We start from the raw sequence: 56,824 nt of genomic DNA on the forward strand, positions 1-56,824 counted from the left end.
CATTTAAAACTGTAAAGTTGGATATCTGCAGGCTTGCGCTAAAAAATCTTTCCTTCTCGAATATGCCGGTAGACGCAAGTTCGGACAGAAAATCAAAGGTTATTCCTTCAAAACTAGATAACATGTACTGAGGATTAGTGGTGTCTAGTTGCGCAAGCAATGCTCTACGGTCATTTCACCATCGCCCACGAGCGACTTTATTATAATAACAACAAAATCGTTATCAGTCAATAATTTTTTTAAAGTCGTTATTGTCGCATTGAAATGACATTTATTACAATAATACTATTTGAAAACAAAGTCAAATAATATAAAAAAACAATGCTTAGCAGTTATCTTTTCTATTTGACTATATGAGAAAAACCTGCCAGCGGCAGGTTTTTCATCACGAATAACATAACTCCTAATTATTTTGAATTTTGTTTAACCCAAAATAAGCATCTAGTATGCGTTGCCCAATATATTTGTTGATGGGATTCTTGTCACTATCTAAATATGGAACGACAATTGAAAAGGCTACTTGCGGATCATTATATGGAGCATAACCAACGAGGGTTAGATTATAGGTCTCAAAAGACCTTTTCTTTTCAGGGTGATAGTAAAACGATTGGGCAGTACCTGTTTTCCCGGCAGGCTTATACGGTTTGCCGCCAAAGTATTTCGTTGCCGTCCCCCCTGGTTCTTGCATAACCCTTCGGAATCCTTCCTGAACTCTTTTTATCTCTGATTCCCCCATGGAAATTCGATTCAACACTTCCGGCTCGAATCGTTTTAAAACAGAACCAACTTCATTCGGATCACGAAAAGGGTTTCTAATTTCATTCACGAGTCGCACTTTCATTCGATACCCGTTATTAGCGATCGTTGACACATATTGAGCTAACTGCATAGGGGTGTATGTATCATACTGCCCAATAGCAAGGTCCAATAAGAAACCTGGTCTAATATCTTTCCCTTGAAACCCGATTGCTTCCATTGGTAAATCGATCCCTGTTTCTACACCAAGTCCGAATTGGCTAAAATAATATCGAAACGTTTGAAACGCTTCTGGACTGTAGGGCAGCTTCATATTTGGATAGTAATCTCTCCCCATGATTTTCATTGCCGTTTTAAACATGTATACGTTGGAAGACTTTTTTAAGGCATCCAAATCATTGATCGTTCCGAGCGACGAGTACGAACCTTTGATTGGAGTACCTTTTATTTGAAGAGGTTCATCTCGGATGTATGTACCCGGTTTAATAACTCCTTTTTCAAATCCTGTTAGAACGGTAGCCCCCTTAACCGTCGATCCCATAGCATAGGAGGTCGTAACGGTTCCTAAAGCAAAATCACTAAAGGCTAATTCCCCTTTCTCCCTGTCCATCTGTTTCCCTGCCATGGCAAGAACTTCACCTGTTTTGGGATTCAACATAACGACAAAGGCTCTGTCAAGGTATGTCGTTCCTCCCATACTCTTAGCCTTTCTCAACTCTTCTTCAAGAATCTTTTCCACCTGCTCTTGTAAGTTGATATCAATGGATAAAATAAGGTCTTTTCCCCGTTGACCATCCATGATGTTTTCTGTTCCTAATACCTTTCCCGATCGGTCCACTATATTTTTGATTTGCGCCTTGTCGCCGCGGAGAACGTTTTCATATTTAACCTCCAACTGACTTTTGCCCACGCGATCGTTTCGGCTGTAACCCCTTGCTAAAAAGTAATCCAGCTGTTCTTTTGGAAGTCCTTCCTTAGCCGTTGTCACGTTACCTAAAACGGAACGAAACGTATTCGGAAATAAATATTGACGTTCCCATCCTGTCGTAACGTCTACGCCCGGCAGCTCGCTTAATCGTGCGCTGACACTTGCGAACTCGTCATCTGTCACGTTTTCATTCTTTACGATTTGCGGAGTTAAGGCATACCCGCTGTCCAACTCCCTCTTAATGGCGACTATTTCCATTTCTTCAGGCTTTATTTCTTTCAAATCCTCTTTTGTGATTCTGTCGAGAGTTAATTGATAAATTTTTTTATCAGATAATTTTTTCACTTCGCTCTTTGACACTTTCTTTTCAGCTTCTTTAGAGCGGGTTAAAATCCAATAATCCTTTAAGTCACGTTCCGTCACAGAATCAGGTTCTTTTTGAATAAGAACCGCAAGCTTTTTAGCAATGCGCAATTTTTCTTCCTGGCTCGTATTTTGTGCCTTTGTATAAGTAATTGTATTTAAAGGGGCGTTTCCAACAATCATCGTTCCATTCCTATCGTATATGTTGCCTCTTGGTACGGGGGTATTGACGATTACATTTTCAGTTTTTGATGCTTCCCTTTTATATTCCTCACCCTGGACTATCTGGACTAGTCCCAACCGAATGATTAAAGTGGAGAAGAGCAGGAAGACCAATAAGAAAAAAAGATTCAGCCGAAATACCAATTGTTTCTTTCGCTTCTTTTGCCTGTTTTTTCTCTTACTCATTAACACATCAATCCTTAAACTGCAATGAATGCATATTATTCGCTATTTTATTCTGATTATTCCGAATAATCCATTCGGAAAATTTGACAAAACCTTATAGTTAATGGAATGAGGACACATAATGTTATGGATAAAGGTGAAAATGGACGCATGGAGTAAAATTGAAACGGCTTCCAACACCAATTTATTCCATTATCTCAACAATTACCCGTATTTTCAATATATTTCTAGCGTTTTCACCTTCACTCATTCCTCTATTTTGAATACGACCCATTTACAAAATATGGATTTTGTGACAAACTGAACAGGGATCCTGTGATGGTTTCCTAACAAAGAACAAGATATCGTATGATGAATTTTAAAAATCCGCTGGCCGGAAATGTCATCACCGAGAAAAGAAAAAAGATGGCGGGAGGAGAATAAGAAAATGAAATCATTACCCATTTCAACAAAAGAAAGAATTGTGACCATCGATATTATTCGAGGATTTGCCCTTTTGGGGATTTTTTTGGTCAACATGCCTGCATACCATTCACCGGATTTTCTGATGCAGCTGTACGGTATACATAAAGAGCAGAAGGGAATCGATTACTGGGTTGATCTATTCCTTCAGCTATTTATTCAAATGAAGTTTTACACCATCTTTTCTTTTTTATTTGGCCTGGGATTTTATATTTTTATGAGTCGCGCTGAACAAAAAGGATTAGCAACGGGGCGACTGTTTACAAGACGCATTTTTGCCCTTTTCCTTTTTGGAGCAGCCCATCTTATTTTATTGTGGTTTGGGGATATTCTCCATGTCTATGCGATCACCGGCCTTTTATTGCTTTTCTTTTATAAACGTGAAAACAAGACACTGCTTGCTTGGGCCTTTAGTTTGTTATTTGTGATTCACGCCCTTATGAGCATCCAGTTTTTCATTCCAGCGTCCACATTAGAGGAAATGAAAGAAGCGAGCCAACAAGATCATTCAGGTAAGCTGACAGAATATATGCAAGTATACGGGAATGCGAACTACGCAGAATGGGTATCCTATCGATTTGATACAGAGATCATTCCTATTTTAATGAACTTGCCTGTAACGATGACAATGGTACTGGCCATGTTTTTATTCGGTCTATATGCAGGACGGATGGGCTTTTTCCAGCCAGATACTCCTCATTTGCATTTTATTAAGAAAACACAAATGATCACGTTCCTTCTTAGTGTTCCGCTTGTCATCTTTTTGGCTTTGCTCAAACTTCATATCGTTGATCCGGGAATCTATAGGCAAGCGGCTGTTCAACTCTTTACAAGTTTAAGCGGAATGACATTGTGCTTTTTCTATATTTCCTCTTTGACCCTGTTAGTAAGGAATGAACGATGGCATAAGATGCTTCGCCCATTAGGATATGCTGGTCAAATGGCTCTGACTAATTATCTGTCACAAACAATCATTTGTATCATTCTTTTTGTCGGTTTCGGTTTTTACGGAAAAATCAGCCTGGCAGCAGGAACCCTTATTTGCCTTCTCATTTATGTTCTGCAAATCACCTTTAGTTATATATGGCTGAAGCGATACAAATTCGGGCCAACGGAATGGCTATGGCGTTCATTTACGTATGGATATTTCCAACCGATGAAGAAAGAACAAAACTTAAAAGGCGATGTAAAAGGAACGACAATGTGACTGTGATACACCAAGATAATGGTTTTAATACTTTAAGAAAAATAGGGGATTCAAGTGGTGAATGCGTAAAATAGTAAACATAAAAAAATTAAAGAGGGTGATCGAAAGCACGGAAAGAGATGCGTTCGATCACCCCCTTTTCTACCCTTTAACCATAAAAAAGCTGTCCGGTCTTCGTTTTCTTTCGGCATCCCGGACATTCAGCATACACCTGCCCATCTTGGGAGGCCGCTTCTAACACTTTTCCACATGTCCTGCACTCTAAGTCTACATTCTGAATGTACCTTTCCAATATAAAGCGGGTTACGCCGCCTGTATTTCCGCAGTAGTGACAAAGAAGGCGCACCTTGTCTTTTGGCGTCACTTCGGCTTCTCTACGGCTATTGCAATTCGGACACCGCTCCCAAACATCCAAATACTCGGACAATGGATAATTTGGTTTATTTGTTTTAAAAAATTCCTCTTTTTTCTCCTCTTCTATCCCAGCAGGACTTAAGTCAAAATAGGCGGTTAAAAGTCCAGATGTAGCTTTTAACTGAGCGTGTCATGCCGTCATTCCCCTTTGTGTATCCGTTCGGTTAATAGGCTATTTATTGTAACATACATTACATGGATCCATCCTAATTATGAAAAAAATAAGAAAGATTATTCTTCCTGGAAAACTAACTCTTCACTTGCATAAGCGGGTTTAAAAATTTCGAAATATTTATGAATTCTTCACAAAAAGTAAACGGATATTTAACAACGACTGCAAAAAAGATTATAATGATAATACTGGTACATACTTCTTTAGGAGTTGATTAATAGATTGAAGATACCATTTCTCATAAAAGCGTTCATCATATGTTTAGTCGTTATCTCCATGTTTGCCGCATGTGTATATAAGGATGAAGAGAAAGAAGTGAATCAGCCCGAACCTCCGGCAGAACAAAAAGAGCGGGCTGACGTTGCGGTGATTTCCCCGTATCAGTTAAAGGACCGTGAACTTCATTTGCTGCGGGGGGCAGGAGTAGATACAAATGACTTCCTCGCATTTGTAGTCGATTGGAACGGACAAGAGCCAAAACCTTTAAAAGCAAGGATTGATGTATACGAAAACGGCCAGTTCAAACAAGCCATTTTTGAAGATGCTGTTCTCACAACGGATGATCCGGACCAGGAGCATTTGTTGACATTTGCCAAGCATGACAATTCCAATTCAGCTCGGGAAACGGAATGGATTGTTTCATATCAACCTGGAAGCTCCTTTACTTCTAACTATAATACAAGCCGTGAAATGACAGGCTGGTCCCTTCAAAAAGTGGAACGGGATTATGAAATCCAGAGCGGGAAAAAATATGTATTGGGCGCTCTGCTCGGCGGCCGGAGCGGCAATGTTCAAAGCGATTTTTCCTTAACGGAAGAAGGGGAACTTTCACCAGAAACACTGAAAAATGATTTTGTCTATGTATTCAGTGTGGAAGTAACAGAATAAAAGCAATAAAAACAGGCGCCGACTCAAAAGCCTCCAGAGGATGACCATAATCTGTTTTTCTGCGATGAACCGCCACTAAAATCCTTGATCTTCCTGGATTTTCAATGACGGTTCATCGCTTTTTATTACTTAATCATCTGCAGTTCTTTCGGATATTTCGTCAATGTTTCATATCCATCTTTCGTAATGACGACATCGTCTTCAATACGCACGCCGCCGACTTCCGGTACGTAAATGCCTGGTTCGATCGTGTATACCATGCCTTCTTTTAATACACCATCGTTTGCTTTGCTCATGGACGGGAATTCATGGACGCTGATGCCGAGCCCATGTCCGATGCGGTGCGGGAAGTAATCACCATAGCCGGCTTTTGTAATGATGTCTCGTGCCGCAATGTCGATATCCCCTATGCGGGTACCCGGCTTACTCGCTTCAAGAGAAGCAAGCTGTGCTTTTAGTACCGTATCATAAATTTCACGCTGCTTCTCATTTATATCCCCAAATGCGACTGTACGTGTAATGTCTGAGCAATACCCATCGAGTATAACCCCCAGATCAAATAACACGAAGTCTCCCTCTTTCAGCTGACGCAAGCCTGGATTTCCATGGGGATCAGCTGATTTTTCACCGAACAAGACCATTGTAGAGAAAGACATTTCACGAATGCCTTTTCGTTTCAATTCGTATTCGACCGCAGCAAGGACATCCATTTCTGTCACACCGGCTTTTAATGCTTCTACTCCGACTTGAACACCAAAATCGGCAAGTTCTGCTGCTTGTTTTAAAATCTCAACTTCAAGCGGCTCTTTCACAGCACGCAATTCGTTCATCTTGTCTTCCGCTGCATAAAGGGATGCCTCCGGAAACAATTGAAGAATCGCTTCCGCACGCGCATATGCCAGCGTCTCTTTTTCAACGGCAATGGCTGATGCTTTTGTAATATCACGCTTATGTAAAGTTTGCTGAATCATGTCCCACGGATTTTCATGGTCATGATAACCAAGAATGTCATACTCCCAGCCTGCCGCTTTCGCTTGGCCCACTTCCATGAATGGACAGACGAAAAATGGCTCAGCTTCCGGGAAGGCAAATACACCCATTAAACGTTCATGCGGGTCTGTATAAAAGTTGGTGACATAAAACACATTTTCCGTTGAGTGAAGAAATGCCATATCGTAATTTTGTTCTTTTAACCAACTCATTAATTGTTCCAGACGTTTTGATGTCATATGTACAACCCCTCTCACTAACGTGAACAAACATAGTATGTTTCTCTATCCTCTCCCATCATACGCTATATTTACCAATAACAAAAGTCAATCACTTCCAAGTCATATGATTATGCCTGAAATACCATATAAAAAGACTTCCCTGATTATTCAGGAAAGCCTTTTTGTATCAGCTTCCATTCGTTTCGTGCAAGGGGCAATGGTTTCAAATCTTGATTACTGGGCCGTGTAACCAGCGTCAAGGACAGCAGCCTGCCCCGTGATGCCTTTGGCTTTTTCACTTGCTAAGAATACCGCATAGTCCGCGATTTCTTTTACATTGATTAAACGTTTTTGCGGTACTAATGGGAAAATGACCTCTTCAAATACTTTTTCTATCGGGATTTTGCGAGTTTCTGCGATTTCGGCTAATTGGTTTTGTACAAGAGGAGTATCTACATACCCCGGGCAAAGCGCGTTCACCGTGATACCGTGTGCAGCACCTTCTAAAGCTGCTACTTTTGTTAAACCAATCACACCATGCTTAGCGCTGTTGTAGGCTGCTTTACCCGCGAAACCAATCAAGCCATTGATAGACGCCATATTAATAATACGGCCATATCCTTGTTCTTTCATGATTGGAAACGCTTTCTTAATAGCGATGAACGGAGCCGTTAGCATGACTTTGACCATAAATTCAAATTTTTCTGTTGGAAAGTCTTCTATATTAGATACATATTGTAAACCGGCATTATTCACTAAAATATGCAATCCGCCGAATGTGTCCATTGCATGCTTGATGGATGCTTCCATTTGTCCTTCATTTGTTACGTCACAAGCCACTGCAGTAGCTTCATAGCCCTCATTAACAAGCCGCTCTGCTTCTACTTTTGCTGCCTGTTCATTTAAATCGGAAATCACTACTTTTGCGCCTTCTCTCGCCATTTCACGTGCCACTTCTAACCCGATACCGCTCGCGGCGCCTGTTACAAGCGCTACTTTTCCTGTTAATAAACCACTCATTCTTTCTTCCCCCTTTTTCAATATATGAAACAATCCCATTTTATTCTTCGAGAAAATAAGTCTATAACCTGCAAGGTGTTTCATAAATACTTTATAATAATTTCCTCTATAGATAAAATAGAACATATTCATGAAGTCTATAACTATAGGTTATAACATATTATAGGTCTATTCTCCACTTGTTATTTCACCGCCTCTTTCATACAATATGCTTTGTCATGAGATTTAGAGTTTCATTTTTTAGTAGAACTGAAGATACGAATGTGCTATTTTATTAACATCGACTGTTTAGGGAGGGTTTTTGTAACGTTATGGAGATGATCCTTTCATTGGGAGAATGGAAGAATCTTGGGATTGCAGTTGGGATTTTTCTGATTTTCTTAGTATTGCGCAAACTATTTACGACCTATGTATTTAAGCTTGTTCTCGGATTCATGCAAAACAAAAAAATTGACTTTGTCGCTAAAATTTTAGAGTCATTTGAAAAGCCGCTTCGTTGGTTGTTCGTCATTATCGGGATTCAGCTTGCTTTGCCATATTTGCCGTTTGAGCTGATCGCCCACGACACAGAGAGAAAAATTTTCCGCTCTCTTTTCATTTGGCTTGCGGCATGGGGAATTTATGACTTGACATCCTCTACTTCTTTGATTTTCGCCCATTTCGTGAAGCGATTCGATTTTCAAATTGACCGTATTGTCATCCCATTTATAGAAAAGATGCTGCGCACCATTGTCGTTGTGCTGGCCGCTTCCATCATCGCGGAAGAATGGGGCTTTAATGTTAACGGTTTTATTGCGGGTCTGGGCCTCGGGGGACTCGCCTTTGCGTTGGCGGCGAAAGATACAATCGGAAACTTATTTGGCGGAATTGTTATTGTGACAGAAAAGCCTTTTACAATTGGAGATTGGATTAAAACTCCGAGTGTAGAAGGTATTGTCGAAGACATTACGTTCCGCAGTACAAAAGTGCGTACATTTGCACAGGCGCTTGTAACCGTTCCAAATGCCACCCTCTCCAATGAACCGATCATTAACTGGTCAAAAATGGGGAAACGGCAGGTAGCGTTCCACCTGGGAGTTACCTACAATACTTCCCGTGAAAAGTTGGAAACGGTTGTGAATCGCATAAGACAAATGTTGATGGATGACGAAGAGATTCATAACGAAACCATTTTAGTGAGCTTTGATCGTTTTAATGAGTCCAGCCTGGATATTTATTTATACTTCTTTACCAATACAATTGCTTTCAACGATTACTTGAAAGTAAAAGAAACTGTCAATTTTAAAATTATGGAGATTTTCGAAGAAGAAGGCGTTGAGTTTGCCTTCCCTACCCGCACACTTGTGATTGATAAACAAGGTGAGGCAGTAAAAGAAGAAGAGTTATTTGAGAAAGCACGAGGCTAATGAAAAAGGGCGTATTGACGTCCTTTTTCATCAGCCTTATAAATCTATAAATCACCGTCCATGTTAGTGCCAAACAATGGATGTGAGCGGTCATTTATTTGATGAACGGAATGTTTGAACTATCTCGCTTTATATCTCTCCCCCGCACGAAGGACAATAAAAAGATAAGAGCACCTCCTGAGTAAGCAGTATGCTTTTGTGAGAGCAGTTTGCACAATCAATAACAAGTTGATGGATGTCCGCTTGTGGTTGAACTTGTCTTGCTATGTCCTTGAGCGTTGGAGCGGCCTGAAATTGGGCAGTAATTCGCTCTAAGTATACCGCTTGGTCTGAAGCTAACTCAGGGCTTGGATGATAGTAATCCAATGGACCTTCCCCACGAACACCGTATGTTCTTACTTGATTTGTCTCAAAGAAATCAAGCCATTTTTCTTTTAATTCCTTGAAACGTGTCGGTTGATTAACACCCCATCCAATGACGACCCACGGGTGATTCTTTTTTTGAAAATGGTCGATGCTGTCATACAAAAACTGAATATATTCTTTTGTAATCTCTTCCTGCAGTACTTCATTGGATTTTGTATTTTTAATCGGAAGTAAGTTATACATATAAACACGCCCTTCGATCGGTCCAGGCTCATGCTTTTTCACGATTTTGACGATTTGGTTCATTGTTCGATCTAAACGGATCTCCCCCATAACAGCACCAGCTAATACTTGTGGCTTTACAAGTTCCGCACTCTCCGGACTCAGCATTAAAAAAGAACCGATGGATGCTGATGATTTTCCAAATTGAAGATATGCGTTTGTACGGAACGTTTTCTCTCCATATGGATGAAACATGGCATACGCCTTTGAACTCATTTTTCCATCCCCCTTTTGATATTTCTTCCTACATTATATGCTGAATGGTAATATTTTCTTATTTATATTTTCTTCACATGAAAAAAGAGCTTCCATAAAGGAAGCTCTTTTGCTATGCAGATACTTCTGATTGCTTCAGTTTCACTTTTACAACTGATTCATGGCCTTCTACTGTCTCTCTTTTTTTTGTGACCTCAACGTACTGAATATGATGGCCTTCCATTTCTGTTACTTTAAATTGATACGAATCGAAGGTAAGTGTTTGGCCTTGCTTAATATCGTAGTTTTCCGTTAAAACCCAGCCGCCGATCGTATCAACGTCCGTATCATCAATTTCCGTGCCTAATAAATCGTTCACTTCACTGACCAACACTTTTGCATCAATCACATAGTGATCATCTTTGATTTTCTGAACAAGCGGACGTTCATCTGCATCAAATTCGTCACGTATCTCCCCAACGATTTCTTCCAAAATATCTTCAACGGTCACTAACCCTGCTGTACCGCCATATTCATCGACTAAAATCGCCATATGGATTCGTTCTTTTTGCATTTTTAACAACAAATCATGGATGGGAATGGATTCAATGACTTGAATAACAGGACGGATGTATGTTTCAAGTCTCAACTCCTCCTGCTGCCCATCAAATACATAGTCCGTAAATATTTCCTTCATATTGACCATACCAATAATATGGTCTTTGTCACCATCTACAATCGGGTAACGTGTATATTTTTCCTCTCTCACAATGTCCAACACCTCTTGAAGCGTATCTTCCCTGGAGAAAGTGACCACTTCCGTACGCGGAACCATGATTTCTTTTGCAAGGCGATCGTCAAATTCAAAGATCTTGTTTACATATTTAAACTCGGACTGATTGATTTCCCCGCTTTTATAGCTTTCTGATAAAATGATACGCAATTCTTCTTCCGAATGGGCCAAATCATGCTCTGAAGCCGGCTTAAGCCCAAACATTCCCGTCACCAATCGAGCGGATCCGTTAAGCGCCCAAATGAATGGATACATGATTTTATAAAAGATAATGAGCGGCGGCGCAAACAACAAGCTCACTCGCTCCGCTTTTTGAATCGCCAATGTTTTCGGTGCCAATTCCCCGATAACTACATGGACGAACGTGATGGAGGCAAAAGCGATCCCAAATGAAAGAAGAGATGCGACCGAGTCAGAAAGGGAGAGTTTCTCGAAAAGCGGATGAAGCAATCGTTCCACTGTCGGCTCCCCTAACCAACCTAATCCTAATGCAGTGATTGTAATTCCAAGCTGACATGCTGATAAATACTCATCCAAGTTGGTGATGACCATTCTAGCAGCACGTGCATTTTTGCTTCCTTCTGCAATCAACTGATCAATGCGTGAACTGCGAACCCTTATAATCGCAAATTCTGACGCCACGAAAAAGGCGGTTAAGGCGATTAAAATCGCCACTAAAACCAAGTTAAATATGTCCAAAAAAGTTCCTTAGCTCGCACAAAACGAGTAAGGAGTCACCTCCTAAAAAATTAGTTAATAGTTTTAATGTATGATTAACAGCTTCATTTTTCCACGGCCATGTGACAAAGGCTTACCCATTATTTTTCATTTTGTCAAATTAAGAGTACAAGCAATGATTGAATGAGCGACATGCTTTGATTCGATAACTGTGTAGACAACAAGCGCTTTTGGTCATCATCAAGCTTTTCAACAATCGGCATGAATCCGGAAAGTTCTTGATTCAAATGCTCTAAATGCTTAGCAATGACTTTGGCTTGGTCCAACACTTCTTCTTCCTCAATATGCTGACTCTTCATCAATTCCAGCTTTTTTCGAATCTCATCTAACGGCATGTGCAGTTTCTTGCAAGTTTCAATGAATTTTAAGTCCTCCAGTGCCTCTTCGGAGTAATACCGATAATTGGACGGGGAACGTTTTGCTTGCAGCAAGCCTAACTGTGTATAGTAATCGATGGTGCGCTTTGAAACATTGGCCAATGAAGCTAATTCACCAATTTTGTACTCTGCCCCATTGTATCACCTCATGTTCAGTTCTTATCTCTATTTTAAAATGGTTCAAAGCATACAGTCAATCGTTTTGGTTGTACCTATTTTAAAAAACGATCTCTCCGTCTTGAAAACACCGGAAAATAAAAACTCAAGATAATAAAGGCAAATCCAATCGCAAATAAAATAAACGGCATTCTAACGGTAAATACTTCTGCATAATGCTCCATCTTTCTCGTTTGGATAGGCAATAAGTTCAATTCAAACATGAAATCCAATGCTGCCACAGACTGGAATAATATCCCAACGACAAACAAACTGAGACGAATCATAAAAGACCGCATCGAGGCATTCCTTTCTTACATCATAATTGTCCTTTCTTTTCATGTTTTTAAGGGGTCCCATTTCATTTAGCCAATTCATTAAAAGGAAAATGCTATTCCTGTTGATAAAAAATATGCACAGAACTGTGACGTTATACGTTTAGCTTTGTAAGCTGTTCATTACTGCCCAATAATCGAAAAGAAAAAACCCGCTTTCTCTCCTCATTGAGAAAAAAAGCAGGTTTTCGAATGATCGTTTATATTTTAAAGTTAAGCTTCAAAATGTTCGCACGAATAATTGTCTCGATCACAATAACAAGCGCCGGTCCAACAAGCAAGCCGATGAATCCCAGCATTTTAAAGCCTAAATAAATACTGATGAGGGAAGCAAGCGGTGAAATGCCAAGACTTTGGGAAAACACTTTTGGCTCAATCACCCGTCTGACAACAGTAATAACCACAAACAAAATAATGAGACCGATTCCTGTTTTGCTGTCTCCGCTCATAATCAGGAAAATTGCCCACGGCACCAAAGCTGAGCCTGTCCCCAAGATTGGAAGCAAATCAACCAGGACGATAATGAGTGAAATAATGGCAACGTACTTCACACCCAGGATCGATAAGCCGACAAATGAAATGATGAATGTGATAAAGCTCAATAAAAACTGAGCCTTTAGAAAACCGACGCCGGCACGGCTTAGCTGGCGCATGATCAATTCTACTTTTGACTTTGTTTTATCGGTAAGAAAACTTGTCACCTTGCGTTTTAATGACGGGAGTTCAAGACTGAATAAAAACAAAGCAATAAAGTAAATAATTAACTCAATCATGAAGGTAGGAACCGTCGCCAACAAGTTTATCGTTGATTCTGCAACATTTGACGCAAATTGAATGAGTGCTTGTTTGGATGAATCGATGGATGATTCAATCGATGTCACAATCTCCGGCGGCAAATTATCTGATACTTTTTGCCATTGGAAAATATACTCTTTGATCGGTTCGACATTGAAGTTTCTCACCCATTCTGGAACACGCTTTGAGAAAATAACGATTTGATCAATCAGCATGACAATGACAAAATAGAAAAGCAACCCAATCCCAGCCAGGAACAAGCAAAACGTAATGGTGACCGCATATATCCTTTTCAAGCTAAAGCGGCCTTCGAAAAACCTTACTGCCCCATCCAGCAGCAGTGCCGTAAACAATCCTAATACCAACGGCATGCTGTACGGTAAAAACCAGGCAAGCAATGCTAAAACTACAACAAGAAAAATCCACTTTTTATATTTTTGAAACCACACAAGCACTTCCCCTTCTTACCGAAAAATTCAAAGATGTTTGATCCCGCTCTAACGGGCATTTAGTTCAACTAATCATCATATGGAGAAAAACGCATGATCCTATACGTCGAAAAACCACTGATGGAAGTATTACTTTATAAGAATCTATTATATCTTATTTTCTAAGAAATTACTTGAAAAATAAAGCTTTTTCAGACATAAGAAAAGCTTTATTCCCAGAAGACTTCTCATGAAATTTTCAACTGTGAAACAACGCTTCCAATCGAGTCATGAATGACTAAATCGAAAAGATGGTCAAACCTTGTGGCATCACGATTGATGATTACCGTCCGAATGTTTCCCTTATCATTTACATACAGCGGAATTTGATTAATCGGTGTAACGTCAAGGGAGGAACCCATAACAATAAATAAATCACTCATCAAAGCAGCAGCGATCGCCTCTTCAAAATGGTGAATGCTGTCACCGAACAGCACCACATCCGGTTTTAAGATCATATTACAATCCTTCCCGCTTCTGGTAATACCTTGACAGCGCGGCAAATCATGTTCATTTAAATAAAAAAGGTCGTATGCAGCATAACATTTCGGACAATGAGCGGATTTGATGGTTCCATGAATTTCATATACATTTGAACTTCCCGCATCTTGGTGGAGTCCATCGATGTTTTGTGTGATCACATTTATTTGTTTTCCTGTCTCTTCTAAACGTGCAATAAACTCATGTCCGCGATTCGGTTTGTATTCATGCAGCATTTTGATGCGAAAAATGTCTTTAAACAACGGCCAAAATTCTTTGGGACGCCGTTCAAAGAAAGGACGGGATACGACGTCAGCAAAATTCATGTTTTGTTTATATAAACCATTTTGCGAACGAAAATCCGGAATTCCCGACTCAGTGCTAATACCAGCTCCCGTAAAAAACGTGATGCGGTTTGATTGATCGATTAATTGTTGAAGTTGAGCAACAGCTGGCTCCACGACTTTCACATCCTTCCATTTCTGCCTTTTATTTTACCATATGTACCCGTTAATAAAGATGAGAAGAAATTGAAAATAAAAAGTTTCTGCTCTTTTTTTCAAAATAAAAAACAACTCCCAAAAAGCGGAAGTTGTTTATTTATAGTAACGGATTATTTTATTGATATATACCCATTTGTTCATTTCTTAAACATCACGACGGAAAAGAGGCAATATGTTAAAAGGCTGATTCGAGAGCATAAATAACACGCTCTCGAATCAGCCTTCTTCTCATTATTTACATGTACCGTAATACTCATTGATCATGTCTAAAATACTTGGATATTCGTCCAGCCATTCAAACTGTTGCTGTACCTGTTCTTGTTTCTGTTCTTGTTTCTGTTCTTGTTTCTCTTCCTGCTGCTGCATCACATATCCTCTCCTTTTCGTTAACCATTGTCTGTTATATAACATATGATGGATAATTCATTTTGTTTCATAACAATTTTGAATTTTACAAAAATAAAAAAGGGTGAATAAAAAGCATTAAAAAAATGCTTTTTATTCACCCGCCCGGAAATGAACCATCATGGAAAACGCAATAAAATGAAAAGTTTCCTGAACGGTTCATTTCGGTTTAAAAACATGATTTTTAGGGTTTATTGATCAGCCTTTAACTTTCAGTAAACGCAAGCCATTTAACGTGACAATGAGAGTGGCTCCCATATCCGCAAAAATGGCTATCCATAATGTCAGCCATCCCGGAATGACGAGCAATAGCGCAATTAGTTTAATCATCAAGGAAAATGATATATTTTGCTTGATGATGGCCAATGCTTTCCTGCTTAATGAAATGGTGAATGGAAGCTTGCGCAAATCATCTCCCATCAATACAACATCCGCCGTTTCCAGTGCTGTATCCGTTCCGGCACCACCCATCGCGACCCCAACCGTGGCAGCTGCCAATGCGGGAGCATCATTCACCCCGTCACCAACCATGGCAACATGCTTGTGTTGCCTTCGGAGCTGTTTAATATAACGAAGTTTATCTCCAGGTAAAAGCTCGGCCTTCACTTCCTGAACTCCTATTTGTTTACCGATTCCCCGGGCAGTTTGCTCATTATCACCCGTCAACATAATAATGCGGCGAATATTTAATTTACGTAATTTCTCTAGTACAGATGGACTGTTTTCTCTTATTGTATCTGCCACGGCAATGAGTGACTCAATTCTTTCTTCTGTCCCTACAACCATGACCGTTTTTCCTTCATGTTGCAGCCTTTCAATCGTTTGATTGATTTCTCCAGTCATCAAGTTTTCATTCCATTGCCTGAACATACCCGGACTCCCCACCGCATACTCTTTTCCATCAATCTGTCCTTTAATTCCTTTTCCTGTTACAGAGTGGAACTCCTTCACTGTAACGTTCCCAATGAAAACGTTACTTTCTTCCGCTTTTTTCATGATGGCAGATGCAAGCGGGTGCTGCGAATTATTCTCTAAAACTGCGGCAATACGCAGTGCCTGTTCTTCATTTGTGTAAACAATTAAATCTGTCACTTCTGGTGTTCCTTTTGTCAGCGTGCCTGTTTTGTCAAAAGCAATCGCCTCAATCGCACCGGTTTCTTCCAGATGGATGCCGCCTTTAATGAGGACACCGTGACGCGCGGCATTCCCGATAGCCGTGACGATTGCTACAGGTGTTGAAATAACAAGGGCACATGGACAACCGACAACTAAAATAGCCAACCCTTGATAGATCCATTTTCCCCAATCCGCTCCAAACAGCAAGGGTGGAACAATAGCAACAACCAGAGCGATGAAAATGATCACCGGTGTATAGTATTTAGCAAAACGATCCACAAACGCTTGAGACGGGGCACGCTCGCCCTGGGCTTCTTCTACAAGATGAATAATTTTCGAAATGGTTGTATCTTCTACTCGTTTTGTAACGCGTACTTCCAACAATCCTTCTTCATTTAGCGTTCCTGCAAACACTTCGTCATCTGATGCTTTCTCTACAGGTACAGACTCACCTGTAATGGCTGCCTGGTTGACCGTAGAAATTCCTTTTATGACAACACCATCCATCGCAATTTTTTGCCCCGGTTTAACAATCATCACATCATCGATGGCAATGTCTTCTACCGGAATGGAAAACTCTTCTCCGTTTCTGCGTATGAGAGCTTGTTTTGGAGCAATTTCCATTAGTGATCGTATTGACTGGCGCGCTTTATCCATTGAATACGACTCCAATACTTCACTAATCGCAAACAAAATGACAACCGTTGCCCCTTCGCTCCACTCTCCGATGGCAGCAGCGCCAATAATGGCAACCGTCATAAGCGTTCGCATATCAAATTGAAAACGAACCAAATTCTTTAATCCTGCCGTGAAGACACGGTATCCTCCGATGATAATGGCCAATGCAAAAGCTCCAACCGTAAAAAAATGTTCTTCCCCAAACACGGATAGGAACGCCCATCCTAATGCAACAAACAAAGCAGATATGATAACATTTCCGTGTTTTTTCCAAGAAGGTATTTTGACTTCTTCTGCTTTTTGCCCGTCTGGAACTAATTTTAATTGTTCAAATGCTCCCGCTTTTTCCAACTCTTCAATGGTTGTATGACCATAAACAGTGAGTTTAGAGGCGCCAAAGTTAACGGCCGCATCCCTTACGCCATCGAGCTCCCTCACATTCGTTTCAAACTTTTTGGCACAATTGGCACATGTAAATCCTTGTATCCGATACACATGTTTTTCTAATTCTTGTTCCATTATCCGCTCACCTCGCTTTGATATTCAAATGCCAATTGAATAAGTTGTTTTACATGATGATCATCCAACGAATAGTACACAAACTTTCCTTCTTTTCGATATTTCACCAACCCTAGATTGCGCAACAATCTTAAGTGATGGGATGCCGTGGCTGTTGTGCACTCCACAATATTGGCTACATCACAAACGCATAGTTCGTCTTGGACCGTCAGAGAATAAGCGATTTTAATTCTTGTATCGTCTGCCAGCGCCTTAAAGATTTTCGCCACTTCCATTGTATTGTGCGCATTCATGCCTTGCTTCACACGCGCTACCTTTTCTTCATCCGTACAGGCAATTTCACATACATCCTCTTGCCGATCCATTTTCTTTCACCTTCTTATTCAAATATTCATTTGAATATAGTATATGAAATTTCAGAAAAAAGGTAAAAAAAAAAGACGGCTGCAAACGAATTTTTTGCTGCCGTCTTTCTTTATAGTCCTTATATAACCCCACTTAAGTTTTTAACCTCTGTCATCGAGCCTTCTTCTATTTGCGCTTTTCGGTTCTCGCACCTTGAGCAGGCTTACAAAGGTTCATCATGTGACATGGGCGGTTTTTGCTGATGTCACATGATTTATGTGGATTTTTATACCCCTGGAGTGAGAGTAGGTTTTGCATAACCTTCTTTATATTTCTCATCAATGTTTTGACGGATTTCCTTGATTGATTTCCCCTTACTATAATCCGTAATGGACTCAGCGGCAATTTCTAAACAAACACCGCACCGTGTACCATGGTCATCCCATACAACAGCGCCGTTCTCTTTGTTATCATGAACGAAACAATCGTAATTGCTTGTATGACCGGCGGATTCGCCACAGCCACAGTAGCATGGAATGTTCTCCAGCAGTTCTTGATGCTGTGCTGCTGCTTGATATAGTATTTTCATATCATCCGGCTTGTCTGCCAAAAATTTCGGCAAGCTGTCTGCACTTGCTGTTTCTTCCCGTAAATCTCCTGATACATGTTCTTCATGGGTACTTTCAGCCTCTTCACTTGTTTCTTGCGTATTGCCGCACGCTCCTAGTATAACGGCCGAAAATACAAACATCGATGTAAATGCTGGTTTTAGTTTCATGATTCGATCCTTCCCTCTTTTTCGTCTAAGTGAATTGTAAACCGAACCCGTCTATCCATCAACCATCTTGACAGAATTGTCACTTGCACTTTCTTTATGCATGAATATTTGGATTTTCGGCATCGCCTGTTTTGCCTTGAAGTTTGCGAATGATCATGTATGAGTAAATACCAAGCAAGATGGTAAAAATCCAGTTGATTACTTGCATGATAACAATCATCTTGCCGTAACCGTCCACTCCATACTGATTAATTAGCCAAAGCTTTACAACAGCTACTGCCGCATAACGAATACTGAATAGTATCGTCAAAATGCGAAGCATTTTAAACATATCCTTTTCTTTCAAATACCTCATGATGTCTTTTCGTTCATACCCCATCAACTGCGCTGTATCTCCAAAAAAATACATGCCCATCGGACGGTTGACTATGACGGTCACGAAAAAGAATAAGGCCAGCCCAAACATGAAATAAACTTGATTATACAACATCGTTTGGGCTTTTCCCGACACTAAATCAATAATCGTACGAGCGAGCAGCGAAACGACGATAAAGATTCCCGTTATGTTAAATTGTCTCTCTTTTATAAACTTATAAATCGTATAAAAGAAGGCCGGAGCTGTCGATAGCAAAATTGCATAATAATCCCCGATGAGATGTCTTCCCTGGTTCCAGATCAAATATGGCAATGCAATGTAAAAAATTAAATCGAATAATACATTCGGCTGCTGTTTCGGCTTTTTTTGTTCTTCCATAACAATTCCTTTCTTGAAACCAATCATTATCTCTATTTAATCGCGATTTGAACAAGAAAGTCAACTCATTTCACTACATTCCCGCATGTTGAACGGGCAGTACACGACTGGAATGTTTTTTGCGACTTAATGAAGCGGTTAAAAACAAAAACGGCAATGCGAATAATGTCAAGACGGCTAACAAACTAAAAATCACCCCTCCGTTTTGGGTTCCAAGCATACTGATTAATACACCTCCTGCAGAAGCTCCCGCACTTTGGCCCAAGGTGACAAGTCCGCTTGCGCCGAAATACGCCCCTCTTAAATGATCGGGTGCCATTTCGGCTGTGATAACATCCATTAAGACAAAACATAAAATTTCGCCAATCGTAAATATAACCATCGCGCAAATAAACCATCCGGTGTTCGGAGAAAGACCGAATCCCAATAGACCGAGCGAAAAGAAAATGGCCCCGGCTTTTACGGCTGTAAAGGAGGATATCTTTTTAGTCAATGCCAGAATCGGAAATTGGCAAACAAGCACCGTTACGGCATTTACCGTAAATAGCAATGAGTAGAGCGAAACACGTTCATTTCCCAAAAACTGCGACAAGGTCGTATCAAGATGGGAATATCCAGTCACAATAAAGAAATTACCTAACAGGAACATTAAAAAAACAACATCTTTTTTCATCACATGGACCATCGACATAAAGGTAATGATTTCAGTCTTGGCTGCTTTTTCTAACGTATATCGCTTCATAAGAAAGAGAATAAGTACACTATACGAAGCGAAGATACAGGCAGTGAAAATAAACGGCGTTGATGATTGCGAGCTGCCAAGCGTCAACCCGATCAATGGCCCGATCGCTCCTCCGATATTAATGGCAAAGTAGCGAACCTGGAACACAAGCTTTCTGTTTTCATCCTTTGTCATATCTGCCAATAATGCTCGTGAAGCGGGTTCAAAGGCACTGCGGCACAATCCGTTTAAGGCGCTCAGCACCAAAAAGGCTGCAACGGTTTTGGCCAAAGCAAAACCAATAAAAACAAAAATCCAAACAAACAAAGACGCTAACATGACCGGTAAGCGCCCATAACGGTCTGACCATACTCCCCCCAGCACACTGCTTAATGTTCCGACGAGATAATTGACTGCTAAAATAAAGCCGATTTCCGTCGGGGAAAGTCCTATTTTTTCTCCTAGATAAATCCCCAAAAATGGAATGGTCATAAAAAAGCCCGTTCTCGTCACAAACGTTCCAATAATCATCCATAGCGCAATCGGATGAAACAGATGATACATGAATTTTAATCGATTCATCATTCTCACTCTCTCTTTCTCTTCATGATTTGATTATACATTTTTCTCTTGATTGCCACTCAGCAAATATTGCTGAACAAAAATAGCAAGTTCCTATACAAGGATTCAATACAGGAATATAATGGAATCAAGAAACCATTCCGAGCGAGGGATGCTTATGAAACGATTGGAAATGCCGCTGCACGTTTGCAAATTGATGATTCTCGAGTTTCTAGAACAATCTTCCGACCCTTGTTTTCACACACACGGGGACGATTATCAAATGAGCATTTCATTAAACGGGCGACCGTTTCTTGAACAAGAGGGCCGCACTCTCTGTTTAGAAGGGCAAACCAGGCTTATGACTGCACCTTCTCAATTTCATCGCCATTTCACAAACGATGAACACGCGAAAATATTGTTGTTTAATATTCCCCGTCCTTTTATTGAGGAAGTGATTGAAGAGAGGTTCGGGACTTTACGAACCCCTGTTGAATTCGAATCGATTACAGTCGATAAATCCGATTCCTTTATCCAGCTTGCCCGCTCTCTTATATCCATGAGCGCTTTTGAAGAACCGGACCGGGAACGATTGCAGGAAAATGAACGCGAGCTCGTTCATTTATTGCTGTCTAAACAAAGAAGCAATTATTCCGAATTATGGAGAACCGAACACCGAAACACCCCCCATCCTTCCATTAATCGCATCCTTACATTTATCCGTCATCATTTTCAGGAAGGGTTGACACTGGAAGACTTAGTGGCAGAAGCGAAGATGAGCAAGTTCCATTTCATTCGTTCCTTTAAAGAAATGGTCGGTGTCACTCCTATGCAATATGTGACACTCATACGCCTGCAGCAAGCCAGGGAGCTCGTGGTCAAGACACAGACACCGATCACCTCTATTGCCTATGAAACCGGCTTTAATAGTGTAAGCAGCTTTGAACGCTCCTTTAAGCAAAAATACGGGATGACCCCTATCCAAATGCGAAGATTCAGCAATTAGGCGCCAAAACGGGACTGACTCAAAAGCTTTCAGGGAATGACAATAATCTATTTTCCAATCCCTTCACTTGCCCGACCCGATGCCCCAAGTCCATGGGGAACAAGCGATCCTGTGCGGTAACGAATCCTTGTGCCATATAGAGAGGATGATTTTCCAACATCCGGGTTTAAAATAAAGAGTAAAGAAAATAGAAAGAGACAGCATGTACTCATAAGGTGCTTGAAGGGGGATTTTCATTGTATAAAGAATTATTAGAAACAAACCATCGGCCGTACCCTCTTCCATCCTCCAAATGGGTGATGACGCAGGAGTGGAAAGATTTATTATTTATGCATTGGCCATTGCCGCCGGATTTAATAAAGAAGCATATTCCTTCCGAACTGGAACTCGATACGTTTGACGGGAATGCCTGGATTAGTATTCTTCCTTTTAAGATCGCGGAGACATTCACCATACGAAGTGGGAATTATACAAGGCACAAGCACATGTTCATCGAAACAGCCTGGCTTTCTTTCTGCCGCGTTCACATTTTAATCAAGCACCCGTTCTTCACTATTTCTTCTCACAGAAAGTCTTTTTCTGGCCGCTGAAACGCGTTTAGCTTAATATGTTTAGTTTAAAGCCATCACGAGCCATTACCGGGGAATGCAAAAAGAGCTGCGATTATACACAGCTCTCGTTTAAATGATATAAAGGGATATTCTTTTTATTATTTACCGATGAACATTTGTGTCCAGTAAGTTGTACCTTGGCTGTCTTTTACAAAGCCAACTCCGATGTGAGTAAAGCTGCCGTTTAAGATGTTAGCACGGTGGCCTTCACTATTCATCCAAGCATTCATTACTTCTTGAGGTGTTTGTTGACCTTTTGCGATGTTTTCACCTGCAGCACGGTATGTGATACCGAATTGCTTCATCATATCGAACGGTGAACCGTATGTTGGAGATTGGTGATCGAAGTAACCTTTGTTCATCATGTCTCTTGATTTTTCACGCGCTACATCACTTAATTTTGTATCTAATTGGAGCGGTTTTAAACCTGCTTTTTGTCTCTCTTGGTTAACAAGATTCGCTACTTGTTTCTCAAACTCGCTTACGCTAGAAGAAGTTGTTGTTGCCGGCTTCTGTGTCTTTGTTGCCGGTTGTTGAGCAGATGTTGTTGGTTTAGCTTTTTGTGCTGGTTGTTGAACGGTTGGTGCTGGTTTTTGTGCTGGCTGTTGAACTGTCGGAACCGCCGCTTTGTTCACTGTAAATTGAATGCCATATTTATTTAATAATTGTTGAAGAAATGCGCTGTTTACAGCTTGTCCATTAACTGAATACACATAAGTTTGACAGTTAGTTGGAGTAGGTGCTGCCGCGTTTGCATTTGCTCCTCCAGCAAAGATTGTTGTTGCTAATGCTGCTGCTGCTAAAATTGTACCTGTTTTTTTCATGTCGTTTTCCTCCTTGGTTTTACCTTGTTGGTTTACGACCCCCACAGCTATCATCCTAGAATTCTAGCAAAATCTCAACTTGTAAAATATACCACATAGAAGAAAACATGCAATATAAGCAGAAAATCCTTGAAAAGACTGTTTTTTTCCTTAAACATGTAAAATATGACACCAGTGAAAAAATCAGGTTTAATAGCCACAATCTTAAATAAACAGGTATATATACCCTGCTTTTACCTATATCCATTCACAAAAAACTTCCAGATCATGGTTGTTTAATCATCCGAAAGTTACCGAAAAAAAGACGTTGAGAAAAAATGTATTGTCCATCAAGTTCTATTAGGGTTATAATAATTGATAAAAAATGTTAAAAGAATGATAATATTGAAAATATTCATTTATAGTATATAAAATAAAAAAGGAGGAAAACGCGATATATGCCTCAAGCTGCTTTTTTGAAAAATAAAAATCAGCTATTGCATTTCTACAATGACGGTTTATTTTACGAAGCTTTTGTGATTGCTGAGAAAACACATATGGAACACCCTGATAAAAGAATAAAAACCACCCTGTGGAAAGCGAGAATTCTGTGTAAATTAAATCACCCGGAACAAGCCATCACAGAGCTTCAAAGCGCCCTTTCACAGAATATTTGGTGGCATCCGAATACATTTGTTTATGAACCCGACTTCCAACCCCTTTTCCAATTCAAATCATTTCACCGTTTTTTAAGCGCATGCGAGAAAAAGTGGCGACATGACCAACGAACAAATCAAGCGATAAATACAGATCAATGAAAGAATATCTATCGCCATTTCCTCTATTGAAAAAATGCTGCTAACTCCCTATAAAATAAGAAGAAGCGGGGCTTATCCCCCGCTTCTTCCATGGATGGAAACCGATGAAATCTTTAACAGGTAAAAATCGTGATAACCTTTCGCATACTAACGAAAAACGAGGTGTCCTCATTGCTCCCTTACTTTCATCTCTGTATTGGACTCCCTATTTTATCGATTATTTCTGGAGTGTTTTATCAATTGCTCTTCAAAAAAACATGGTTAGGGGCTCTTGTGTCATTCTTCTTGCCTTTTTGGTTCATTCCTTACCACTTCACTGGATTGCAGCGGATTGGATTATGGTTTATTTTAGGAGCGGTATATGCCGGTATTGCTTACCTTATCAGTTCCTTCATAGCAACCAAACAAACAAATTCTTTTTAATAGATGAACTTCTTGTTATATCAATGGGTTTCCCAATGACTTCTTCGGCTGGAAAACCGGTCATTTTTTCTCCCGCAGGCTTAACGTCTGTTATGATTCCCCTTTTATCAAAGAAAACAGTCAAAATCCCACAAATCAATTATCAGCGCTCTTTTGATATCGTACGGAGGAAAATTTTGTTTTAATGTATATATTTTTCCAATGGCGTACATGATAAAAAACGTGTATTTCAGTCATCCATCTTTTTCCACCCATTATATACGAAAAGGAGAGAATGATTATGAAAAGATTCTTGTTTTTGTTCATGACGCTGTTGTTGACCATCCTTCCCGTCACCACTGTCCATACAAGTGCAGAAACACCGATGGAATCCATGGTTCGGATTGTTCATGCTTCCCCGGACACCCCCTCCGTTGATATATACTTAAACGACGAACAGGTAGTCTCTGAAGCTTCTTTCTCTGATGTATCCGACTATTTAAGCGTTCCCGAGGGTACCAATACCGTTGACATCTATGCATCAGGCACAAAAGGACAAAAAGACCCTGTTTTATCAGCTTCCGTAAATGTAAAAGGCGGCATGACTTACACGCTGGCGGCAGCCAATACACTGCAAAATTTAGAACTGGAAGTATTGGAAGATGATATGGGCATAACACGCGGTAAAGCAAAAATCCGCGTTTCCCATTTCGCCCCTGATGCCCCTGCTGTGAATGTTGGAGTAAAAAACGGAGATGTTTTGTTCAATAACTTAGCTTTCAAACAAACAACCGAGTATAAAGAGCTTAAACCGAACACATATGATTTGACAGTTACTACGGCGGACGGAAATCAACTTGAATTGGATCTTTCCGGTACAAGGCTGGCAGAAAATACAGTTTATACGGTACTGGCCATCAGTACAGGGGATCAGTTAGAAGCTCTTATTCTCGAGGATCAGTCTATGATGCCTTCTGAAATGCCGAAAACAGGTATGGGAGGAACGGCTGCAAATTCCCCGCTTGATGCGGTCAAATATATGGCGGCCGGTGCAGCTCTTATTACCATAGCAGCATTTGTCTTTCGCCGGAAGCATGCTTAAAGCAAAAGGAACATGGGTGGGCTGGCTGCTTTTATTATGCCTGACAACAAGCTGTGAAGCGAAATCACCCATTGAAACCAATCATCCAAACGCGATTTTAACCAAGACCGAAACATCGATTTCCAAGCCAGTTTATTTGGAAATCCCAAAACTGGCTTTAACCGCTTCCATTGAAGCGAAAGGGTTGTTAAAAAACGGGCAAATGGCCGTTCCTGATGATCGGGATACAGTCGCCTGGTACGCCCCTGGGGCGATTCCCGGTCAAAAAGGAAACGCAGTTATGGCCGGTCACGTCGATGACAAAAAAGGGCCTGCTGTCTTTTATTATCTCAATCGGCTAACAATTGGAGATTTCATTCACATTCAAGATAAGAATGGAGTGAAATTGACATTCGTCGTGACGAAAAAAATAGCATACGATCGGCATAATGCTCCGATTGCATTGATTTTTGGATCGTCTGGTGCAAAACATCTTAACTTGATTACATGTACAGGATCATTCAATCGAAAGCAAGGTACCCACGAAAAAAGACTTGTTGTGTATACCACTTTGCTTGGAACCACAACGAAGAACTAAAAAATGAGAAAAATAGATTATTGTCATTCCCTGAAGGCTTTTGAGTCAACCCCTCTTCCCGAAACGGACTGTCATTAAGGACTTTGATGACGGTCCGTTTCTTACTTATTAAATTGTGTTTTTTATTTCCTCAAAAAATAGCTGCTTTATCGCACTTTAACAAGTGTTAAAACTACTATTGATGAAAGTTCACTTTAGCTGATGTTTCAGATTATATTTCGCCCCCTCCATGAATGGAATATCCATTGAATGCGAAAGCTATTTGAAATATGATAAGAAAATGATGGATTACTGGGAGGGACATGACATGATGATCCGACGTAAACTAGTCGTCTCGGCTGCCGCCGTGTACTTTGCCTTCGCCCTCTCCATGCTTCCCTCTTCTGCCCACCAAAATGGGGTCATCGTTATAGCCCATCGAGGGGCTTCCGCTTACGCACCGGAGCATACACTGAAAGCATACGATCTTGGAATCCGGCAAGGCGGAACATATACAGAAATTGATTTACAAATGACAAAAGACGGGCAGCTTATTGCGATGCATGATGAGACGGTGAACCGCACGACAAATGGAAAAGGATTTGTGAAACAGTTGACTTTAAAACAAATCAAAAAACTCGATGCCGGTTCATCTTTTAACAAACTGAATCCCGATCGGGCCAAGAAGGAATACGAAGGACTTCAAGTACCGACACTAGAAGAAATTTTCAAAACGTTCGGCAATAGCCACCACTATTACATCGAAACGAAAGCAGACCCGGAATATAAAGGAATGGAAGAGAAGCTCGTTGAATTAATGGGACGCTATCACATTAAAACCGATCACGTTTATGTTCAATCTTTTAGTAAAGAAAGCTTACAAAAGCTTAAACAACTAAACCCTTCTTTGCGTCTTATTCAACTTCTTCCGTCACACCTTTCTGGATTTATCACTAGAAAGCAATTGAAAGCAATTAATGAATATGCAGTCGGGGTAGGACCGAATGCCCACCTGCTCACACGTCAATACGTTCAAACGGTCAAATCTGCAGGACTGAATATTCACCCCTACACAGTCAACGACCCTAAGCAAATGAAAAAACTGATCAGATGGGGTGTCACCGGAATGTTTACGGATTATCCCGACCGGTTGTCGCGTGTTGTGAATGAGATGAAAAACCATTAATTCATATCCTCTCTTTCTACTAAGACTTTCCTTATAAGAAAGAACCTGTTTAAGAAGATAAGCCAGATTCCCAAGAACGATTCATTTGATAGGGGTAACCCAAAACCACCAAAACATGTTTGGGTCACCCCCATTCTCTCATTCTACATCAACCGGTGATGAAATATAGTCCTTATAACAATCAATGTAAAGTTGGCCATTCGTCCCCACTACCGCGTAGTTTACCTCTTCCATTTTTAAATTTCGATTCTTTAATTGATTCAAAATCCACTCTTTGCTGTACTGGGAGGTAAGATTTTTTTCGACCAGCTGCCTGTCCATAATAATCTCTAAAGGGATTATGGACTTGCTGAAATCGAACATTCCAAGATCTTCTTTGGTAGGATTTCGATACAAGGCTTTTTTCAGCACCGACAGCTTCCCGTTATTCTCCAAAACAGCATATTCCACCTCGCCTATATTAAAAATATCTTTCTCACGCAAAGATTGGCTTAGCATATCTAACGTATAGTTGAGCTTATTCATATTTTTCTCTAATATTTTGCCGTTTTCAATTACAACAGTCGGCTTTCCTGATATCCATTTCCGCAGATAACGGCTCTTTTTTGATAAAACAGCGAAAGTATAAGCTATTATACTAAGGGATATAAAAGAAGCAATCATGGGTATAAAATCAATTTTTATATCAAACCCAACGTTAGCAGCAATCGATCCTAAGGTGATTGAAAGAGCAAAATTATAGTAGGAAAGTTGCGCACTTGTCGTTTTCCCCATAATGTTCACAACGGCCATCAGCATGAAGAAAGCAACGGTCGTTCGGATAACGCTCTCCAACATTTCATTCATTCTATCTTCCTCAATTCGAACCATGAACATTATATCAATCCTGTTTAGTTACAGTATGCAACATTATCTTGGGCAATATCCGTATAAAGGTTCTTAATATAGTTTCGTTTAAATTCTCCTGTTATCGCTCAAAAAAGAGAACCGATGCAACATTTCGGTTCTCTCAGCTATTCATGAAAAACAAACTAATTCGCGTGCCATCATTCATACTGTTTATCTCCCACTTTATCTTCATCTCTTTTAACATAAGCGAGACAATGGAAAGACCTATTCCGGCCCCCTTTTCATTTGACTTCCCGCCCATCCCCGGACCTCTGTCTTCTATTACGATCGTGGACTGGCCATCGGATTGCTCCATTCGAATCGATACATATTTCCCCGATTTCGCGTGGCGAAGAATATTTTGAAAAAAATTATCTAATATTCGGTCAAACCACTCGGTATCAACTTGCCAATACATTCCTTTATCTGGAATCCCAAGTACAATGTCAAACCCTTCATTTTCAAAAACCGGATACCACGCAGCAAAAGACTTTTTCACCAATTGGACAATATCGGCTTTTTTCGGGTGAAAAGGATACTTTCCGGCAGACAACAATGTGTAAGACAATAGGTTTTCAATTAATTGACCTAAATAATTGATTTTTTGATCGATCAGTTCAAGGGATTGTTTGCCTTTCTCACTTAACGGCTCCTTGTTTAGCAGGTAGGCATGCCCCCTTATGGTTGTAAGTGGGGTTCTTAAATCATGTGATAAATTAGCGATTAAATGTCTTCTTAAGTCCTCTTCTTCTTTCTCCCTCTTTCGACTCATTTCCAGTTGATGAACCATCTGGTTAAATGACTTCACCAATTGCCCAATCTCATCTTCCTTTTCAACTTCAAGAGGAATAGGGATGCCATTAGCACCTGGTTTTGACATAGCTTCCTGCAAGCGTAACAAACGCTTTCTGACTTTATAAAAAAAGACCCATGAAACAAAAACAAATAAGACGAGGATGAAAAGGACAGCCAAAGCCATCACATAATCATATTGTTCCCGAATCATCTCCGTTTTGCTAGCCATTAGAGAACGAGGAACTTGAATCACCATAAATCCTTCATTTTTTTGTTCACCGATAAAGGCAACCACTGTGAACGGATCCGCATCATAGCCGCGATTTTTTTTGATGAAGTCTATGCTGTATGATACCGTCCAATTTTGAGGGATCGTTAAATCTTCGGGTAATTTTTTTTGAGTTTTTCCTGTCTCATCTACCCAAAACATACTGGCTTTGCTGTATTCTTTTTTTAGTTCGTTTAACTTCTGGTTAATTTCCTCGTCACTGGCTTTCCCCAATTTTGCGGCTTCTTCATGCCACCTTTTTTCTAGATGTGTCCCATTTTGATAGATATCGGGTGTATCGTTATCCAATCCGCCCAGCGGCATATAAAACAGAATGGATATAATCGGAAAAGACATGGGCATGATCATAGTGGCTATCAATATAATCAGTAAGTATTTTGATAATAAGGAGTTTTTCAACTTCATTGTCTTACCCTGTAGCCGATTCCTCTTATCGTTTCAATGATGGCCGGCTTACTCGGATTCAATTCGATCTTTTCACGAAGATGGCGTATATGTACCATAAGAGTTTTATCTCCCTCTATAAATGTCTCTTTCCATACCGCCTCAAATATTTGTTCTTTTGTTAAAATTTGATTGGGATGCCGTAAAAAATACATGAATATTTGATACTGCTTTCCCGTTAATATAATTTCTTCACCTTGCCGGGCGTCTATAATTCTATTTTCATTTATATTCACCTTTAAATGACCGATCCTTATCTCTTGGTCAAAAGACTTAGCGTATCTTCTTAATAAAACTTCCACTCTGGCAGCCAATTCATCAGGATGAAACGGTTTTACAACATAATCATCCGCAAATTGCAATCCCTGCAGCTTATCATCTACAGAAGTGCGGGCAGAAAGCATCAAGATAGGTGTTTCGGGTGACTCCTTTTTTAAACGCTGGCCAACCGTAAATCCATCTAAGCCTGGCAGCATTACATCTAGAATCACCAGGTCTGCATCCTTCACAAGGCTTGTCGCCCCTTCACCGGACTTTAGCCATTCTACCTTGTAGCCTCTTTCCTCCAGATCCTCTTTCACCCAGCTTCCTATATCCATGTCATCTTCGATATAAAGTATTCTCATCTGTATCACCATAATTTCTCTTTATTATTTTTATTGCTGTACCCTTCTCTCTCCTGCCATCATTTTGCCAGGGACAATCCATACTTTCCTATACAGCAAAAAAAAAGAGACCTGCTCCCTTTCCGGATTAAGTCCCGTCTAATTCCCTTTTTAGAATCTATCATAGTATAATACTTTATTTTTCTTGAACTACTCCCACTTAACACCCTTACGAGTTGTTTGAAGTGAGAGATTCCTGCGAACACCAACGTAACCGTCAATTTGATCGAATCCATGTTAATTAATTGGAAATTTATTTCTTTTAACCACTGAAACAAAGTGGAAGGATTCTTCATAACACTCCTCCTGCCTGTTTCATCGGGGTGCCGTCACGCCTTGCATACAAGTGCAAGTAACGCCAGCAAATATGGGATTATATGGGGTTATTTATAGTTTATGGTATGAAATGGGTTTCATGTCAAGCGGTATTTTGAAAATATCTGAATCCACATAAAGAATTGAACATGAGAAAAAACGCTCTCATATTCAATTCTTTACGCATAAGCGGCTGCCAATCTCCCTTACGGGTTCTTGTCAGCCGCTGATACGAAGACCTTTGTAAGCTCGTTCAAGATGAAAAAAACAAAAAAGCACAAATAGGAGAAGGCTCGATGACAGAGGTTAAAAAATTAAGTAGGACTTATATATCTAAGAAAGATTATTGTAATCGTTTACGAAAACTGCTTTTCCATTCGGCGGCAAGAGGAGCTAGTTGGATGAGCTTTTGCAATGCTTCTTTATTCTGTTTGTCTTTATATTTTATAGTGTTTGCAAAGGCCACCGAAATATGGCTTGGATGACGTTCTACTAATTGAAGAGGTTGCCCCGTCTCTATATATCCTTCTTGCAGCACCCGGAAATAAAAGCCTGAAAACCCTGTTTCCTGTACAAGCATAGGTAAAGAGGGTTCATTCCACTTTACCGAGATCTTAAAACACGGTTGTCTCGGCAAGCTGACTTGAAATACAACCTCTCCCATCCGATAGATATCCCCAATCATGATATCTTCTTCTGTCACACCGGAAATCGTCAAATTCTCTCCAAACGCACCATAATCAAGTTTGCGATTCAATAATTCCTCCCAATATGCGTAATGATCCATAGAATATAAGCAAACCGCTTTATCTGCTCCGCCGTGTACGGCCAAATCTGCTTGGCCGTCCCCTTCTATATTCAGACTGGAAACAAATACACGTCCATCGATTGGTTGTTTATAAATTCCTGTTTCGATACTCTTACGCTGGAATAATACTTCTTGCGGTTTGCCGACATTAATTGACGCTACTTTAATTTCCATTTCTTCATTCCCGCCTTTCTTTACTACCATTATTATACAACCTGTACTATTACTTCACATTCAATTTTTCTCGAGGATGTCCCAAAGTCCGTTTATTGTACTGCTGTCCATTTTCTTAAAGATATTTTCCACTCACTTTTTCAAAGACAATGGTCAGAATCCCTGTCAGGAATGGACGACTGTTCGTATGCGAAGGAATTAACGAACACCGTGAACCCTGGAGACTTACTCCTTCGGGACTTAGGATTTTTCTCGTTGGATGCGTTACACTTAATCCATGAACGGGGAGGTTTTTATATTTCTACGGTCAAACATAACGTGACCATCTATTTTACAAAAAAAAAAAATCAGAACTACCGAAGCGCGCGGAAGACTTTATGAAAGACCTACAGCCCGGGGAAACCCTGGAACTCCATGATGTCTATCTAAGCCAAAAAAGGATTTAACATGGTGTCTTTTTTAGATGGATTATACGAACTCATTCGAAAGAATGGGAAAAAATCGAAACGATGTAGGAAACCAAGTCCATTTGACATTTTGAAATCCTTGTCACTTTAGTGGATCGTTAGGTTATAGTCAATGAAAAAAATAAAGATTAGAAATACACGCATACTAAAAGGTTCAAAAGCTGAAAGCTTTTGAACCTTCAGATTGTCGAGAAACCTAAAGGGTTTCTCGACAATCTGAAAAGAAGCAGGTCCCCTTCAACGGGACCTGCTTCTTTTCTTAGGCGCTTTTTTGCAAAATCTTCATTCGTTTTTTCAAGTAAATCCCTTGAGCAATACCGAAAAGGTTACCGATTACCCAGTAGAGAGCAAGAGCAGCAGGTAAAGAAAAACCAGCCATTAAAACGAACAACGGCATAATATACATCGTGATTTTCATTTGCGGCGGCACTTCATCTGTCATACCAACTTTGATCTGGATGAATGTCGTAATAGCCGCTACAATCGGTAAAATATGCAACGAATCCGGTTGGCCTAAGCTAACCCATAGAAAGGAATGTTCAGCAATGGCTTCTGTACGGCCGATCGCATAATAGAACGCCATAATGATTGGAAATTGCACTAAAAGCGGTAAGCAACCCCCAAGTGGATTGATATTATGCTTTTGATACAGCTCCATCATTTCTTTTTGCATTTTTTGCTGTGATTCCATATCCTTGGATGGATATTTTTTTCGTAAATTCTCCATCTCCGGACGCAAAACCTGCATGGCCATTGTGCTTTTTTGCTGTTTTAAAATGAGCGGCAATAACACTAATCGAATAATAATGGTAACAATGATAATGGATAATCCATAGCTTCCGCCTACCGTTTCTGCTACTTTTGTTAATAACATGGACATCGGATAGACGAAGAAATGATTCCAAATACCGGGGCTTTCTGCTGTAATCGGTTCTTTTAAATTACAGCCTGATAATACTACTAACAAGAACGAAGCAAGGATGAGCAGTTTACTTTTCATTTTATTCTCTTTCCTCCAACATGTTTTATCTCGTTTCAGTGTGAGGTAAGTCCCCCACTGATGCAACGTTTACTTTATCAGCTAACAACAAGATACTGCCTGAAGGAAAGGTCGTTCTTCATCACAATCTTGTTTGTCCATTTCTTTTGTTGGCTTTTTCATAAACAAGTAAGTAAAGCGCCATAGCCGGCGAAGCGATACCCATTTACTTTGCTCACGTACGTTTGTTTCCCGGTCTTGATAACGATAACCTGCTGAAGGCCGTACCACAGCAATGCGGCGACAAAGAAACATAACCAGCATGATCAGGACAATCGGGCTTGCATACGTTGCATACATCAGTATTAAATCGCCGTATATTTCCATACAGTAAACGCTCTCTTTCAACTCATGATTTTTATCCAACGCTTTCTATTTTAGCACAATTCGGCTCCCTTTGCGCAATAAAAGCAGAGTTTCTGTTTTTTCTACGATCGTGCGCCTGAAAAAGTTTCATTTCATTTTCTCATAGACAATCATATAAAGTAAAAGACCTAAAATACGCACTGTTTGCGCATCTTAGGCCTTGGTCTGCTATACCCTACACAATGTGACAAAAAATGTGTTAGTTACATTATATGCGTTTCGACACATTTCGTCAACATTTTATTTTTCTATTATTTTGCGACTACTTTCAAACAAGGTGTAGAACCCTTTTGTACTGACCCGTTTGTCAGCATTTCAAAGCTTTCCATGTTATCACTATTGGTAATGACCACTGGTGTAACCGTGCTTTTCGCTTTTTCTTTCACAAGATTTAAGTCGAATGTAACAAGAGGCGTACCAACTTGCACCTTGTCTCCTTGGTTTACATGCGCCTCAAATCCTTCTCCGTTCATCGCCACTGTTTCAAGGCCGATATGAATCAATACCTCTACTCCTGCATCTGTTTTTAAACCGATGGCATGCTTTGTATGGAAAAGCTGAATAACTTCACCTTCAACAGGCGATACAACTTGTCCTTCTGTCGGTTCAATTGCGAAACCATTTCCCATCATCTTTTGTGAAAACACTGGATCTGGAACATTTTCAAGTGGCGTAACTTGTCCTGTTAAAGGAGCTACAATCGTTACATCTTTTTGTTTTGCTTTGCCGCCGAACAATTTTTTAAACATGTTTTTCACCTTTCTTTAACTATGGTATGTACACATATAATACCCATCCGCCCCGTTAAAAAAACAAAAGCATGAAGAAGGAAATTCCCCTCACACCTTTCGTTTTAATAGTATTTATTAAAGCATAACTTCTCTTTAGTTGTAAACTAATATATAAATCCACATAAACTTTGTCAGCTCATTCAAGATGAAAAAACAGTAAGGCGCAAATAGAAGAAGGCTCGACGGCAGAGGTTAAAAATCAAATGGGACTTATATAGCTGCTAATGTTTCCATAGATTCAAAGAAAAGCGAAGCCGACTGTTTAGCTCTGACGTGCGTTGGAACTCCTGACAAGGAACCGCTTTTTGGTTCCGCAGGAAGGAGTGAAACGTAGGAAGAGCTAGGAGGCGCAGCTGGACAACAAAGAAAAGCGAAGCCGACTGTTTAGCTCTGACGTGCGTTGGAACTCCTGACAAGGAACCGCTTTTTGACTTCGCGGGAGGCGGTGAACTGACCGTAGAGCCTGGCTTGCGGAACTAGACAATTGCAAAGCGCACTCTATACTTATATAAGAACAAAACCCGTATAGATCTTATCCTTACGGGTTTTGCCAAAATGAATGATTGTATTAAAATCCTTTTGCAACTTCTTTCGCTTTTTCTGCAGCTGCTGCAAAAATGACTTCCGCTTCTGCTGGTGCAGCTGCCATTCCTTCTGACACAACTAATGTCAAATCAGTGATTCCCAAAAAGCTAAGTACTGCTTTTAAGTAGCTTTGAGTGTGTTCCATAGATACTGCAGGTCCTTCAGAGTATACACCCCCGCGTGCTTCTAATAAAACAACCTTTTTGTCTCCTGCTAAACCGACAGGACCATTTTCTGTGTATTTGAATGTTTTGCCCGCTACAGCTACAGCATCAATGTATGCTTTCATTAATGGCGGGAAACCAAAGTTCCACATTGGAGCTGAAAAAACAACTTTGTCCGCTGCTAAAAATTGATCGACTAATTCTCCTAAGCGTGTTACTTTTGCTGACTCTTCTGCTGTTAACTCAGTACCGGCCGCTAATTTTCCCCATGCACTTAACACATCTGCATCAATTAACGGAAGATTAGTATTGTAAAGGTCTAACACTTCAACTTCATCAGCTGGATTTTCCGTTTTGTAAGCGTCCAAAAAAACATTTGCTAATCGTGCTGAGTAAGACATATCATCTTGTTTAGGATTTGCTTTTACATATAATACTTTTGCCATTTGAGTCTTCCTCCAATTATTTTATTCTTAATTCGAGATATAAATTTGGAATTATCACGATATCGAGATAAATCCCCTAAAAAATTTAGCAGAACTTAAAGATCCATTCCATTTATCTCAACTTCGAGATTTATTATAGCCCTAATTTTTAATGCTCGTCAACTACTTTTAATTAAAATTTTTATTTATCCCCCTTCTTTACATCTTCCATATTTTCTTATCCAATAAGAAAAGTCCTCAAATGGGCGAAAAACTCCCTTGCAAGGACTTTTTATCCATCATTTTGTTCTTCTATCCAGTGTTATTCCTTCTATTATTTCAGAATGGGCACGAGTTTTTCTAAGAGAACGTCTTTTGTCTAGCATTTCATATATATAAAAAATCAAAATGAGTGGAAGGCCGATTGTAAGCGCATTTTGAACAATTTTACGAAACATTACGTCATAGTAAGAGGGAACCTCTGCTGTCATCATTCCGAGTAAAAAAAGAGTAAACCCTATACATAAAAACAATAATGCGGTCATAAAACTCTCTGCCTTGGAGGCAGTTAAAAGCGAAACAACTGTCGTTCCTAAAGGAACGCTGATGAGTCCCCCGCACGCTCCCAACACCCATGCAGCAAAAGAGTTCGGTATTCCGATGATCATCCCCGCAAGCATACTAATGATAAGACTTAAAATCGTACTTGTATCATCATGATTCACTGTTTCTGCTACACCAAAAGAGACAGCACTTATAAATCCAATCATCATTCCGGATGCTAAAGCAATCATCATTCCTGTATACTTTGTTATAAAACAGCGATAACGGTACATATATAGACAGATCCACAAAAACAACAAAGTGACCGCACCCGATAAAACATTCATCTGGCTCTCTCCCATTCTCTCTTATTCTATAGTTCTACTATATGCAGAGATTGATAGATTTAGTCCGATTCTTTTCATGCCTTTCGTCTTAATTCCCCCCTTGTCATATAAAATTGTTCGCCTTCAGCCTATTTATGTTGTAGAATATTTGAGGTATAATAATTTGCTGTAAACATTCCAAGTTGTTAGGTGGATAAGATGAGTAATAACCAACAAAATGTTAGTAGATTTGATCTGAATTTAGCATTCATTCTATTTTTATTTTTTTGCGTCAGCTGTATCGCTATTTACAGTGCGCAAACCCTTGGTCAGTATGGTGAAAACTTTTTAGTCAAGCAAATTGTTTGGTATGTAGTTGGATCCATCATCATTTCCTCTGTTATGTTTTTAGATTCCGAACAGTTCCAAAAGCTATCATGGTATTTATATGGATTCGGAAATTTTTTACTTGTGTTATTAATTGTGGCACCTCCATCGATTGCACCTGTCATCAACGGGGCGAAAAGCTGGTTCAAATTTCCCGGCATAGGTTCTTTGCAGCCATCGGAATTTGTAAAGGTGTTCCTTATTATTGCTTTAAGCAACGTTATTACACGACATAACGAGAAGCATCGCATTCGAACAATACGCGAAGACTTCCTCCTACTATTTAAAATGGGCTTAACTCTTTTACTGCCGCTCATGCTGATCATGCAGCAGCCCGATTTGGGAACTTCTCTTGTATTGATCTCTATCTTTTCAGGTCTTGTGTTCGTATCAGGGGTTTCATGGAAAATCATCACTCCTGTCTTTTTAGGTGCAGCTACGATTGGTGGAGCTATTTTGTCGCTGGTTATTTACTTCCCGGAAGCTTTGGAGAAATATTTGGGTGTTAAACAATATCAGCTCGGACGCATTTACTCCTGGCTTGATCCATATAGTTACAGCGGCGGGGAAGGTTACCACTTGCAAAAATCTCTTCTTGCCATTGGATCGGGTATGGTAAACGGAAAAGGATTTGCAAATGGAGAGGTATATTTCCCTGAGAGTCATACGGACTTCATTTTTGCCGTGATTGGCGAAGAATTCGGGTTTATTGGCTGCAGTGTTGTCATTAGCCTATTTTTCGTGCTCATTTATTATTTGATCAAGCTTGGCCTTGAAACAAAAAACGATTTTAATTCGTATTTATGCGTCGGTGTCATTTCGATGATCACCTTCCACGTCTTTCAAAATATCGGCATGACCATTGGGGTGGTGCCCATTACCGGTATCCCCCTTCCCTTCATCTCCTACGGGGGAAGCTCGTTAATGGGGAATATGCTCGCCATGGGGTTAATGTTCAGCGTATCCTATCATTATAAACGCTTTATGTTTAGTTCTGAATAGAAGAAAAGCGGAACGAGCCCGCTTAGCTCCATAGGGCATTGGAACTCCTGACAAAGAAGCGCTTTTTGCTTCGTTTAAAGGAACGTCGACTAAGAACGGTCACGTCCTGTGACCAACATCGACGCTTGAACTTCCTGTTCTTCGAAAATGACCGTAGGAGCTGGCTCGTGCAGCTGGACAATTTCAACGTGCAATTTATATTTTTGCCATAAAATAAAAGAAAAAGGGCTCATTTTTTGAGCCCTTTTTCTTTTATTGAGGCAAGTCTCCTAATTTATGTTCAGGGTCGCTGATTGTTCCTTTTTTCAATTCGAATATTGCCTCTTGATGCCCGATTTCTCTTTCACCAGATGTATGAACGTTTAAAATATCTCCCTCCCGATTTCTTCGAACAATTTCAATGATCTCAATTGGTCTATCCATTGGGTCAACTCCTTTCCTTCTCGTAGTATGGCTGACCTGTTTCCATTTAATCCGCTTCTACCGTTATCTCTTCATCTGTTCGTTTTAACGATGGATCATGGGTCACCTCAATCCATCGTACATGGTGTCCGTCCAACTCTTTAACGCGGAATCGGTATTCATTCAATGTGAACGTATCACCTTGTTCGAGGTCATATTTTTCCGTTAACACCCAGCCTCCGATTGTGTCGACGTCTTCATCGTTGATGTCCAATCCAAACATATCATTAACTTCCGATATTAACACTTTTCCGTCGAGTAGAGTTTGTTTTTCGTTTACTCTTTGAATCATCGGCAGTTCATCGGCATCAAACTCATCACGAATCTCTCCGACGATCTCTTCTAAAATATCTTCAACTGTGACAAGCCCTGCCGTTCCGCCATATTCATCTACAAGGACAGCCATGTGAATTCGCTCTTTTTGCATTTTTAAGAGCAAATCGTGGATTGCGATCGATTCAATCACTTGAATAATGGGACGGACGTACTCTTCAATCGTTTTTCTTTTATCCACTCCATGTACGACCACATCTGTAAATATCTCTTTCATGTTAATCATTCCGATAATATGGTCTTTATCCCCTTCAATAACAGGATAACGGGTATATTTTTCTTCTTTCATAATCTCCAGGTTCTCCGCTATTGATTTTGTTTTATCAAGAACAGCGACTTCTTTGCGCGGAACCATGATTTCCTTTGCGACCCGATCATCGAACTCAAAAATATTTTCCACATAATCAAATTCTGATTGATTGATTTCCCCGCTTTTATAACTTTCAGACAGAATCAGGCGGAGTTCTTCTTCGGTGTGCGCGAGATCATGTTCACTTGCCGGCTCTAGTCCAAACATTTTCGTTACTAACCGAGCCGATCCGTTTAACGCCCAAATGAATGGAAACATAATTTTATAAAACCAAATTAACGGCTTTGCCGTCCATAAACTGATGGATTCTGATTTTTGAATAGCAAACGTTTTAGGAGCAAGTTCCCCTACCACTACATGTAAAAACGTAATGGAACCGAACGCGATAATAAAAGATAAAAGGTTGGCTAAAGACTCATGCAGTGCCAGCTTCTCAAATAAAGGATGCAATAAGTGCTCTACAGTCGGTTCACCGAGCCACCCGAGGCCCAGTGATGTTAAGGTAATTCCGAGCTGGCATGCAGATAAGTATTCATCTAAATGATCAATGACTTTCTTAGCGGCAACTGCCCGTTTGCTTCCTTCGGCTATAAGCTGATCAACCCGCGATGATCTTACCCTTATTATTGCGAACTCCGCTGCAACAAAGAATCCAGAAATGGCAATCAGTACCGCTATCATTAATAAACTAAATGCTTCCAAATTTACTACCATACAACAGCAGCTGTACGGCTTGCACCTCCTAAATTGAATATAAAATTAGTATGTACGAATAAAGAAAGATGTACTATTTTCACTGTTTTACTTTGAAATCATATAAATATGTACCCAAAAAAGCTATTGAGGAAACCATCCCAATAGCTTTTTTCATCCTATTTAGTTGCTGCTTCCAATGCCACTTCAATCATTTCATTGAAGGTTGTTTGTCTTTCTTCTGCCGTTGTTTCCTCGCCTGTTAAGATATGGTCGCTTACCGTTAAGACAGATAATGCATGGCGGCCAAACTTAGAAGCAAGCGTGTAAAGAGCTGTTGTTTCCATCTCAACCGCCAACACACCATAGCGCGCCAATTTCTCAAACTGTGCATCTTCATTGTAAAATTGGTCGGCCGTGAAAACACTACCCACTTTTAAATTTAATCCTTTTTCCGCTCCAGCATCGTATGCTTTCTTTAACAAATCAAAGCTTGCGGTCGGTGCGTAATCAATGGCCCCGAACGCTACACGGTTCATTTGCGAATCCGTAGAAGACGTCATCGCCAAAATGACATCGCGCACGTTCACATCTTTTTGGATGGCTCCGCAAGTACCGACACGAATCAGGTTTTGGACATTATAACTTTGAATCAATTCATTCACGTAGATAGAAATGGAAGGAACCCCCATCCCTGTACCTTGTACAGAAACGCGTTTTCCTTTATATGTACCTGTAAAACCAAGCATGCCGCGAACTTCGTTATAGCAAGTCGGGTTTTCCAAAAACGTTTCCGCAATATATTTCGCGCGAAGCGGATCTCCCGGCAGTAAAATCGTTTCCGCAATGTCGCCTACTTTTGCTCCAATATGTACGCTCATCTTTTTCCTCCTAAGCTAATATTTGTTGCTATTTCACTATACCATAAAAACAAAAAACCGTTAATTTAGAAGCACATCGGTCTACTGCGATGCTCTTTTTTTAAAGAAATGAACCAGCGAGAAAACAGCCGCTACAACAAATATAGCTTTACCTAATCCGCTATTTTTCATTTATACTGACAGCATGGTTAATCATGATACTGATCAAAGCAGCCGTATTTTCGTGTTTTGTAAAATATTGCGGGGTAAACTCTTCCAATCACGTCACTCCTATATTTGCAGAATCTGGCTTGTCTAATTCAAGGAAAAAAGGTGATGCTATTTAACGAAAGAGGTGATGAACCATGGCACAACAACAAATGAGCAAAAAGCTGGCTCAAGCCGTTCAACACGCTAATGAGACCAACCCGAAATCAAGATCTAGAAATAAACCTGCGACATCAAAAGCGGATAGAAAATTATAATACAAAGGTGATATATATGGGTAAAAAACATCGAAACCGCATTAATGCGCCAAAGAAAAATAACCATATCCCTCCAGAAGCTATCATTGCTGAACAAGAAGCTCACGGCAAGGAAAATAGCGCTATGAAGCGCAAAAATGGTCCTGGCCATAACGGAAAGGATTATTAAACCATAACATGGATGAAGCTGACTCAAAAGGAACAAAGCACCCGATTGAGTCAGCTTCTTTTAACGAACTTGCACGCGATTGATCAATTTCCATCCGCCAGGTATCAGTTTATAGTAAAATTGGCCTTTTGTTCCTTCATCGATCAATACAATATCTCCTGTACTAATATATCTTGCTTTGAAATCCCTTGGAAGAGTGTCTGCAACATTAAACATTTGAAATATTTTATGTACAATTTCTGCATGACATGAAGCTGCTACTGACAATCGATAAACCTGGCGATATCCTTTGTCTTCTCCCTTATTTGGCGTTTGCATAATCGTCACATCATATTCTGCGTTTCTCTTTACGATTCTTTTTACATCCAATAGCCTGTTTAACATCTCTCTTCCCCCTCCAACTACATGTTTTTCTCCCATACTAACGATGATACACTCTTACTGATGGAAGTTTCATTTTATTGACTGCACCCTAATTAAAATAATTCGTACCCGTCTTTGTCGATTCCTTTATCTAATCATGAAAGTTTTTGTCGAATAAAAACAGGTTCAAAGCTTTCTCTGAACCTGTTTTTTACAGTATTTTTAAATGAGCTGCATTTTTAATGACAACTATTCTCTATGTCTTTCTCCTTATAAAGCAGGAGAAGTTGTCCCCTATCCCATGAAGGTCAAAAGAAAAATCCAAAGGCAATGGTTAAACAGCCTCTGGGTTTTCAACTTGATGATGGTTATTTAACTGTTTGATCAGTTGCTGTTGAATTCGTTCACAGATCAAACGTAAGGCGGAATCACAAATAAGATCATATTTTGTGCACTTAACAGATATGAATAATACATTGCCTTTCCTGCACGTAACGGACAAATCTGCAAATAGCTCTAGTTCTCCGTCTGCGTTTAACTGATAAAACCTCGGGCCGCACAACATAGACGCTTGCCCTGTGGGTACACATCCCAGCTGCTGTAACGACTGTAAAACAAATGTTTTTGCCGCATACCCCAGCGTTCCACTTAAAGCCGTTAACAGTTCCATGTGAACATGCCCGTAAAATCTCGGGATTTGAGAAAATAACATTCGAATTTGTTCATGAAACGGTTTTGTCTTGATCTCTTGACCGAACTGTACAACCTCTGGCGACTGTGATTTGCTCATCTGCGTATGTAACCGGTTCATAAACAGTTCACGAAATGGTTGAATCATGGTGTTTTCCTCCTCTTTGCGCTCCTATGTTATATATCCCGCTCCTCCATTTTTTAATCCTGTTTTTATCCCGCATTAACGGGCAATAAGACCCCCACTGATGGAAGTTTCCTTTATTGGATTTTTTGTCGAAATAATTGGTACGTGACATACAACCATGCAAAACCCATGCTGTAGCCCGCTAAGATATCGGTAAAATAATGCACACCTAAATAAATGCGGCTTGTTCCAATGAGTAAAATCAAGATAAGCAGCAATATGTGGATGGTTAGACGCAAAGTTTTTTTTTCTCTGCAATAAATGACCAGAAGAAGCGCCAAGCAGCCATAAAAAGCCATCGAGTTCATCGCATGCCCGCTTGGAAAGCTATAATGGGCCTCATGAACAAGCTGATCGATCTCAGGTCGCGGGCGGTCAAATGTTTCCTTCAACAGCCAATTAAGAGTCCTTGAGCCCCAAAATACTACAGTCAAAAATATGGCTGTTCCCGCTTTCTTCAGTACCATTAAAAGAATAAGAAGGATAAACCAAATCGGTGCCATCACATGCCAGGAACCAATCTCTGTGACGGTAATGAAGAATGACGTCAACCTATCCGTCCTTATGTCAATCGCGGAAAGCGTAATCACTAAATCCAATCCTTTAATCACACTTGTTTTATAAATGAAGGCCAGCAGTAAAAAGAATAAAATAGGTAAAATTATGAATGGTAGATGTCGTTGTTTCATATATAACACTCTTTCTCTCTTTCAATGAAAGGTTTTTAAAATATACAATAGAAATGGACCTTGTCGCTAAATTGTTGCTTTCAACAACTAAACGTCAAGGTCCACTATGTAAAACCGGCCGAAAATCTCTTTTAAGAGATATCGGCACATCCATCTTTGGCGCTTTATTCTTTGTTTGATTTTTTATAGTGTTCACTTTTTGGAGCCTGATTCGCCACAAATTCATTTGAAAACTCAGGCTGGGTTCTACCTGATTTAATAATCGCTTTTTGTTGTACTTGATTGCTATGTTTATGTGCCATTCCTTCTCCTCCTTTCTCGTATTTTTAATATGCGTGAAAGGAGGAGAATTATGCGAAGAGCCTTAGCTATAGCGTTGGATGGCATCCCTGAACATCTGTTGTAACTTCGGAATATCTTGATCTGTCACGTAAAAGCGAACCATAGATTCATCCATCTCAAGCGCTTCAGCAAACAAGCCGGATAACCCGCGGGCACGGCGGTCTACTTCCATGAACACTTCAAAGCGATCTTGGCCGTCTGGCAAAAATGTCAATTCAACTTCATCTAATTTACCGTAGAAAGGACCTGTCGTTGGGACAAACTCAAATTCCTGCATAAACGGCAAACGACGGCGAAGACGATGTGGTGCTTCTTCACATTCTACTTGACGCAAGCGAAAGCCAATATCAACCATCGCATTAATGGCTTCATGAATAATGGGATTTGGCAATACCTCCACATAGTCTACATCTCTTGGATCAATCGCATTTTTGATATCAAGACCTGTCGTTACCCAGACGCGGGTATTGCCCATCGTGACAGGTGTGTCGACCGGTAAATTAAAAGAAAAAGGAATTTCTTTCTTTTCGCCCGGCTGAATCGTGAACGGATCGTTTATTTTAAAATTGTTTAACACAAAATTTTCTTTTACTTTCTTATCGTCCACTTCACGAACATATGTCGTATACAAACGCAAATAAATACAATCAATCTTTTGGTCTGTATTGCCTCCGTACACTTCTACGATTCCCTCGACTTTTTCTCCTGCAGTCAATTGGGCTTTGAACAGCTTCGCATCTACGGTTGCCGCTCCAATCCCGATTTGGGCTAATACTTTATTAAATAATGCCATCTTCTTTCCTCCCAATCTCATTGCCATCTAAATAATGAATCATATCTTCCCTAAGTGATTCTACTGTCTCATAAGGGGGGTCCAACTGCAGCATTTTTCGGATGATCCTTGTTAAATCACCGGATAAATTTAATTCTTCTTCCCAGCTTTTCTCCAGTAAGGAAGTCGGTTCATAACCCGAATAAAGCAAAAACAGCATAAAATGCCCGAGTGCATATATATCGCTTTGGACGCTGATTTCCCTCATTAGTTTCTTTTCGATAAACCCGTCATCAATTTCTTCCGGCATATCATGCAAGAAGCGGGCCAGTCCAAAATCGATGATAAAGATTTGGCCGTCTACACACAAGATATTCGGAATTCGCAAATCGCGATGAACGATTCCCTGACTATGAAAATAAACTGTAATATCCAAAATACTCCATACAATATTCAGCATTTCTCTCTCGGAGAATGATTTTCCTTCCCGAAAAATCAAATCCTCGAAAGTATCTCCCTGAATATAATCCATCACAAGAAAATGACCTTGCTTATTTTGAATCACTTCATGCAGCGATGGAATGTTTGGATGAGAAAGTATTTGCAGCAATTTCGCTTCGTACTCGAAAGCTTTTTTTCCTTTTGCCATTTTAATTTTTGTTTTTCTCGCCTGTTTTAATACAACATCAACGTTATTTACTAAATCCCAGGCAACATAGGAAATTCCATAACTGCCCATTCCTAATACCCGTTTGATCATATATCGCGCAGCAACAACCGTCCCCTTTTTAAGAGGACGATCCATCACTAAGGTATATATGCGTTCAACAACTTGACGAATCATATGTTATTAGCTGCTGAAAAAGCTTGAAAAGAAACTGCCGCTTTTGTGTTTTCTCTTGTAATGGTGGTGACCATAGCTTCCATGGTTTGGCGGATAGGGCTTTTTATATGAATGATGCTTTTTGTAATCACTGCTGCTGTAGTGATGCGGTTTCTTATATGAATGATAGTTCTTGTAGTCACTGCTGCTGTAATGGTGGTGACTGCTGCCAAGAATAGATTTTAAAAATTTTTTAATCATGTATTTTCCCTCATTTCATTGAAATGACCTTTTCCTTTGAGAAGGAACCATTCATTTATATTCTGTACGTAAATATACGCATATGTTTTTAGAAAGTTTCACTTTTATATATCTTTTGCTTCAAAATTTTTTCAACCTTTTAGAAACTGATGTGAGAAAGCAAGATAAACACGACTACCTTAATGATAAGAGAATATTTATTGTATTAAATCCCCATCATTTATTTCTAATATGCATAATAAGATGATCATATAACAATCGGTTGAAATACCCGTTTCAAACGGGCAGGACGGATGATCCGTCAAGATTCTGTTCCTTTATAAGAATGGTAATCAACGTGTTTATTTCGGCTTCAACCATTTGTTTCATACAATTGTCAACCTTCTCTTTGATAAAAGCAATTTTTCATATACATATTCCTTTCTACGCAAGTACATTCGTAGGACAGGAGGGAAAAGAATGGTTATCAGCCATTACGAAAAAAAGCAAATAATGATAAAGTCTCTTCTTGAAATAAAAGAAGAATTGAAAAGAAAAAGTAAAAATAAGTCAAGCTCTTTTACAGAGTTAAAATTGACAAAAGACGAAAGAAACCTCATTCATTATATTAAAGAAATCACCAATGAGTTTAATGTAAATAATGTCACCAGAACACAAGCTTACTTTAATTTTTTTCTTCAGCATCCTGAAATCCACTGGGCCCTATTAGGCCATATGGTATCACGAAACGGCGGCTGGCATATGACAGATTTAAAAGGTGATCTCCTAACAAGGTTACTGTCCGAAAAAGAACAAAGAAATTTTTTTTTATTTTTAGAACGCGGAAACTGGCTAATATTCCAAGATGTTTTCCCGCAATTCTTACTGTATCGACAAAGTTTAAAAACTAAAAAAAACTTATTTTATCTTCTTCCCTATTTAAACGTTTCAACGTTTATGGAAACCATGTGGAATCATTTTTGGGAATATGGGAACCGATATCTTTTAGCGATTGCAACAGTGATTAATGAACAAAGCTATTTAGAAAGAAGGGTTGTTCAAAATGAGCATTTTCAAAAAACGGTTTTAAAGACAGTTGGATTTAAGCTTTATGATTTTTTACGTTTTAATCATATTATTTTTCCTTTTTATAAAAACGGAAAAGGTGAAAAGCCAGAATTAATAGGGTGTACCCTTCAACACTTCACTTCACTTCATGAACGAATCCTTTTGGGAAAGCGATTATATTCATTGCTTTTTCATAAAGAAAACATCTTACAAGATGTTATGCTTTGGGCAAAGAAACATACGCACACAGGTTCGAGAACAGATTACTGGGTTCATCTCTTTCATCATGTGAACGAGTCGCTGCCGGGTTCGGTTTACCGGCGCAGGACAAAAAAGTGTCAGCTAAAAAAAGGAGCACTGCGTATATACAGTCCCCCATTGCAATTTGCCTGGAAAAATATTAATCATCCAGAAGCTGAAAAAGGGGACTGGTTTGATGATTGGAGAATTGTCGATTACTTAATAGAAGAAGAAAAATACACAGGTGGGGAAATTTATGAAGATTACTGTAAAACGATTGAGAAAATCGAACTTGCCATTATTGCAAAAAAGGCAATCTTTCTCAGACGGGAGTAAAAATCTTTATGCATATATAGCATCAGCTCTTTTCTCTTCATTAGTTGGGACTTATTTAGATTTAATTTTTGTTGGAAAGGGGATGTACCATTTTCCTGTTAGGCTTTTCCCCGAAATATTTACAATCAATATTGTGTTTACTTTAGTTATCCTTCCTCTCTCTACAATCCTCTTTTTGTTTGTTGCCAAACGGATCCGGGCATTTGCATGTTTTATCATGATACTTATTATTAGTGTTGTCATATGTTTTATGGAACAATTTACTGAACAACTAGGATGGTTTATACATCATAAGGAATGGAATCATGCTTATTCTTTTTTTGGGTATATGCTATTTTTAATCATTGTTTGGAAGTTTTTCCGGTTCTGTTGCCAAAACATTCACTAGAAACATAGAGCCATTCATTTCTTTCGAATTTGGAGTTAAAAGGCTAATCCAAACAACTCATGTATGAACTTGACTTTATTTTGGACAGACTTCACCTGTTGTTGGTGAACCTGTCCTTTTTTCATCATATGTGCGACTGGAACAAAGTGACAATTCGCCTTAAATTTATAGTCTTCTCTTTTTTCACCCCAATGTGCTGGAGGGAGCATGGAAATTCGCTCATCTTCACCCTCATACAGCATCAAGGGCCGACTATGCGCCTGCCTTTTTTAACGCAAAAAAGAGCGGGCTCGTAAACTATACAGCCCGCCGCTCCACTTGGCTTGGGACGATGCGCCCCACACCTTTCCCGATCGCTCGGATTGGTTTTTGGATACCGGCATATGTAAGGAATGGTTTACTCTGCCTGTTCTCGCAAAATCCGATATAACAAGTGATTACTTTAACGCCCTTCAATCTCTTTTTATGATTAAAGATGGACTATTACCTTTTTTACCATCATAAGATAGCAAAACGACGAGTTGCCCCGTCGTTACTTTCTTCACCATTAATCATTGTCGGCATCCACTTCTTCATCAATAATGCATTTTTCAAGTAAGTAATCAAATGTAATATCTGCAAGCTCCTCCAATTCAAATTCTGTTGGTACAAATCCTCGCTTAACTAGTTCATTGTAAAAGAACTCTGCGATTTCTTCTGTGTCAATCACCACTTCGATTTCTTTCACAATATCACCCCTTTGTTAAGATGTATGTTAGAGGCTTACAATGTATGTCTAACTTTTTTCTAAGGCTTGTCCATTTTTTGTTCTAAACTCCCGGCAGTTGATCATACATTCTAGTAAAACAAGTAAATGCGGGGGGAATCTATAGTGAGATTAGTAGAAAGTAATTCTTATATTCCAGAAATGGTGAACGAAGAGCACAAAAAAGAAAACCAGTCCATCATATCTGTCATTGCTTATCTTTTAGATCATGAGACGATTGATGAATGGTTGGAAAGAAGTTTGCATCTCCTTCTATATGGGGTTGCATGCCCGTTTACAATCTATTTATTGTTTCAATTTTTTTCTTGATGCTCAACTATCATTTTTTTGTTGCTCTGTCATTTTTTTTAAGTGTTTTAACACAAGATTCATGACTTCTAAATACTCGTCGTCACTGAACATTCTATATAATGTATGGTAATCGTTATAGACATCCAACAATCCGTTTATGATTTCACTTCGCTCTTTTCGGATGCGCTCTTGGTCCTTTTGCTGTTCATTTGACTTTTTCATGGTTGGCAGCAACTCCGTTTTGTCAATTTCTTTTCCTAAATACAAAATACCGATGCTTTGAAGATATTTTTCCGCCTTATCATGGGATGAAACCAAAATTAGTTCTTCCTCGCTCGCTTCTAGCCATTCACCGTCGCTGATTCTAGAAAGCTCATACACGACATCTTCCCACGCATCCTCATAATAGCGCCATATCTCAGTTCGAATACCGATAATTTTAAATAGATCTTTTCCGTAGTTGGACACTTGCACGACATCGCCGAAAAAAAACTGGTATTCAATATCTACTCTTTCCTGTATTAAGATTTTCCCCTTGTAATCTTCTAAAAGCTGAATGGTCTCTTCTAAAAAAAGACCCTCACTATCGTTCACTTCATAAACGAATTTCCCATCCATTATTTTAATATCCGTAATGGTGCCGACTGTTCCGTGAATTGTGATGACAACTGTATCGCCTATTTTAAATTTTGGCTTTTTCCCTTCTGACATCGGTGCACCTCCTTCGCGGCCAATAACGTGTACTTAGAAGTTACAATAGTATATGCAGTAAACAAAAAAGCGCTATAGAAAGGTAAACAAAATCAACGTGCAATTTATGCTTTCTTATATAGCAAAAAGGAGGCATCTTTTGATGCCTCCTTTCCCTTCTTGGAATACTTTAAGCCCTATCACCTTTCATTTTCATAAAGGTCCCATGCCTGGTCAAAAATAGACATACTTTCTAAAAAGTGTCCATTCATCTCCAAATACAAGCTAATTTCATGATAATCGGTAGATGATTTCGGAAAACTGTGATCATTATAAGCAAAACGTGCAAGCTCCCCTAACGGATCCCCTCCTTGATTATGACGAAATTTCATCATGTAATGGTAAAACGACTTCATGTGTAGCCCCCCTAGTTTTCTGCTATGTTAGTATTTAATCTATTAACAACTCTTTGTTTTTGATTCATGTTTTTTAAAATTTTCTTTTACCATAACATATACCGTCAGCTGAAAAAAAGAAAAATTATTTAGTTTCGGCCAAAAAATGGAAACGATTTCAAAGATTGTTTGATTTTGAAGGAGATTCCTTCTTTTCAATCTTTACAAAGATGTTAAAATTAGATAAAAAATTATAATGGTGGACCAGGTTCTAGAAATTCCTTGGGCCCTTGTTAGCTAAGGGCCTACTTATGTTTCCTATCTCCAGTTTTATTGAAAGATGCATTGGACAAAAGCCCCGATTCGCGTTATATTATATAATCGTTATGGCTATACTTATTTTCTTATGCAACTTTGAAAAAAGTTTAAAAAGGAGGTTTACCTTTTTAACCTTTGGGGTAATAAAAAAATGCTATGAATAAACGAAACGCATATTTTGATAACGCTAAATTCATTTTGATTTTTCTTGTTGTTTTTGGACATACAATTTCGCCTTACCGTACAAGTAACGATCAAGTCTTGTCATTGTACCATTTTATCTTTATTTTCCATATGCCGGTCTTTATCTTACTGAGCGGCTATTTCTCAAAAAACTTCAGGAAAAAAGGATACTACAAAAAAATCGTTACAAAAGTACTAGTGCCGTATTTGATTTTCCAGACCATTTATACGTTTTATTACAATGCGATTTACGATGACCAAAGCTTTACTCTTCAATACTTCGTTCCTAGATGGGCGATGTGGTTCTTACTAAGCTTAATGTTCTGGAAATTAATGCTGCCATTTTTTGCACGATTGCCGATGTGGCTGGGCTTGACCATTTCGTTAGGGTTAGGACTTGGAATCGGTTATGTCGACTTAGAAGGCTTTGAGAAAGTGCTGAGCATTAGCCGTATGCTTGTCTTTTTCCCGTTTTTCTTAATGGGATACTACTTGTCGCAAAAGGAGGACCCGTTCAAAAAGCTGTTAAATCTAAGGGGCCGCATCGCTTCGGCTTCCGTTCTTTTACTTACGCTTGTCGGTTCTTATTACTTCCTGCAAGATACTGTATATACCGACATGTTGTACGGAACGAACACGTATGAAAATCTCGGTGAATTTTTTATTCGTGCAGGCCAATATATGATTTCAGTGATGGCCACTTTCGCTTTTATGGCTTTAATCCCGTCTAAGCCGCTGATGTTTACAAGTATCGGACAACGATCTTTGTATGTGTATTTACTTCACGGCTTTATCTTAAAATGGTTTTTCACGACCGAATATGCAAAAAATTTGCATTCATCATGGGACTTCTTCTCGCTCACAGTCATTGCGATTTTAGTCACGCTGCTAACAGGAAGCAAGCTCATCGAATATGCATTAATTTCCTTTAAATTGTTCATGAAGTTTGTGATTCCGAAAAACAGCATTTCGAAATTATCCATTGTTTTAAAACGAACATTGTCTTGATGAAAAGGGGGGTGACTTTCACCCTCCCTTTTCTGCTTCATTACAGCCTCTTTCATTCTCTTCTTCCTAAAAAAATAAAACATTTCATTTTTTCGAAATTTATGATAAGTTTGTTTTGTATTTTTGCCCCGCCTTAATGCGTGGTAAAAGCTCAGCGACAGTAGTTTCACTTTTTATAGAAAAGAGGAGAGTAAATATGGAAGTTGCTTACTATGGAGGAGCATTTATTGACATTCATGAAAAAGTCATTCCAATCCAGGAACGCGGACATCAGTTCGGTGATGGAGTTTACGAAGTCATTCGTGTTTACGACGGACATCCCTTTATGATGGAGGAACACCTTGATCGCCTGGAAATGAGCGCCAATGAAATCTTATTGAAGATGCCTTTAACCCGTACGGAAATAAAGGAAATTGCTGCGGAAGGGCTGCAAAGGGCAGGCATTAAAGAAGCGGAAATTTATATCCAGGTCACACGGGGGATTGCCGCCCGTAATCATCTATTCCCTGACGTACCAGCACAATTTGCCATGACAATTCGCCAGGCAAAGCAGTTTTCTCCTGAGAAGCGCCAGCACGGTGTCTCAGTCACACTACTTGAAGATGAGCGTTGGGCAAACTGTTTCATTAAATCATTAAATTTACTTCCAAACGTTATAGCAAAACAAAAAGCGGTTACAAACGGACATGAAGAAGCGGTTCTTGTTCGCCAAGGGTTCGTTACTGAAGGTTCCAGCAGCAACGTATTTGCCATCAAAGACGGCATTTTATATACAACGCCTGCCACAAAACGAATTCTCCACGGTATTACAAGATCAGCGGTTATAGCATGTGCTGAAAAATTAGGGATTCCAGTAGTGGAAAAAGAGATGGACGTAGACTTTTTCACATCAGCGGATGAGGCCTTTTTCACAAGTACGTCGGTTGAAATCATGCCGATTGCCAAAGTTGATGAGAAAGTGCTGCCGGCAGATCGCCCTATCACAAACAAGCTTCATAAAGCATATCAAGCTCTTTACCAAGCTGTAGCTCAGTAATAAGGCTTATGCGTAAATAATTTGACATGGATGCTCTTTATCCATGTCTAAACAAAAGAATCGTCACGAGAACCCTTAATCTTATTGGATTCCCCATGACGATTCGGCTGATGGATTGGCTCAAAATCACGTGTTTTCATGGTTTTAGGCCAATCTCTTTTCTACTTTAGATAGTTTCGTTTCAATACCCTCGGCAGCTTTATAAATTCACTATAATCCATAAATTGCCCAATCTGTTTCGTATTGATTAAAAGCAGCTGTGTTTCAATTTTTTCGATGATATCTTCTTCTTGATACTCTACGCCGCATATTGTACATTTTATACAAGGTATATTTGTCAATTCGATACTGCGCGAACCATCAGGAAGCTCCCAATACACTGTGTTGACAGAGGGTTCCGCCCCTTCTGATTCACACCATAAACATTCCATCTCGCCGCCCCCTCTTAAGACGATGCAGGTCCATTATCCTCTTCTTTTCCTTCCATCTTCTTTAACTGCGCCTTAAATTTTTTCTCTTTTAATTCATCGCGCTTCTCCCGCTTTTGTTTTAATGAAGCATGATCCGGATCGCTTTCATAAGCCTTGCGTCGGTGCAGTCTCTGCAAGCCGTCTGGAACCAGATTGAAAGTCTCGTCTGTCATTAAACCGGCAATGCCAATACGAGATTGTTTCTCTTTCATGTCTGGATAAATCGTTTGAAAATAGTCATCCGCTCTCCCGGGTACATACTGTTCCGGCTCAGGATAACTGGTAATAACCCCTTCGAAATTACGAAGAACGACTTTATTGGCACTTTGGGAGATCAAATAGTTAGGCTGAAGCGAAATTTTCCCTCCCCCTCCTGGTGCATCGACCACAAATGTCGGAACGGCATAGCCGGATGTATGTCCTCTTAGCCCCTCAATAATTTCCAGTCCTTTTGCAACTGGTGCCCGAAAATGACTAATGCCTTCTGATAAATCACACTGATAAATATAATATGGCCGCACACGAATTTTCACTAAATCGTGCATCAGCTTTTTCATGATGGCAACGCTATCATTGATTCCTGCCAGGATGACTGCTTGATTGCCTACCGGGACACCCGCATTCACTAATCTTTCGCATGCAAGTTTCGATTCTTCGGTAATCTCAATGGATGTATTAAAATGCGTGTTCAGCCATACGGGATGATATTTTTTGAAAATTTCGCATAGATTTGCAGTGATACGCTGAGGAAACACGACAGGTGCTCTTGTACCGATTCGAATAATCTCAACATGGGGAATCGACCGAAGATTTTTCAGAATATATTCTAAAATATTATCATTGATTAACAGGCCATCACCGCCGGAAATGAGTACATCACGAACTTCCGGTGTTTGCCGGATATAGGAAATGGCTTCATCCAGCTGCTTTTTCGGCACCCCCATGCCGATTTGTCCGGAAAAACGCCGGCGTGTACAATAACGGCAATACATGGAACACTGATTCGTAACCAAAAACAAAACACGATCGGGATAACGGTGTGTCAATCCCGGAACAGGAGAATCTTCATCTTCATGAAGCGGATCTTCTAAGTCATACTTTGTTTTGTAGATTTCTTTTCCAATCGGAACCGACTGCATCCGAATCGGACAACGCGGGTCATCCGGGTTCATTAATGAAGCGTAATACGGGGTGATATTCAGCGGTATGGTTTTCGTTGAGATTTTGACCCCCTCTTCTTCCTCAGGTGTCAAATTGATCACTTTTTTCAGCTCATCGAGGGTCCTAATCGTATTGGTCAATTGCCAAATCCAATCATTCCATTGATCTTCCGTTACATCTTTCCAAAGTTCAACTTCCTTCCAGTGACGCTCTGGCTTATATACATCATTCAGCAAGCAAACCGCCTCCTTAAAGCCGTGGAAATATTGAAGCCCCAGGGCGCTTATTACTTTATATGTCAGAATCGAATAATTGGTTATTCTTTTCTTCACAGCGGCAGCTTAACCAAACAAAAATAGTCTCCCCCTCCTTTTGATTCATTTCCTTCACTGATATATGTATATAGAAAGAAAAGCGGTTTATAACAGGTGCCCATGCCTCCTGAATATAAAAATAGCAGGGTGGCAATAACAAGGCAAAAGGTTGAAGAGATGATTTGTTTCTATATAATATAAAACATGTACATCTATTCACTTTACGGAATTTGGAGGACGCTTTACTATGTGGAACGAATTTAAAAAATTTGCTGTAAAGGGAAATGTTATTGATTTGGCCGTCGGGGTCATCATCGGGGCTGCATTCGGAAAAATCGTGACATCGCTTGTTAATGATATGATTATGCCTCTTATCGGCTTGCTGATGGGTGGCATTGATTTCTCCGACTTGAGCCTGCAAGTAAGAGACGCAGAGTTAAAATATGGTGCCTTTTTGCAAACAGTAGTCGACTTTTTCATTATTTCGTTTTCAGTCTTTCTTTTTGTCCGTTTTTACCATAAACTCCGTCATAAAGATGAAGAAAAGCCTACTTCTCCAACACTTACAAAAGACCAGGAATTGTTGGCAGAAATTCGCGACTTATTAAGGCAGCAAACACATGGTGAAAGAGACCATTCTTAATTTTTCTATATAGCTATCCTTAAATAGTTTACGGTTGATCTTTCATAAAACCTTCTATATGAATCCGCATAAATGATTTCACATGAGCTAACAATGCCCATGTGAAATCATTTACGCATAAGTCGTGCTGCTTTTGACCATGTCAGATTTTCAATGTGGATTTATATCTAAGGAGCCTTATCGGGGATAGGCTCCCCGTTCGTTTTACTCATTGGCTATCCCGCACCATTGGATGACTGTTAGTGCGATAATCTCCGCTGCTTCAAATACCGCATTCAGCTCAATGTATTCATTTGGGAAATGGGCGGCTTCCGCTATGCCCGGTCCGAATACAATGGTGGGGATATCTCCTATGTTCGTTAAAATTCCTCCATCTGTTTCCCATGGAGAGGCCTCGATTTTCGGATCCTCGGCCTTTACAAACCTATATTGAGAAGTGAGAATCTTTACTAATTCATGATCCGGATCAATCTGCCCGGGAAGCCAGCGTGCTCCAAACCATTCCAATCCGACAGGATGTTCTGTAAACCAACCATCTTTCTCTTTTAATCTTGCTAACCACTCTTTCATTTCATTACGTGCATCGCTCATCATCTCATTCGGAGCGACGCCCATTCTGCCTTCGAGAATTACCGTATCCGGAACAGAAGACGGCCATGTACCCCCTGATATTTTCCCGATGTTAATTGGCAGAGGGAGCGGGATTTGTTCATACATAGAATCTTGAATGCGTCCGTTGCGTTCAGCCCCTAACTCTAGTAAATGGTTGATCACTACATTCGCTTTTTCAATCGCATTCACTCCTTCATATCGCATGCCACCATGTGCCGATCTCCCTTTAACTTTGATGCGAAACCACATTGAACCTTGTTGTTCCGGAAGAATTTTCATATTTGTCGGCTCTGGTATAATGGCCGCATCCGCTTTATACCCCCTCAACACACAAGCAAGGGTTCCTGCCCCCCCGCTTTCTTTTTCAATAACACTTTGAAAAATCACATCCCCTTTCAAGGAAATGTTCAATGAAATGATGGCTTCCAGAGCAAATAATAAAGCGACGTTCCCCCCCTTCATGTCGGTGGAGCCGCGGCCATACAATTTTCCGTCTTTTACATACGCACTGTATGGTTCATAAGTCCATCGCGTTTCATCCCCCTCCGGGACGACATCGATATGACCATTTAAAATAATGGAACGTCCCCCGCCTTTTCCTTTCAATATCCCCACAACATTCGGACTGTCTTCAAACGACGTTCTCGTCGATACAAATGCTCCGTGCTTCTGAAGCTGCCGAATATCCGGTGTCCAAATATCAATTTTCAATCCAAGCTGTCGGAGCTTTTCGATGACAAGTGCTTGTGCGTATTTTTCCGATCCTTGAACGCTTGCCTCTTGAACGAGACGCTTCAATAGCCGGGTTCCTCTCAGCCTGTTTTCAAATAACCATTGATGGATGCGCTCCTTATATTGCTCCAATCTTTATACCTCCTAGAATTTATTAAAGCAATGGCGAAAAAAAATAAAAAGAATGCCGCATGCACGACATCTCTTTAGACATTTTTCCGTAATGGTCCCACGACCGTTTTGATACTGCTCCCGGAAATAAAATGGTCAATTCCTTATTAAATAGATATGATAACACGATGGATTTCTTGCTTTTAAATTAAGCATAACGTGTTGTTCCCACACGTAAAAAAGATATCTTTTCATAAAAAACAGCCCAAAAGGCTGTTTTTTATGAAAGCATATAAGCGATTTGATTCAGTATAAGATGCAGCATTAAATCGGCTGTCATATGAGCGACCATTGCATACTCAAGCCCTTTTTTCCAATATAAATAACCAAATCCGATTCCCAGTAAACTATTGATGACAATGATACGGGCAATCACAAGCGGCGCAAGTACCGTATAGACGCCGACTGCCGCACTTAAGTGCCCAACGCCAAACAGAATAGCAGCAGCCACAATTCCTGCCCAGTAAATCCAGGCGGGTATCAGTGATTGATGCCGGGCGAACAGCTTCGACAGCACCCATACAATAATCGTCATCACTCCAAAGCGCAGCCAAATTTCTTCCATTATCCCGCCTTGCAATATCGTTGATAGTCCCATCCACCACTCAATCTCCATCTCCGTTGCATTAACCATCAAGTGTTTCGTAAAGGGCAAAAAGATGAATCGATCAATCATCACCATCAATAAAGTTCCCACTATGCCCCACGTTATCGCCCATTTCACTGCCGATTTGCTCCAAAAAGGCTTTTCTTTCCCATAAATAACGGAACGAATCCAATCATATTTCAAATTCACCTTTGGAGCCAATTTTGCCCCAATCAAGCTAAAGATAAATGTATTAAGAATCATATTAACAAAGGATGCTATTATTACTTCAGGTATCGAGAGTCCTTTCGCTTTTAGACCGGGACCTGTTACTTCAAGTAAATAAGGAATCGTAATCGCAAACGCCAATACCGAAAAAACAGCAAAAATCACAGCCAGCTTCAATGCTTTTACTTTCATG

The 56,824-nt window shown here is 39.9% G+C and carries 63 protein-coding genes and 1 pseudogene; 18 read left to right on the forward strand and 46 right to left on the reverse strand.

Annotation, left to right across the window (positions count from 1 at the left end; translation table 11 throughout):
- Positions 1-403 precede the first annotated feature (403 nt).
- Positions 404-2,455, reverse strand: coding sequence for a peptidoglycan D,D-transpeptidase FtsI family protein (locus ACFOU2_RS17320; RefSeq protein ID WP_377917289.1), 2,052 nt, complete (start codon positions 2,453-2,455; stop codon positions 404-406).
- Positions 2,456-2,882: 427 nt separating this feature from the next.
- On the opposite strand from ACFOU2_RS17320, the gene ACFOU2_RS17325 reads away from it, so the two are divergent.
- The gene (locus ACFOU2_RS17325) at positions 2,883-4,124 is read left to right on the forward strand and encodes a DUF418 domain-containing protein (protein ID WP_377917291.1); all 1,242 of its coding nucleotides are present in this window, start codon (positions 2,883-2,885) and stop codon (positions 4,122-4,124) included.
- Between the two features lie 148 nt (positions 4,125-4,272).
- On the opposite strand, the gene ACFOU2_RS17330 is transcribed toward ACFOU2_RS17325, so the two are convergent.
- A complete protein-coding gene (locus tag ACFOU2_RS17330) occupies positions 4,273-4,488 on the reverse strand; it encodes a hypothetical protein (protein WP_377917293.1) in 216 nt (71 codons plus the stop codon).
- Positions 4,489-4,932: 444 nt separating this feature from the next.
- On the opposite strand from ACFOU2_RS17330, the gene ACFOU2_RS17335 reads away from it, so the two are divergent.
- The gene (locus ACFOU2_RS17335; protein ID WP_377917295.1) at positions 4,933-5,598 is read left to right on the forward strand and encodes a hypothetical protein; all 666 of its coding nucleotides are present in this window, start codon (positions 4,933-4,935) and stop codon (positions 5,596-5,598) included.
- 125 nt (positions 5,599-5,723) lie between these two features.
- On the opposite strand, the gene ACFOU2_RS17340 is transcribed toward ACFOU2_RS17335, so the two are convergent.
- Positions 5,724-6,827: a M24 family metallopeptidase gene (locus ACFOU2_RS17340; protein ID WP_377917297.1), complete on the reverse strand. Its 1,104-nt coding sequence runs from the start codon at positions 6,825-6,827 to the stop codon at positions 5,724-5,726.
- 216 nt (positions 6,828-7,043) lie between these two features.
- Positions 7,044-7,829, reverse strand: a complete 786-nt coding sequence (locus ACFOU2_RS17345; RefSeq protein ID WP_377917299.1) for a 3-hydroxybutyrate dehydrogenase — start codon at positions 7,827-7,829, stop codon at positions 7,044-7,046.
- A 311-nt stretch (positions 7,830-8,140) separates the two neighbouring features.
- Here ACFOU2_RS17345 and ACFOU2_RS17350 point away from each other — a divergent pair, with 311 nt between their 5' ends.
- Positions 8,141-9,235, forward strand: a complete 1,095-nt coding sequence (locus tag ACFOU2_RS17350) for a mechanosensitive ion channel family protein (RefSeq protein WP_377917301.1) — start codon at positions 8,141-8,143, stop codon at positions 9,233-9,235.
- Between the two features lie 129 nt (positions 9,236-9,364).
- Here ACFOU2_RS17350 and ACFOU2_RS17355 read toward each other — a convergent pair whose 3' ends face one another.
- From ACFOU2_RS17355 to ACFOU2_RS17410, 12 genes are all read right to left on the reverse strand, one after another.
- Positions 9,365-10,099 carry a hypothetical protein gene (locus ACFOU2_RS17355; RefSeq protein ID WP_377917303.1) on the reverse strand — a complete coding sequence of 245 codons (735 nt, stop codon included), beginning with the start codon at positions 10,097-10,099 and terminating at the stop codon, positions 9,365-9,367.
- Positions 10,100-10,211: 112 nt separating this feature from the next.
- Complete coding sequence (locus ACFOU2_RS17360; RefSeq protein WP_377917305.1) at positions 10,212-11,570, reverse strand: hemolysin family protein; 1,359 nt, start codon at positions 11,568-11,570, stop codon at positions 10,212-10,214.
- A 134-nt stretch (positions 11,571-11,704) separates the two neighbouring features.
- Positions 11,705-12,088 carry a MerR family transcriptional regulator gene (locus ACFOU2_RS17365; protein WP_377917307.1) on the reverse strand — a complete coding sequence of 128 codons (384 nt, stop codon included), beginning with the start codon at positions 12,086-12,088 and terminating at the stop codon, positions 11,705-11,707.
- A 110-nt stretch (positions 12,089-12,198) separates the two neighbouring features.
- Complete coding sequence (locus ACFOU2_RS17370) at positions 12,199-12,441, reverse strand: hypothetical protein (RefSeq protein WP_377917309.1); 243 nt, start codon at positions 12,439-12,441, stop codon at positions 12,199-12,201.
- 236 nt (positions 12,442-12,677) lie between these two features.
- Complete coding sequence (ytvI, locus tag ACFOU2_RS17375; protein ID WP_377917311.1) at positions 12,678-13,721, reverse strand: sporulation integral membrane protein YtvI; 1,044 nt, start codon at positions 13,719-13,721, stop codon at positions 12,678-12,680.
- Between the two features lie 227 nt (positions 13,722-13,948).
- Positions 13,949-14,701, reverse strand: coding sequence for an NAD-dependent protein deacylase (locus ACFOU2_RS17380; RefSeq protein ID WP_377917313.1), 753 nt, complete (start codon positions 14,699-14,701; stop codon positions 13,949-13,951).
- Between the two features lie 273 nt (positions 14,702-14,974).
- A complete protein-coding gene (locus tag ACFOU2_RS17385; protein ID WP_377917315.1) occupies positions 14,975-15,109 on the reverse strand; it encodes a hypothetical protein in 135 nt (44 codons plus the stop codon).
- Positions 15,110-15,346: 237 nt separating this feature from the next.
- The gene (locus tag ACFOU2_RS17390; RefSeq protein ID WP_377917317.1) at positions 15,347-17,461 is read right to left on the reverse strand and encodes a heavy metal translocating P-type ATPase; all 2,115 of its coding nucleotides are present in this window, start codon (positions 17,459-17,461) and stop codon (positions 15,347-15,349) included.
- On the reverse strand, positions 17,461-17,826 hold the full coding sequence (locus tag ACFOU2_RS17395; protein WP_377917319.1) for an ArsR/SmtB family transcription factor: 366 nt from the start codon (positions 17,824-17,826) through the stop codon (positions 17,461-17,463). The genes ACFOU2_RS17390 and ACFOU2_RS17395 overlap by 1 nt, the downstream gene beginning before the upstream one ends.
- A gap of 266 nt (positions 17,827-18,092) precedes the next feature.
- A complete protein-coding gene (locus tag ACFOU2_RS17400) occupies positions 18,093-18,584 on the reverse strand; it encodes a PCYCGC motif-containing (lipo)protein (RefSeq protein ID WP_377917321.1) in 492 nt (163 codons plus the stop codon).
- A 94-nt stretch (positions 18,585-18,678) separates the two neighbouring features.
- Positions 18,679-19,338, reverse strand: a complete 660-nt coding sequence (locus ACFOU2_RS17405; RefSeq protein ID WP_377917323.1) for a VC0807 family protein — start codon at positions 19,336-19,338, stop codon at positions 18,679-18,681.
- 73 nt (positions 19,339-19,411) lie between these two features.
- Entirely contained in the window at positions 19,412-20,644 is a 1,233-nt protein-coding gene (locus ACFOU2_RS17410; RefSeq protein ID WP_377917325.1) for an MDR family MFS transporter, read from the reverse strand.
- Positions 20,645-20,798: 154 nt separating this feature from the next.
- On the opposite strand from ACFOU2_RS17410, the gene ACFOU2_RS17415 reads away from it, so the two are divergent.
- Entirely contained in the window at positions 20,799-21,626 is an 828-nt protein-coding gene (locus ACFOU2_RS17415; RefSeq protein ID WP_377917327.1) for a helix-turn-helix domain-containing protein, read from the forward strand.
- Positions 21,627-21,645: 19 nt separating this feature from the next.
- Here the strand turns inward: ACFOU2_RS17415 and ACFOU2_RS17420 are convergent, their stop codons facing one another.
- Positions 21,646-21,786: a penicillin acylase family protein gene (locus tag ACFOU2_RS17420; protein ID WP_377917329.1), complete on the reverse strand. Its 141-nt coding sequence runs from the start codon at positions 21,784-21,786 to the stop codon at positions 21,646-21,648.
- A 76-nt stretch (positions 21,787-21,862) separates the two neighbouring features.
- Here ACFOU2_RS17420 and ACFOU2_RS17425 point away from each other — a divergent pair, with 76 nt between their 5' ends.
- Positions 21,863-22,216 carry a DUF2071 domain-containing protein gene (locus ACFOU2_RS17425; RefSeq protein WP_377917331.1) on the forward strand — a complete coding sequence of 118 codons (354 nt, stop codon included), beginning with the start codon at positions 21,863-21,865 and terminating at the stop codon, positions 22,214-22,216.
- A 119-nt stretch (positions 22,217-22,335) separates the two neighbouring features.
- On the opposite strand, the gene ACFOU2_RS17430 is transcribed toward ACFOU2_RS17425, so the two are convergent.
- Entirely contained in the window at positions 22,336-23,061 is a 726-nt protein-coding gene (locus ACFOU2_RS17430; RefSeq protein WP_377917333.1) for a CAP domain-containing protein, read from the reverse strand.
- 437 nt (positions 23,062-23,498) lie between these two features.
- Between ACFOU2_RS17430 and ACFOU2_RS17435 the strand changes: the two genes are divergently transcribed.
- From ACFOU2_RS17435 to ACFOU2_RS17455, 5 genes are all read left to right on the forward strand, one after another.
- Positions 23,499-23,858, forward strand: a complete 360-nt coding sequence (locus ACFOU2_RS17435) for a hypothetical protein (RefSeq protein WP_377917335.1) — start codon at positions 23,499-23,501, stop codon at positions 23,856-23,858.
- Between the two features lie 104 nt (positions 23,859-23,962).
- Positions 23,963-24,466 (forward strand): hypothetical protein, encoded by a 504-nt coding sequence (locus tag ACFOU2_RS25720; RefSeq protein ID WP_449237052.1) that lies wholly within the window; start codon positions 23,963-23,965, stop codon positions 24,464-24,466.
- A gap of 95 nt (positions 24,467-24,561) precedes the next feature.
- Positions 24,562-25,362 (forward strand): DUF4397 domain-containing protein, encoded by an 801-nt coding sequence (locus ACFOU2_RS17445; RefSeq protein ID WP_377917339.1) that lies wholly within the window; start codon positions 24,562-24,564, stop codon positions 25,360-25,362.
- Positions 25,355-25,939 (forward strand): class F sortase, encoded by a 585-nt coding sequence (locus ACFOU2_RS17450; protein ID WP_377917341.1) that lies wholly within the window; start codon positions 25,355-25,357, stop codon positions 25,937-25,939. The genes ACFOU2_RS17445 and ACFOU2_RS17450 overlap by 8 nt, the downstream gene beginning before the upstream one ends.
- Before the next feature lie 310 nt (positions 25,940-26,249).
- A complete protein-coding gene (locus ACFOU2_RS17455) occupies positions 26,250-27,104 on the forward strand; it encodes a glycerophosphodiester phosphodiesterase (protein ID WP_377917495.1) in 855 nt (284 codons plus the stop codon).
- Between the two features lie 138 nt (positions 27,105-27,242).
- On the opposite strand, the gene ACFOU2_RS17460 is transcribed toward ACFOU2_RS17455, so the two are convergent.
- The 9 genes from ACFOU2_RS17460 to ACFOU2_RS17500 form a co-directional block, all read right to left on the reverse strand.
- On the reverse strand, positions 27,243-27,950 hold the full coding sequence (locus ACFOU2_RS17460) for a DUF421 domain-containing protein (protein WP_377917343.1): 708 nt from the start codon (positions 27,948-27,950) through the stop codon (positions 27,243-27,245).
- Positions 27,951-28,113: 163 nt separating this feature from the next.
- On the reverse strand, positions 28,114-29,481 hold the full coding sequence (locus tag ACFOU2_RS17465; RefSeq protein WP_377917345.1) for a HAMP domain-containing sensor histidine kinase: 1,368 nt from the start codon (positions 29,479-29,481) through the stop codon (positions 28,114-28,116).
- Positions 29,478-30,152 carry a response regulator transcription factor gene (locus ACFOU2_RS17470; protein WP_377917497.1) on the reverse strand — a complete coding sequence of 225 codons (675 nt, stop codon included), beginning with the start codon at positions 30,150-30,152 and terminating at the stop codon, positions 29,478-29,480. Before ACFOU2_RS17470 ends, ACFOU2_RS17465 begins: the two co-directional genes overlap by 4 nt.
- A 691-nt stretch (positions 30,153-30,843) precedes the next feature.
- The gene (locus tag ACFOU2_RS17475) at positions 30,844-31,512 is read right to left on the reverse strand and encodes an MOSC domain-containing protein (RefSeq protein ID WP_377917347.1); all 669 of its coding nucleotides are present in this window, start codon (positions 31,510-31,512) and stop codon (positions 30,844-30,846) included.
- Between the two features lie 696 nt (positions 31,513-32,208).
- The gene (gene yidC, locus ACFOU2_RS17480) at positions 32,209-32,949 is read right to left on the reverse strand and encodes a membrane protein insertase YidC (protein WP_377917349.1); all 741 of its coding nucleotides are present in this window, start codon (positions 32,947-32,949) and stop codon (positions 32,209-32,211) included.
- Positions 32,950-33,030: 81 nt separating this feature from the next.
- A complete protein-coding gene (locus ACFOU2_RS17485) occupies positions 33,031-33,315 on the reverse strand; it encodes a hypothetical protein (protein WP_377917350.1) in 285 nt (94 codons plus the stop codon).
- A 290-nt stretch (positions 33,316-33,605) separates the two neighbouring features.
- Complete coding sequence (locus ACFOU2_RS17490; RefSeq protein WP_377917352.1) at positions 33,606-34,103, reverse strand: PTS sugar transporter subunit IIA; 498 nt, start codon at positions 34,101-34,103, stop codon at positions 33,606-33,608.
- A gap of 610 nt (positions 34,104-34,713) precedes the next feature.
- The gene (locus ACFOU2_RS17495; RefSeq protein WP_377917354.1) at positions 34,714-35,340 is read right to left on the reverse strand and encodes an FMN-dependent NADH-azoreductase; all 627 of its coding nucleotides are present in this window, start codon (positions 35,338-35,340) and stop codon (positions 34,714-34,716) included.
- 278 nt (positions 35,341-35,618) lie between these two features.
- Positions 35,619-36,209: a hypothetical protein gene (locus ACFOU2_RS17500; protein ID WP_377917356.1), complete on the reverse strand. Its 591-nt coding sequence runs from the start codon at positions 36,207-36,209 to the stop codon at positions 35,619-35,621.
- Positions 36,210-36,407: 198 nt separating this feature from the next.
- Between ACFOU2_RS17500 and ACFOU2_RS17505 the strand changes: the two genes are divergently transcribed.
- On the forward strand, positions 36,408-37,577 hold the full coding sequence (locus ACFOU2_RS17505; protein ID WP_377917358.1) for an FtsW/RodA/SpoVE family cell cycle protein: 1,170 nt from the start codon (positions 36,408-36,410) through the stop codon (positions 37,575-37,577).
- Between the two features lie 89 nt (positions 37,578-37,666).
- On the opposite strand, the gene ACFOU2_RS17510 is transcribed toward ACFOU2_RS17505, so the two are convergent.
- From ACFOU2_RS17510 to deoD, 4 genes are all read right to left on the reverse strand, one after another.
- Positions 37,667-37,810 carry a hypothetical protein gene (locus ACFOU2_RS17510; protein WP_377917361.1) on the reverse strand — a complete coding sequence of 48 codons (144 nt, stop codon included), beginning with the start codon at positions 37,808-37,810 and terminating at the stop codon, positions 37,667-37,669.
- A 19-nt stretch (positions 37,811-37,829) separates the two neighbouring features.
- Complete coding sequence (locus ACFOU2_RS17515) at positions 37,830-38,000, reverse strand: hypothetical protein (protein ID WP_377917363.1); 171 nt, start codon at positions 37,998-38,000, stop codon at positions 37,830-37,832.
- A 46-nt stretch (positions 38,001-38,046) separates the two neighbouring features.
- Complete coding sequence (locus ACFOU2_RS17520; protein ID WP_377917499.1) at positions 38,047-39,384, reverse strand: hemolysin family protein; 1,338 nt, start codon at positions 39,382-39,384, stop codon at positions 38,047-38,049.
- 170 nt (positions 39,385-39,554) lie between these two features.
- Positions 39,555-40,256 (reverse strand): purine-nucleoside phosphorylase, encoded by a 702-nt coding sequence (deoD, locus tag ACFOU2_RS17525; RefSeq protein ID WP_377917365.1) that lies wholly within the window; start codon positions 40,254-40,256, stop codon positions 39,555-39,557.
- A gap of 480 nt (positions 40,257-40,736) precedes the next feature.
- Between deoD and ACFOU2_RS17530 the strand changes: the two genes are divergently transcribed.
- Positions 40,737-40,889: a hypothetical protein gene (locus ACFOU2_RS17530; protein ID WP_377917367.1), complete on the forward strand. Its 153-nt coding sequence runs from the start codon at positions 40,737-40,739 to the stop codon at positions 40,887-40,889.
- Between the two features lie 60 nt (positions 40,890-40,949).
- Here ACFOU2_RS17530 and ACFOU2_RS17535 read toward each other — a convergent pair whose 3' ends face one another.
- From ACFOU2_RS17535 to ACFOU2_RS17565, 7 genes are all read right to left on the reverse strand, one after another.
- A complete protein-coding gene (locus tag ACFOU2_RS17535) occupies positions 40,950-41,273 on the reverse strand; it encodes a YodL domain-containing protein (protein ID WP_377917369.1) in 324 nt (107 codons plus the stop codon).
- 313 nt (positions 41,274-41,586) lie between these two features.
- Complete coding sequence (locus ACFOU2_RS17540) at positions 41,587-42,090, reverse strand: hypothetical protein (RefSeq protein ID WP_377917371.1); 504 nt, start codon at positions 42,088-42,090, stop codon at positions 41,587-41,589.
- Positions 42,091-42,203: 113 nt separating this feature from the next.
- Positions 42,204-42,818 carry a phosphatase PAP2 family protein gene (locus ACFOU2_RS17545; protein ID WP_377917373.1) on the reverse strand — a complete coding sequence of 205 codons (615 nt, stop codon included), beginning with the start codon at positions 42,816-42,818 and terminating at the stop codon, positions 42,204-42,206.
- 164 nt (positions 42,819-42,982) lie between these two features.
- A complete protein-coding gene (locus tag ACFOU2_RS17550) occupies positions 42,983-43,120 on the reverse strand; it encodes a hypothetical protein (protein WP_377917375.1) in 138 nt (45 codons plus the stop codon).
- A 62-nt stretch (positions 43,121-43,182) separates the two neighbouring features.
- Positions 43,183-43,953, reverse strand: coding sequence for a sporulation protein (locus ACFOU2_RS17555; RefSeq protein WP_377917377.1), 771 nt, complete (start codon positions 43,951-43,953; stop codon positions 43,183-43,185).
- The gene (locus ACFOU2_RS17560; RefSeq protein ID WP_377917379.1) at positions 43,940-44,776 is read right to left on the reverse strand and encodes a serine/threonine protein kinase; all 837 of its coding nucleotides are present in this window, start codon (positions 44,774-44,776) and stop codon (positions 43,940-43,942) included. Before ACFOU2_RS17560 ends, ACFOU2_RS17555 begins: the two co-directional genes overlap by 14 nt.
- 6 nt (positions 44,777-44,782) lie before the next feature.
- Positions 44,783-45,016: a hypothetical protein gene (locus tag ACFOU2_RS17565; protein WP_377917381.1), complete on the reverse strand. Its 234-nt coding sequence runs from the start codon at positions 45,014-45,016 to the stop codon at positions 44,783-44,785.
- Positions 45,017-45,475: 459 nt separating this feature from the next.
- Here ACFOU2_RS17565 and ACFOU2_RS17570 point away from each other — a divergent pair, with 459 nt between their 5' ends.
- A complete protein-coding gene (locus ACFOU2_RS17570) occupies positions 45,476-46,639 on the forward strand; it encodes a DUF2515 family protein (RefSeq protein ID WP_377917383.1) in 1,164 nt (387 codons plus the stop codon).
- Positions 46,560-47,027: a CBO0543 family protein gene (locus tag ACFOU2_RS17575; RefSeq protein ID WP_377917385.1), complete on the forward strand. Its 468-nt coding sequence runs from the start codon at positions 46,560-46,562 to the stop codon at positions 47,025-47,027. The genes ACFOU2_RS17570 and ACFOU2_RS17575 overlap by 80 nt, the downstream gene beginning before the upstream one ends.
- 35 nt (positions 47,028-47,062) lie before the next feature.
- Here ACFOU2_RS17575 and ACFOU2_RS25725 read toward each other — a convergent pair.
- Positions 47,063-47,170, reverse strand: a pseudogene (locus ACFOU2_RS25725) (IS6 family transposase); the annotation flags it as partial.
- Between the two features lie 404 nt (positions 47,171-47,574).
- Complete coding sequence (locus ACFOU2_RS17580) at positions 47,575-47,754, reverse strand: YozD family protein (RefSeq protein WP_377917387.1); 180 nt, start codon at positions 47,752-47,754, stop codon at positions 47,575-47,577.
- A 144-nt stretch (positions 47,755-47,898) separates the two neighbouring features.
- Between ACFOU2_RS17580 and ACFOU2_RS17585 the strand changes: the two genes are divergently transcribed.
- A complete protein-coding gene (locus tag ACFOU2_RS17585) occupies positions 47,899-48,102 on the forward strand; it encodes a hypothetical protein (RefSeq protein WP_377917389.1) in 204 nt (67 codons plus the stop codon).
- Between the two features lie 3 nt (positions 48,103-48,105).
- Here ACFOU2_RS17585 and ACFOU2_RS17590 read toward each other — a convergent pair whose 3' ends face one another.
- Positions 48,106-48,795, reverse strand: a complete 690-nt coding sequence (locus ACFOU2_RS17590) for a hypothetical protein (RefSeq protein ID WP_377917391.1) — start codon at positions 48,793-48,795, stop codon at positions 48,106-48,108.
- A gap of 179 nt (positions 48,796-48,974) precedes the next feature.
- A complete protein-coding gene (locus tag ACFOU2_RS17595) occupies positions 48,975-49,190 on the reverse strand; it encodes a YozE family protein (RefSeq protein WP_377917393.1) in 216 nt (71 codons plus the stop codon).
- A gap of 453 nt (positions 49,191-49,643) precedes the next feature.
- On the opposite strand from ACFOU2_RS17595, the gene ACFOU2_RS17600 reads away from it, so the two are divergent.
- The gene (locus ACFOU2_RS17600; RefSeq protein ID WP_377917395.1) at positions 49,644-50,678 is read left to right on the forward strand and encodes an acyltransferase family protein; all 1,035 of its coding nucleotides are present in this window, start codon (positions 49,644-49,646) and stop codon (positions 50,676-50,678) included.
- Positions 50,679-50,874: 196 nt separating this feature from the next.
- Entirely contained in the window at positions 50,875-51,714 is an 840-nt protein-coding gene (locus tag ACFOU2_RS17605) for an aminotransferase class IV (protein ID WP_377917397.1), read from the forward strand.
- 161 nt (positions 51,715-51,875) lie between these two features.
- On the opposite strand, the gene ACFOU2_RS17610 is transcribed toward ACFOU2_RS17605, so the two are convergent.
- Together ACFOU2_RS17610 and kamA are read right to left on the reverse strand one after the other, a co-directional pair.
- Positions 51,876-52,145, reverse strand: a complete 270-nt coding sequence (locus ACFOU2_RS17610) for a YokU family protein (RefSeq protein WP_377917399.1) — start codon at positions 52,143-52,145, stop codon at positions 51,876-51,878.
- A gap of 14 nt (positions 52,146-52,159) precedes the next feature.
- Positions 52,160-53,581 (reverse strand): lysine 2,3-aminomutase, encoded by a 1,422-nt coding sequence (kamA, locus tag ACFOU2_RS17615; protein WP_377917401.1) that lies wholly within the window; start codon positions 53,579-53,581, stop codon positions 52,160-52,162.
- A gap of 325 nt (positions 53,582-53,906) precedes the next feature.
- Between kamA and mscL the strand changes: the two genes are divergently transcribed.
- Positions 53,907-54,302 (forward strand): large conductance mechanosensitive channel protein MscL, encoded by a 396-nt coding sequence (gene mscL, locus ACFOU2_RS17620; protein WP_377917403.1) that lies wholly within the window; start codon positions 53,907-53,909, stop codon positions 54,300-54,302.
- Between the two features lie 204 nt (positions 54,303-54,506).
- Here mscL and ACFOU2_RS17625 read toward each other — a convergent pair whose 3' ends face one another.
- Both ACFOU2_RS17625 and ACFOU2_RS17630 read right to left on the reverse strand, forming a co-directional pair.
- The gene (locus ACFOU2_RS17625; protein WP_377917405.1) at positions 54,507-55,778 is read right to left on the reverse strand and encodes a peptidase; all 1,272 of its coding nucleotides are present in this window, start codon (positions 55,776-55,778) and stop codon (positions 54,507-54,509) included.
- A 259-nt stretch (positions 55,779-56,037) separates the two neighbouring features.
- The gene (locus ACFOU2_RS17630) at positions 56,038-56,823 is read right to left on the reverse strand and encodes a CPBP family glutamic-type intramembrane protease (protein ID WP_377917407.1); all 786 of its coding nucleotides are present in this window, start codon (positions 56,821-56,823) and stop codon (positions 56,038-56,040) included.
- Position 56,824: the final 1 nt, after the last annotated feature.

This window comes from Bacillus songklensis (assembly GCF_042649685.1).
GTDB lineage: Bacteria > Bacillota > Bacilli > Bacillales > Bacillaceae_H > Bacillus_BA > Bacillus_BA songklensis.

Excerpts from the sequence above, each read along its gene's own strand:
- ACFOU2_RS17590 (WP_377917391.1), bottom strand. The coding sequence starts at position 48,795 with ATGTCAGAAGGGAAAAAGCCAAAATTTAAAATAGGCGATACAGTTGTC.
- ACFOU2_RS17595 (WP_377917393.1), bottom strand. The coding sequence starts at position 49,190 with ATGAAGTCGTTTTACCATTACATGATGAAATTTCGTCATAATCAAGGA.
- ACFOU2_RS17565 (WP_377917381.1), bottom strand. The coding sequence starts at position 45,016 with ATGATTAAAAAATTTTTAAAATCTATTCTTGGCAGCAGTCACCACCAT.
- ACFOU2_RS17500 (WP_377917356.1), bottom strand. The coding sequence starts at position 36,209 with ATGAATGTTTTATCGGGTGCGGTCACTTTGTTGTTTTTGTGGATCTGT.
- ACFOU2_RS17560 (WP_377917379.1), bottom strand. The coding sequence starts at position 44,776 with ATGATTCGTCAAGTTGTTGAACGCATATATACCTTAGTGATGGATCGT.
- ACFOU2_RS17485 (WP_377917350.1), bottom strand. The coding sequence starts at position 33,315 with ATGGAAATATACGGCGATTTAATACTGATGTATGCAACGTATGCAAGC.
- ACFOU2_RS17490 (WP_377917352.1), bottom strand. The coding sequence starts at position 34,103 with ATGTTTAAAAAATTGTTCGGCGGCAAAGCAAAACAAAAAGATGTAACG.
- ACFOU2_RS17390 (WP_377917317.1), bottom strand. The coding sequence starts at position 17,461 with ATGGAACAAGAATTAGAAAAACATGTGTATCGGATACAAGGATTTACA.
- ACFOU2_RS17345 (WP_377917299.1), bottom strand. The coding sequence starts at position 7,829 with ATGAGTGGTTTATTAACAGGAAAAGTAGCGCTTGTAACAGGCGCCGCG.
- ACFOU2_RS17420 (WP_377917329.1), bottom strand. The coding sequence starts at position 21,786 with ATGTTGGAAAATCATCCTCTCTATATGGCACAAGGATTCGTTACCGCA.
- ACFOU2_RS17495 (WP_377917354.1), bottom strand. The coding sequence starts at position 35,340 with ATGGCAAAAGTATTATATGTAAAAGCAAATCCTAAACAAGATGATATG.
- ACFOU2_RS17340 (WP_377917297.1), bottom strand. The coding sequence starts at position 6,827 with ATGACATCAAAACGTCTGGAACAATTAATGAGTTGGTTAAAAGAACAA.
- ACFOU2_RS17545 (WP_377917373.1), bottom strand. The coding sequence starts at position 42,818 with ATGAAACAACGACATCTACCATTCATAATTTTACCTATTTTATTCTTT.
- ACFOU2_RS17530 (WP_377917367.1), top strand. The coding sequence starts at position 40,737 with ATGGGTAAAAAACATCGAAACCGCATTAATGCGCCAAAGAAAAATAAC.
- ACFOU2_RS17610 (WP_377917399.1), bottom strand. The coding sequence starts at position 52,145 with ATGGAATGTTTATGGTGTGAATCAGAAGGGGCGGAACCCTCTGTCAAC.
- ACFOU2_RS17535 (WP_377917369.1), bottom strand. The coding sequence starts at position 41,273 with ATGTTAAACAGGCTATTGGATGTAAAAAGAATCGTAAAGAGAAACGCA.
- ACFOU2_RS17515 (WP_377917363.1), bottom strand. The coding sequence starts at position 38,000 with ATGGATAGACCAATTGAGATCATTGAAATTGTTCGAAGAAATCGGGAG.
- ACFOU2_RS17450 (WP_377917341.1), top strand. The coding sequence starts at position 25,355 with ATGCTTAAAGCAAAAGGAACATGGGTGGGCTGGCTGCTTTTATTATGC.
- ACFOU2_RS17325 (WP_377917291.1), top strand. The coding sequence starts at position 2,883 with ATGAAATCATTACCCATTTCAACAAAAGAAAGAATTGTGACCATCGAT.
- ACFOU2_RS17320 (WP_377917289.1), bottom strand. The coding sequence starts at position 2,455 with ATGAGTAAGAGAAAAAACAGGCAAAAGAAGCGAAAGAAACAATTGGTA.
- ACFOU2_RS17430 (WP_377917333.1), bottom strand. The coding sequence starts at position 23,061 with ATGAAAAAAACAGGTACAATTTTAGCAGCAGCAGCATTAGCAACAACA.
- ACFOU2_RS17445 (WP_377917339.1), top strand. The coding sequence starts at position 24,562 with ATGAAAAGATTCTTGTTTTTGTTCATGACGCTGTTGTTGACCATCCTT.
- ACFOU2_RS17385 (WP_377917315.1), bottom strand. The coding sequence starts at position 15,109 with ATGCAGCAGCAGGAAGAGAAACAAGAACAGAAACAAGAACAGAAACAA.
- ACFOU2_RS17405 (WP_377917323.1), bottom strand. The coding sequence starts at position 19,338 with ATGGAAGAACAAAAAAAGCCGAAACAGCAGCCGAATGTATTATTCGAT.
- ACFOU2_RS17410 (WP_377917325.1), bottom strand. The coding sequence starts at position 20,644 with ATGATGAATCGATTAAAATTCATGTATCATCTGTTTCATCCGATTGCG.
- ACFOU2_RS17575 (WP_377917385.1), top strand. The coding sequence starts at position 46,560 with ATGAAGATTACTGTAAAACGATTGAGAAAATCGAACTTGCCATTATTG.
- ACFOU2_RS17455 (WP_377917495.1), top strand. The coding sequence starts at position 26,250 with ATGATCCGACGTAAACTAGTCGTCTCGGCTGCCGCCGTGTACTTTGCC.
- deoD (WP_377917365.1), bottom strand. The coding sequence starts at position 40,256 with ATGAGCGTACATATTGGAGCAAAAGTAGGCGACATTGCGGAAACGATT.
- ACFOU2_RS17540 (WP_377917371.1), bottom strand. The coding sequence starts at position 42,090 with ATGATTCAACCATTTCGTGAACTGTTTATGAACCGGTTACATACGCAG.
- ACFOU2_RS17505 (WP_377917358.1), top strand. The coding sequence starts at position 36,408 with ATGAGTAATAACCAACAAAATGTTAGTAGATTTGATCTGAATTTAGCA.
- ACFOU2_RS17395 (WP_377917319.1), bottom strand. The coding sequence starts at position 17,826 with ATGGATCGGCAAGAGGATGTATGTGAAATTGCCTGTACGGATGAAGAA.
- yidC (WP_377917349.1), bottom strand. The coding sequence starts at position 32,949 with ATGAAAAGTAAACTGCTCATCCTTGCTTCGTTCTTGTTAGTAGTATTA.
- ACFOU2_RS17415 (WP_377917327.1), top strand. The coding sequence starts at position 20,799 with ATGAAACGATTGGAAATGCCGCTGCACGTTTGCAAATTGATGATTCTC.
- ACFOU2_RS17550 (WP_377917375.1), bottom strand. The coding sequence starts at position 43,120 with ATGGCACATAAACATAGCAATCAAGTACAACAAAAAGCGATTATTAAA.
- ACFOU2_RS17355 (WP_377917303.1), bottom strand. The coding sequence starts at position 10,099 with ATGAGTTCAAAGGCGTATGCCATGTTTCATCCATATGGAGAGAAAACG.
- ACFOU2_RS17510 (WP_377917361.1), bottom strand. The coding sequence starts at position 37,810 with ATGAGCCCTTTTTCTTTTATTTTATGGCAAAAATATAAATTGCACGTT.
- ACFOU2_RS17400 (WP_377917321.1), bottom strand. The coding sequence starts at position 18,584 with ATGAAACTAAAACCAGCATTTACATCGATGTTTGTATTTTCGGCCGTT.
- ACFOU2_RS17605 (WP_377917397.1), top strand. The coding sequence starts at position 50,875 with ATGGAAGTTGCTTACTATGGAGGAGCATTTATTGACATTCATGAAAAA.
- ACFOU2_RS17475 (WP_377917347.1), bottom strand. The coding sequence starts at position 31,512 with ATGGTAGTAAAGAAAGGCGGGAATGAAGAAATGGAAATTAAAGTAGCG.
- ACFOU2_RS17465 (WP_377917345.1), bottom strand. The coding sequence starts at position 29,481 with ATGAAGTTGAAAAACTCCTTATTATCAAAATACTTACTGATTATATTG.
- mscL (WP_377917403.1), top strand. The coding sequence starts at position 53,907 with ATGTGGAACGAATTTAAAAAATTTGCTGTAAAGGGAAATGTTATTGAT.
- ACFOU2_RS17555 (WP_377917377.1), bottom strand. The coding sequence starts at position 43,953 with ATGGCATTATTTAATAAAGTATTAGCCCAAATCGGGATTGGAGCGGCA.
- ACFOU2_RS17460 (WP_377917343.1), bottom strand. The coding sequence starts at position 27,950 with ATGAATGAAATGTTGGAGAGCGTTATCCGAACGACCGTTGCTTTCTTC.
- ACFOU2_RS17600 (WP_377917395.1), top strand. The coding sequence starts at position 49,644 with ATGAATAAACGAAACGCATATTTTGATAACGCTAAATTCATTTTGATT.
- ACFOU2_RS17435 (WP_377917335.1), top strand. The coding sequence starts at position 23,499 with ATGCCTCAAGCTGCTTTTTTGAAAAATAAAAATCAGCTATTGCATTTC.
- ACFOU2_RS25720 (WP_449237052.1), top strand. The coding sequence starts at position 23,963 with ATGAAATCTTTAACAGGTAAAAATCGTGATAACCTTTCGCATACTAAC.
- ACFOU2_RS17570 (WP_377917383.1), top strand. The coding sequence starts at position 45,476 with ATGGTTATCAGCCATTACGAAAAAAAGCAAATAATGATAAAGTCTCTT.
- ACFOU2_RS17370 (WP_377917309.1), bottom strand. The coding sequence starts at position 12,441 with ATGCGGTCTTTTATGATTCGTCTCAGTTTGTTTGTCGTTGGGATATTA.
- ACFOU2_RS17350 (WP_377917301.1), top strand. The coding sequence starts at position 8,141 with ATGGAGATGATCCTTTCATTGGGAGAATGGAAGAATCTTGGGATTGCA.
- ACFOU2_RS17630 (WP_377917407.1), bottom strand. The coding sequence starts at position 56,823 with ATGAAAGTAAAAGCATTGAAGCTGGCTGTGATTTTTGCTGTTTTTTCG.